Source organism: Corynebacterium sp. 122RC1, from assembly GCF_024580955.1.
Classification (GTDB): domain Bacteria; phylum Actinomycetota; class Actinomycetes; order Mycobacteriales; family Mycobacteriaceae; genus Corynebacterium; species Corynebacterium kozikiae.
In genome coordinates this window covers 1-46,376 of record NZ_JANIKD010000018.1, presented here as the reverse complement: position 1 = coordinate 46,376, position 46,376 = coordinate 1, and the positions used below count along the sequence as shown (strand labels likewise).

The 46,376-nt window shown below is 62.7% G+C and carries 46 protein-coding genes, 1 tRNA gene and 2 pseudogenes; 23 read left to right on the top strand and 26 right to left on the bottom strand.

The annotated features are described in order from the left end of the window. The first annotated feature begins 495 nt into the window (after positions 1-495). A complete protein-coding gene (locus NQ050_RS09120; RefSeq protein ID WP_257038989.1) occupies positions 496-1,227 on the top strand; it encodes a hypothetical protein in 732 nt (243 codons plus the stop codon). Between the two features lie 130 nt (positions 1,228-1,357). On the opposite strand, the gene NQ050_RS09115 is transcribed toward NQ050_RS09120, so the two are convergent. Next, positions 1,358-2,494, bottom strand: coding sequence for a pyridoxal phosphate-dependent aminotransferase (locus tag NQ050_RS09115; RefSeq protein WP_257038992.1), 1,137 nt, complete (start codon positions 2,492-2,494; stop codon positions 1,358-1,360). Positions 2,495-2,498: 4 nt separating this feature from the next. Beyond that, entirely contained in the window at positions 2,499-3,767 is a 1,269-nt protein-coding gene (gene purD, locus NQ050_RS09110; RefSeq protein ID WP_257038988.1) for a phosphoribosylamine--glycine ligase, read from the bottom strand. Positions 3,768-3,819: 52 nt separating this feature from the next. Between purD and NQ050_RS09105 the strand changes: the two genes are divergently transcribed. After that, complete coding sequence (locus NQ050_RS09105; RefSeq protein WP_257038987.1) at positions 3,820-4,242, top strand: HIT family protein; 423 nt, start codon at positions 3,820-3,822, stop codon at positions 4,240-4,242. A 3-nt stretch (positions 4,243-4,245) separates the two neighbouring features. Then, positions 4,246-4,914: an alpha/beta fold hydrolase gene (locus NQ050_RS09100; RefSeq protein ID WP_257038985.1), complete on the top strand. Its 669-nt coding sequence runs from the start codon at positions 4,246-4,248 to the stop codon at positions 4,912-4,914. On the opposite strand, the pseudogene NQ050_RS09095 reads toward NQ050_RS09100, so the two are convergent. The 5 genes and pseudogenes from NQ050_RS09095 to NQ050_RS09080 all read right to left on the bottom strand — a co-directional run. Continuing rightward, a pseudogene (locus NQ050_RS09095) lies at positions 4,795-5,777 on the bottom strand (IS481 family transposase); the annotation flags it as partial. The gene NQ050_RS09100 and the pseudogene NQ050_RS09095 overlap by 120 nt on opposite strands. Next, the gene (cmx, locus tag NQ050_RS09090; RefSeq protein ID WP_005297378.1) at positions 5,777-6,952 is read right to left on the bottom strand and encodes a chloramphenicol efflux MFS transporter Cmx; all 1,176 of its coding nucleotides are present in this window, start codon (positions 6,950-6,952) and stop codon (positions 5,777-5,779) included. The gene cmx and the pseudogene NQ050_RS09095, both read right to left, overlap by 1 nt. Positions 6,953-6,973: 21 nt before the next feature. Beyond that, positions 6,974-7,027, bottom strand: a complete 54-nt coding sequence (locus tag NQ050_RS11275) for a chloramphenicol resistance leader peptide (protein WP_011113070.1) — start codon at positions 7,025-7,027, stop codon at positions 6,974-6,976. 304 nt (positions 7,028-7,331) lie between these two features. Next, entirely contained in the window at positions 7,332-8,807 is a 1,476-nt protein-coding gene (locus NQ050_RS09085; RefSeq protein ID WP_257038984.1) for a cell wall metabolism sensor histidine kinase WalK, read from the bottom strand. Further along, positions 8,807-9,520 carry a response regulator transcription factor gene (locus NQ050_RS09080; RefSeq protein ID WP_257038983.1) on the bottom strand — a complete coding sequence of 238 codons (714 nt, stop codon included), beginning with the start codon at positions 9,518-9,520 and terminating at the stop codon, positions 8,807-8,809. The genes NQ050_RS09085 and NQ050_RS09080 overlap by 1 nt, the downstream gene beginning before the upstream one ends. Positions 9,521-9,722: 202 nt before the next feature. Between NQ050_RS09080 and NQ050_RS09075 the strand changes: the two genes are divergently transcribed. The 5 genes from NQ050_RS09075 to NQ050_RS09055 all read left to right on the top strand — a co-directional run bounded on the left by NQ050_RS09075 (position 9,723) and on the right by NQ050_RS09055 (position 16,532). Next, on the top strand, positions 9,723-11,183 hold the full coding sequence (locus tag NQ050_RS09075) for an MFS transporter (protein ID WP_257038982.1): 1,461 nt from the start codon (positions 9,723-9,725) through the stop codon (positions 11,181-11,183). Then, positions 11,170-11,709, top strand: coding sequence for a TetR/AcrR family transcriptional regulator (locus NQ050_RS09070; RefSeq protein WP_257038981.1), 540 nt, complete (start codon positions 11,170-11,172; stop codon positions 11,707-11,709). Before NQ050_RS09075 ends, NQ050_RS09070 begins: the two co-directional genes overlap by 14 nt. Positions 11,710-11,834: 125 nt before the next feature. Further along, positions 11,835-13,781 carry a solute carrier family 23 protein gene (locus NQ050_RS09065; protein ID WP_257038979.1) on the top strand — a complete coding sequence of 649 codons (1,947 nt, stop codon included), beginning with the start codon at positions 11,835-11,837 and terminating at the stop codon, positions 13,779-13,781. 26 nt (positions 13,782-13,807) lie between these two features. Beyond that, the gene (locus tag NQ050_RS09060) at positions 13,808-15,103 is read left to right on the top strand and encodes an MFS transporter (protein WP_257038978.1); all 1,296 of its coding nucleotides are present in this window, start codon (positions 13,808-13,810) and stop codon (positions 15,101-15,103) included. Then, positions 15,090-16,532 carry a threonine/serine exporter ThrE family protein gene (locus NQ050_RS09055; protein WP_257038977.1) on the top strand — a complete coding sequence of 481 codons (1,443 nt, stop codon included), beginning with the start codon at positions 15,090-15,092 and terminating at the stop codon, positions 16,530-16,532. The genes NQ050_RS09060 and NQ050_RS09055 overlap by 14 nt, the downstream gene beginning before the upstream one ends. Positions 16,533-16,561: 29 nt before the next feature. Here the strand turns inward: NQ050_RS09055 and NQ050_RS09050 are convergent, their stop codons facing one another. Then, positions 16,562-17,221: a lipocalin family protein gene (locus tag NQ050_RS09050; RefSeq protein ID WP_257038976.1), complete on the bottom strand. Its 660-nt coding sequence runs from the start codon at positions 17,219-17,221 to the stop codon at positions 16,562-16,564. A gap of 347 nt (positions 17,222-17,568) precedes the next feature. After that, positions 17,569-17,641: transfer RNA gene (locus NQ050_RS09045), tRNA-Thr, on the bottom strand. Between the two features lie 122 nt (positions 17,642-17,763). On the opposite strand from NQ050_RS09045, the gene NQ050_RS09040 reads away from it, so the two are divergent. From NQ050_RS09040 to otsB, 5 genes are read left to right on the top strand one after another with little or no spacing between them, the layout of a single operon-like run. Continuing rightward, positions 17,764-19,299, top strand: coding sequence for a threonine/serine exporter ThrE family protein (locus NQ050_RS09040; protein WP_368734692.1), 1,536 nt, complete (start codon positions 17,764-17,766; stop codon positions 19,297-19,299). A gap of 50 nt (positions 19,300-19,349) precedes the next feature. Then, a complete protein-coding gene (locus NQ050_RS09035) occupies positions 19,350-19,679 on the top strand; it encodes a hypothetical protein (protein ID WP_257038975.1) in 330 nt (109 codons plus the stop codon). Further along, the gene (locus tag NQ050_RS09030) at positions 19,680-21,116 is read left to right on the top strand and encodes a trehalose-6-phosphate synthase (RefSeq protein WP_257038974.1); all 1,437 of its coding nucleotides are present in this window, start codon (positions 19,680-19,682) and stop codon (positions 21,114-21,116) included. Beyond that, positions 21,109-21,564 carry a hypothetical protein gene (locus tag NQ050_RS09025; protein ID WP_257038973.1) on the top strand — a complete coding sequence of 152 codons (456 nt, stop codon included), beginning with the start codon at positions 21,109-21,111 and terminating at the stop codon, positions 21,562-21,564. The genes NQ050_RS09030 and NQ050_RS09025 overlap by 8 nt, the downstream gene beginning before the upstream one ends. Beyond that, entirely contained in the window at positions 21,561-22,340 is a 780-nt protein-coding gene (gene otsB / locus NQ050_RS09020) for a trehalose-phosphatase (protein WP_257038972.1), read from the top strand. The genes NQ050_RS09025 and otsB overlap by 4 nt, the downstream gene beginning before the upstream one ends. Here otsB and NQ050_RS09015 read toward each other — a convergent pair. Further along, positions 22,312-23,412 (bottom strand): substrate-binding domain-containing protein, encoded by a 1,101-nt coding sequence (locus NQ050_RS09015; protein ID WP_257038971.1) that lies wholly within the window; start codon positions 23,410-23,412, stop codon positions 22,312-22,314. The genes otsB and NQ050_RS09015 overlap by 29 nt on opposite strands. Before the next feature lie 95 nt (positions 23,413-23,507). Between NQ050_RS09015 and NQ050_RS09010 the strand changes: the two genes are divergently transcribed. From NQ050_RS09010 to NQ050_RS08995, 4 genes are read left to right on the top strand one after another with little or no spacing between them, the layout of a single operon-like run. Next, positions 23,508-24,443: a metal ABC transporter solute-binding protein, Zn/Mn family gene (locus NQ050_RS09010; protein WP_257038970.1), complete on the top strand. Its 936-nt coding sequence runs from the start codon at positions 23,508-23,510 to the stop codon at positions 24,441-24,443. 19 nt (positions 24,444-24,462) lie between these two features. Further along, positions 24,463-25,161, top strand: a complete 699-nt coding sequence (locus NQ050_RS09005) for a metal ABC transporter ATP-binding protein (protein WP_257038969.1) — start codon at positions 24,463-24,465, stop codon at positions 25,159-25,161. Further along, positions 25,162-26,037 carry a metal ABC transporter permease gene (locus tag NQ050_RS09000; RefSeq protein WP_257038968.1) on the top strand — a complete coding sequence of 292 codons (876 nt, stop codon included), beginning with the start codon at positions 25,162-25,164 and terminating at the stop codon, positions 26,035-26,037. Then, the gene (locus NQ050_RS08995; RefSeq protein ID WP_257038967.1) at positions 26,000-26,767 is read left to right on the top strand and encodes a PHB depolymerase family esterase; all 768 of its coding nucleotides are present in this window, start codon (positions 26,000-26,002) and stop codon (positions 26,765-26,767) included. Before NQ050_RS09000 ends, NQ050_RS08995 begins: the two co-directional genes overlap by 38 nt. Here the strand turns inward: NQ050_RS08995 and rlmB are convergent. From rlmB to NQ050_RS08970, 5 genes are read right to left on the bottom strand one after another with little or no spacing between them, the layout of a single operon-like run. Then, positions 26,733-27,668, bottom strand: a complete 936-nt coding sequence (gene rlmB / locus NQ050_RS08990; protein WP_257038966.1) for a 23S rRNA (guanosine(2251)-2'-O)-methyltransferase RlmB — start codon at positions 27,666-27,668, stop codon at positions 26,733-26,735. The two genes, NQ050_RS08995 and rlmB, sit on opposite strands and share 35 nt — an antisense overlap. A gap of 10 nt (positions 27,669-27,678) precedes the next feature. Next, positions 27,679-29,076: a cysteine--tRNA ligase gene (gene cysS, locus NQ050_RS08985; protein WP_257038965.1), complete on the bottom strand. Its 1,398-nt coding sequence runs from the start codon at positions 29,074-29,076 to the stop codon at positions 27,679-27,681. Positions 29,077-29,081: 5 nt separating this feature from the next. Continuing rightward, positions 29,082-29,558 carry a 2-C-methyl-D-erythritol 2,4-cyclodiphosphate synthase gene (gene ispF, locus NQ050_RS08980; protein ID WP_257038964.1) on the bottom strand — a complete coding sequence of 159 codons (477 nt, stop codon included), beginning with the start codon at positions 29,556-29,558 and terminating at the stop codon, positions 29,082-29,084. After that, on the bottom strand, positions 29,555-30,256 hold the full coding sequence (gene ispD, locus NQ050_RS08975; RefSeq protein ID WP_257038963.1) for a 2-C-methyl-D-erythritol 4-phosphate cytidylyltransferase: 702 nt from the start codon (positions 30,254-30,256) through the stop codon (positions 29,555-29,557). The genes ispF and ispD overlap by 4 nt, the downstream gene beginning before the upstream one ends. Then, on the bottom strand, positions 30,228-30,812 hold the full coding sequence (locus tag NQ050_RS08970; protein WP_257038962.1) for a CarD family transcriptional regulator: 585 nt from the start codon (positions 30,810-30,812) through the stop codon (positions 30,228-30,230). The genes ispD and NQ050_RS08970 overlap by 29 nt, the downstream gene beginning before the upstream one ends. Before the next feature lie 174 nt (positions 30,813-30,986). On the opposite strand from NQ050_RS08970, the gene NQ050_RS08965 reads away from it, so the two are divergent. Beyond that, entirely contained in the window at positions 30,987-31,559 is a 573-nt protein-coding gene (locus tag NQ050_RS08965) for a hypothetical protein (protein WP_257038961.1), read from the top strand. A 146-nt stretch (positions 31,560-31,705) separates the two neighbouring features. Here NQ050_RS08965 and NQ050_RS08960 read toward each other — a convergent pair whose 3' ends face one another. After that, the gene (locus tag NQ050_RS08960; RefSeq protein WP_257038960.1) at positions 31,706-33,337 is read right to left on the bottom strand and encodes a hypothetical protein; all 1,632 of its coding nucleotides are present in this window, start codon (positions 33,335-33,337) and stop codon (positions 31,706-31,708) included. Between the two features lie 222 nt (positions 33,338-33,559). Here NQ050_RS08960 and radA point away from each other — a divergent pair, with 222 nt between their 5' ends. Then, entirely contained in the window at positions 33,560-34,921 is a 1,362-nt protein-coding gene (radA, locus tag NQ050_RS08955; protein ID WP_257038959.1) for a DNA repair protein RadA, read from the top strand. Here the strand turns inward: radA and NQ050_RS08950 are convergent. Then, positions 34,892-35,518 carry a hypothetical protein gene (locus NQ050_RS08950; RefSeq protein ID WP_257038958.1) on the bottom strand — a complete coding sequence of 209 codons (627 nt, stop codon included), beginning with the start codon at positions 35,516-35,518 and terminating at the stop codon, positions 34,892-34,894. The genes radA and NQ050_RS08950 overlap by 30 nt on opposite strands. A gap of 54 nt (positions 35,519-35,572) precedes the next feature. Beyond that, positions 35,573-36,181: a carbonic anhydrase gene (locus NQ050_RS08945; RefSeq protein ID WP_257038957.1), complete on the bottom strand. Its 609-nt coding sequence runs from the start codon at positions 36,179-36,181 to the stop codon at positions 35,573-35,575. 17 nt (positions 36,182-36,198) lie between these two features. Between NQ050_RS08945 and NQ050_RS08940 the strand changes: the two genes are divergently transcribed. Next, complete coding sequence (locus NQ050_RS08940) at positions 36,199-36,993, top strand: A/G-specific adenine glycosylase (RefSeq protein ID WP_257038956.1); 795 nt, start codon at positions 36,199-36,201, stop codon at positions 36,991-36,993. On the opposite strand, the gene NQ050_RS08935 is transcribed toward NQ050_RS08940, so the two are convergent. Beyond that, positions 36,990-37,160, bottom strand: a complete 171-nt coding sequence (locus tag NQ050_RS08935) for a DUF4236 domain-containing protein (protein WP_257038955.1) — start codon at positions 37,158-37,160, stop codon at positions 36,990-36,992. The genes NQ050_RS08940 and NQ050_RS08935 overlap by 4 nt on opposite strands. 3 nt (positions 37,161-37,163) lie before the next feature. Next, positions 37,164-39,797, bottom strand: a complete 2,634-nt coding sequence (locus tag NQ050_RS08930; protein WP_257038954.1) for an ATP-dependent Clp protease ATP-binding subunit — start codon at positions 39,795-39,797, stop codon at positions 37,164-37,166. Between the two features lie 160 nt (positions 39,798-39,957). On the opposite strand from NQ050_RS08930, the gene NQ050_RS08925 reads away from it, so the two are divergent. Continuing rightward, a complete protein-coding gene (locus tag NQ050_RS08925) occupies positions 39,958-40,767 on the top strand; it encodes an alpha/beta hydrolase (RefSeq protein WP_257038953.1) in 810 nt (269 codons plus the stop codon). On the opposite strand, the gene lysS is transcribed toward NQ050_RS08925, so the two are convergent. Further along, on the bottom strand, positions 40,711-42,243 hold the full coding sequence (gene lysS, locus NQ050_RS08920) for a lysine--tRNA ligase (protein ID WP_257038952.1): 1,533 nt from the start codon (positions 42,241-42,243) through the stop codon (positions 40,711-40,713). The two genes, NQ050_RS08925 and lysS, sit on opposite strands and share 57 nt — an antisense overlap. On the opposite strand from lysS, the gene NQ050_RS08915 reads away from it, so the two are divergent. Together NQ050_RS08915 and NQ050_RS08910 are read left to right on the top strand one after the other, a co-directional pair. Continuing rightward, the gene (locus NQ050_RS08915; RefSeq protein WP_257038951.1) at positions 42,242-43,084 is read left to right on the top strand and encodes a carbohydrate kinase; all 843 of its coding nucleotides are present in this window, start codon (positions 42,242-42,244) and stop codon (positions 43,082-43,084) included. The two genes, lysS and NQ050_RS08915, sit on opposite strands and share 2 nt — an antisense overlap. A gap of 89 nt (positions 43,085-43,173) precedes the next feature. Further along, entirely contained in the window at positions 43,174-44,307 is a 1,134-nt protein-coding gene (locus NQ050_RS08910) for an HNH endonuclease signature motif containing protein (protein ID WP_257038950.1), read from the top strand. On the opposite strand, the gene NQ050_RS08905 is transcribed toward NQ050_RS08910, so the two are convergent. From NQ050_RS08905 to NQ050_RS08885, 5 genes and pseudogenes are all read right to left on the bottom strand, one after another. Further along, entirely contained in the window at positions 44,280-45,023 is a 744-nt protein-coding gene (locus tag NQ050_RS08905; protein WP_257038949.1) for a pantoate--beta-alanine ligase, read from the bottom strand. The two genes, NQ050_RS08910 and NQ050_RS08905, sit on opposite strands and share 28 nt — an antisense overlap. Beyond that, positions 45,013-45,408, bottom strand: coding sequence for a hypothetical protein (locus tag NQ050_RS08900; protein WP_257038948.1), 396 nt, complete (start codon positions 45,406-45,408; stop codon positions 45,013-45,015). The genes NQ050_RS08905 and NQ050_RS08900 overlap by 11 nt, the downstream gene beginning before the upstream one ends. Next, on the bottom strand, positions 45,405-45,797 hold the full coding sequence (locus tag NQ050_RS08895) for a DUF6779 domain-containing protein (protein ID WP_257038947.1): 393 nt from the start codon (positions 45,795-45,797) through the stop codon (positions 45,405-45,407). The genes NQ050_RS08900 and NQ050_RS08895 overlap by 4 nt, the downstream gene beginning before the upstream one ends. A 5-nt stretch (positions 45,798-45,802) precedes the next feature. Further along, positions 45,803-46,243 carry a DUF3180 domain-containing protein gene (locus NQ050_RS08890; RefSeq protein ID WP_257038946.1) on the bottom strand — a complete coding sequence of 147 codons (441 nt, stop codon included), beginning with the start codon at positions 46,241-46,243 and terminating at the stop codon, positions 45,803-45,805. Further along, a pseudogene (locus tag NQ050_RS08885) lies at positions 46,240-46,376 on the bottom strand (2-amino-4-hydroxy-6-hydroxymethyldihydropteridine diphosphokinase); the annotation flags it as partial. The pseudogene NQ050_RS08885 and the gene NQ050_RS08890, both read right to left, overlap by 4 nt.

Genomic DNA, 46,376 nt, shown 5'->3' with positions numbered 1-46,376 from the left:
GGGCTGGGATTGTGGTTGGTGGGCGCGGTGGCGGGCGTGGTGGCGGGCGTGGATTTTGGGGCGAAAAGTGCGTTGGTAGATAGCTAAAAGTCGATAGGACGGCGCGTTGGTCGAAAGGAGAGGCGGATTTGAGGAAAATCGCGTCCTATCGACTTTTAGCTATCGACCAACAGCATTGAGCGTGAAAACTGTAGGAACCACTCATTCCGAAAACCTCCGGAGCATCACAACTTCCGAACAATTCTATCCACCCACAATTGGAAAACCCCGAGCCAAAAACGCTCAAAACGATACCCACAGTAAGGATTAGGTGTGTTTTTAGTCACAAAGTTTCATCCTGGCTGGACGCTCGGCTATGCTTTCGCTATACTACGACAAAAGAAGTCGTAGTATAGCGAAAGCATAGCCGGCCACAAAGATCAATATTCGGGGGAACTTTCAGGGGGGGTTCGTTGCATATAGCGTAAGAGTTGTCCTGACTTTTTGGAGAGCAAAATGGATTTTCTTCGCAATCCTTTGACGGCAACTGAAGCCAACTTCATCCTGAATGCACTGCCTTCCAGTAGGCGTAAAACCTACCTGGACTTGGCGAACGAACACAGCAGAAACTCACAGGAAATAAATCTGCTTGCCGCTACCCTTTACGTTTGGAATGGCTATGTAGCCTCCGCTGTGGATAGAGCCACCGGTGAGGTTGAGATTATGTTACGCAATCTTATCGATAAAAGTTTTTCCACATGGAACAGTGCATATCCACGCTCGGGCTCGACCGAATGGATCCTGCACCCTGAAGGAGTCCTCAAAGACCTGGTGTGGCCCTCCGGGCAGAAAAAACTGCAACACTACGCTGACATTCGCAAGGAGTCCACCGCTCCGACCCATGATGATTACGTCGCCGGACTCACCTTCGGGAACTGGGTACACCTTCTACCAAGGAACCACGCTACAGATCGAAATTCAAGGGTTATTCTCTGGAAGGAAGCAATTGAGCCGAATACCTCTGCAATGAACATGCGCTCCTTCCAGAGTGCAGCGATGCAGGTCAAGAACATGCGCAACCGCGCAACTCACCGTAGGCCAATTATCAAAGATATCAATCTACTTCAGTCTACACATGGCAATTGCATCGAAATTGCCAAAGCCATAGATCCTGCCGTCGGCACTTGGTTGCGAAACCAAAGATGGATCCCAGATGCCCTAGCTAAGAATCCACTGAAGAATAAATAAAAGATAACCCCTGGTATTCCAGGGGCCAGAGCCTATTTGCCTTTCGGCTTGATGAACAACATCTTACACATTTTCCTACAAACATCAATCTGAAGTCTGGAAGCAAACCAAAACACCAACCCCAAACCCCCTACCCCAGCCACTCCGCCAACCGCGCCACCGCTTGCCGCGCCTGCTCCAAAGAGATGCAGAAGCTGATGCGGATGAATTTGTGGCCGGAGGTGGTGTCAAAGTCTTTGCCTGGGGCAACGGCCACCCCGGTTTCCTCAAGCAGGTCGGCGGCCCAAGCCTCGGAGTCATCGGTGAGGTGGGAAACGTCCACCCAGAGGTAGAAGCCGCCGTCGGGCGGGGCGAAGTTACCCAGGCCCAGTTTGGGAAGCTCGGCAGTGAGGAAGTCCCTAGTTTCGGCGTATTCGCGCACGTGGGAGCGCAATTCACTCAGCGAGTCAGGGGTGAAGGCCGCCAGGGCTGCGTGTTGGGCGATGGCGGGCGGGCAAAGGGCCAGGTTGGCCTGGAGGTTGTCAAAGGTCTCCACCAGGTGTTCCGGCATGATGAGCCAGCCCAGGCGCCAGCCTGTCATACAGAAGAACTTGGACATGGAGCCCACCGTGATGGCCTCGGGGCTGAATTGGCGGGCGGTTGCGGTCGTTTGGCCGTAGCTGATGCCGTGGTAGATCTCGTCAGAAAGCAACACAACGTCGCGGCGCTCACACCACCTCGCGATGCGCTGCAGCTCGGCGGGATCGATGATGGTGCCCGTCGGGTTGTCCGGGCTGGTCACGATCACCATCTTGAGTTCACGCCCGCAGGCCTCCAGGTGCTCCACCGTGGGCTGATAGCGCGTTTCAGGCCCGCAGTCCAGCTCCACCACCTCCGCACCGAGTGCGTGCAGCGTGTTGCGGTAGGCGGGGTAGCCGGGGCGCGCCAGAGCCACGGCGTCACCTGGGGAAAGCAGCGCCAGGAAGGCCGCCACAAAGCCACCGGAGGAGCCGGTGGTCACCACCACTTGCTCGGCGCGGGTGGGCGTGCCGTAGGTGTGTGCATGCCAACGGGCTATCGCCGCGCGCAGCTCGGGCAATCCGAGGGTCGCGGTATAGCCTAACGACGCCCCCACCAGGGCCTCTGAGGCCGCGGCCAACACAGGCCCCGGCGCCCCAGCCCGTGGTTGGCCCACGCACAGCAGGAGGGCATCCTCGCGTTGCTGCGCCTTGCCCAGGATCTGCATGACGCGGAAGGGCTCTACCTCTCCGCGCGGGCTCGGGACCAGCATGTTAGATGTGGATTTCGCCGCGCACGGCAGGCAGGGCGATGTCACTGCGGTAGTGGCCACCGTCCAGGTGGATCTGCTCCAGCACCGCGTAGGCCTGCTCGCGGGCCTGCTCCAAGGTGGTGCCAGTACCTACCACGTTGAGAACGCGCCCACCTGCGGAAACCAGCTCACCGGCTTCATTGAAGGCGGTGCCGGCGTGGCGTACCTGCGGGTGATCCGCGTCGGTGATCACGTCGCCGGTGCGTGGGGTTTCTGGGTAGTTTGCTGCGGCGAGAACTACGGTAAGCGCGTAGCCCGGCTTCCAGTCCAAGGCGGGCAGCTCTGCTAGGCGGCCCTCCGCGACGGCCAGCAAAACCTCCCCAAGAGGGGTGTTCAGCATATCCAGCACCGCCTGGGTTTCTGGGTCACCGAAACGGCAGTTGAACTCCACCACGGCGGGCCCCTGCTCGCCCCACGCCAGCCCAGCGTAGAGCAGGCCCGAGTATGGGTTGCCCCTGGAGGCCATTTCCTTGGCCACAGGAATACACACTTCATCGACGATCCTCTGTACGCCGTCCTCCGGCAGCCACGGCAGCGGGCAGTATGCGCCCATGCCGCCGGTGTTGGGGCCTTCGTCGTTGTCGCGCACACGCTTGTGATCCTGCGCGGGCAGCAACGGCACCACGGTCTCGCCGTCTACCAGGCAGAATAGGGACACCTCCGGGCCGTCCAGGAAGGATTCCAGCAGCACTGGGTTGCCGGCGGCAAGCACTGCGTCCACGTGGGCGCGGGCCTCGGCGCGGTCGTTGGTGACCACCACGCCCTTGCCGCCTGCAAGGCCGTCATCCTTGACCACGAATCGGGGGCCAAAGCGGTCCAGCGCGGCCTCGATTGCCGCATCGTCTGCGCCAGGGGTGATCTGCTCCGCATGTGCGGTGCGAACCCCCGCTGCCTGCATGATGTCCTTGGCAAAGGCCTTGGAGCCTTCGATTTGAGCTGCGGCCTTGCTGGGCCCGAACACCTTGAAACCTGCGGCGCGGAGCACGTCGGAAACCCCCGCTACCAGCGGGATCTCCGGGCCAATGACCACAAAATCCGGGCGGACCTGCTCGGCGAGCGCCAGCATTGCCTCGGGGTTGGATACTGCGGTGGCCTCAGGGTAGACGGTTGCCATACCGGCAATGCCCGCGTTACCTGGGGCAACGTGGATTTCCGTGACCTTGGGGTCTTTGCTCAGACCGAGTGCGATGGCGTGCTCGCGGGCACCAGAACCAATAACAAGAATGCGCATAGTGCCCCATCATATCTGCCGCGTGGTGCCATTCTGGGTATTATCGGCTGGCATGAGCAGTGTATTCAGCAAGATCATTGCAGGTGAACTCCCAGGAACCTTCATCTACCGCGATGAAACGGTGGTGGCCTTTCTCACTATCGAGCCGCTCGCGTACGGCCACACCCTGGTAGTGCCGGTGGAAGAAGTAGATCGCTGGACGGACCTCGAGCCCGCAACCTGGGTGCATCTCAACGAGGTGGCGCAGGAGATCGGGCAGGCGATCACCAAGGCGTTCGATGCGCCGCGTGCCGGGTACATCATCGCGGGTTTCGACGTCCCGCACACCCACATTCACCTCTTCCCTACCAGCAAAATGGCGGATTATGACTTCTCCGCTGCCATCCCAATGGATCAGACTGACCCGGCGCGGATGACCGCGGCCGCCGAGGCGCTGCGCGCGGAACTGGGAACCGACGCCTCCGGCCGCAGGTAGCTCGTGCTCTTCGCGCGCCTGATTCCGCCGATGGGCGTGTTGCCGCCCTCCCCGCAGTGGATGGAGGGGGCAGCGCCACCGGTGGTGTTTCTGCATGGCGTGCTGGGCTCACCGGGAAATTTTGAGCGTCCCGCGGCCTTGCTCGCGGCACAGGGCAGGGCGTTTTTTGCCCCGGCATACGGCAACCACGGCACCGCCACGCTGGAGCGTTCCTATGCGGAGTTGGAAAAGTACTTTGCCGGGTTGCGCCGCCAGGGCATAGGCAGGGTGGATATCGTGGGCCACTCGGCGGGCGGGCACATGGGATTGCACATCGCGCACGCCTTCCCTGGGATGGTGCGCAGATTGGTTGGGCTCGGCGCCGCGTATCGGGGGACGCCGCGGCGGCTGCTTTCCGCGCCGGGGATGAGCCCGGCTGTGCGTCTTCTGCTTGGCGACGCCCTCCTGGGATTCAGCCGCCCCTTTGAGGCGCAGGCACCGGCGGGCGTGGAGGTGCTGAGCGTGTACTCCACCAATGATTTTGTAGTGCCACAGGCCACGGCGACCCTAGGTGTGATGTCCAGGGACGTTGTTGAGTCGGTCGAAGGGTACGCCGCCAATCGCAGAGTGGTGTCGGTGGTGGTTGTAGAAGTGGAGCCAGCCGGGCAGCGCCAGGCGTCGTTCGGCCTCTGAACCGTAAAACCTGGCATAGGCCCAGCCGTCCCCGAGCGTGCAGTGGAATCGCTCGATCTTCCCGTTCGTCTGCGGCCGGTAGGGGCGTGTCCGCTTGTGTCGGATGCCGAGCCGAGCGCAGAAGTCCCTCCATGCGTGGGATCTGTATGCCGACCCGTTGTCGGATAGGACTCCTCGACGGTCACGCCTCGTTCGGCGAACCAGGCCACGGCGCGTTCGAGAACTCCCACCGCTGTGCTCGCCTGCTCATCCGACCAGATTTCTGCGTATGCGACGCGGGAGTGGTCGTCGATGACTGTGTGAACGAACGCCGTCCCGGTGCGCGGCTTGTGATCTTTTCCTCGTGGTAATCCCGGAGTCGCGAGCTTGTTCCGTGCGCCTTGCTGCCGACCTACGTAACGATGTCCACCGCCGTCGGGGATGTTGCCGAACTTCGTGACATCGACATGAATCAACGATCCCGGATGAGGATGCTCATATCGCCGCAATGGCTCGCCAGTGACACGATCGATATGCGAGAGGCGGTTCACGCGGCAACGGACGAGGACCGCGTGAACAGTCGACGTCGAGAGACCAAGTCGCGCAGCGATCTGGGCTGGCCCCAGTCGAAGCCGCCAGCGCAGGTTGATGATCTTCTTCTTGACATGCTCGGGCGTCCTGCCTGGGATCCGGTGCGGCTTGCTGGAGCGATCCTGCATCCCAAACTCACCCTCTTCCCGGTAGCGGCCTGCCCATTTCCGGGCAGTGATCGGGGAGACCATGAACATCTTTGCGGCGATCGTGGCCGGATAGCCGTCTTCGACAATCAGCCGAGCTAACCGGAGACGGGCACGAGGAGTGAGAAGAGCGTTCGGATGGGTCATCAATTGGCCTCCGCCGCGGTCTTCGTAAGCGCGCGTCTGGTGAGAAGCATGATGACGAGAGCGATCGCTGTCAGCACCGAAGCGACCCAAACCGGCGCGAGCAGCCCCAGCCCGGTCGCGAGCCCGAGCGCACCAAGCACGGGCCCCGCTGCAGCTCCGATATTCAATGCTGCGGTTGCGTACGAACCGCCCATCGTTGGCGCACCCGATGCTGCATACAGCACACGCGTGATCAGAGTACTGCCGACGCCGAACGACAGAAATCCCTGAACGAGGACGAGGACGATAAGCGCAACGGGATGAGATGCGACCACTGCCAACACGATCCAGCCTGTCAGCAATAGCGGTCCGCCGACTGCGAGCACGAGGCCAGGTCGTTGATCTGATAGTCGTCCTGCGATCGTGACGCCAAGGAACGATCCGATGCCGAACATCACCAGCGCGACGGACACCCACGCTTCGGCCAAGCCCGCGGTCTCGGTCACGATGGGTGCCAGGAAGGTGAATGCCGCAAAGGTCCCTCCGTTGATCAGCGCTCCGAGTGCCATGGCCAGGATGAGCCGCGGCGTCGCCAACTGGCTGAGCTCGACACGGAGCCTTGGTGAGGTCGCGCTAGTCTCGCTCCGACCAACATTGTTCGTGACGCCACGAATGACTCCAACGGCCGCGGGAATACAGAGGATGGCGATCGCCCAGAACGTCGTTCGCCAGCCCAGCGCTGTGCCGAGCAGTGCCCCGGCGGGGACGCCCACGACGGTTGCGATCGTCGTGCCGGAGAGCAGGATCGACAGTGCACGCCCCTTCTGGTTCGCTGGCACGAGGGTAGTGGCCGTGCTCAGTGCTACGGCGAGGAATCCTGCGTTTGCGAGAGCGCTGAGCACCCGGGTGATGAGCAGGAGAGAGAACACTGGTGTCATCGCTCCGATGACGTGGCTTCCCGCGAACACGAGAAGGCAAACGATCAATGTGAGCCGCGGTGGCCAACGGCGAGCGAATGCCGCCATCACTGGCGCGCCGACGACCATACCGACTGCGAATGCGGAGGTCAGCAGGCCCGCAGTGCCGACCGAGACGTCAAGTTCGGTCGCGATCGCGGGGAGCAATCCCGCGAGCATGAATTCTGAAGTGCCCATGACGAAGACCGCCAGGGCAAGCATGTAGAGGGCAAAAGGCATCGAGTACTCCGAGGTGTGAGATCAAGAAATGGTTCTTCTTGTCACCACGGCCAGCGCCCCGGGTACGCCAGACATACGCCCACACAGATCGTGGGCGTCGTAACTAGTGGTTCAAGGGGCTGGCGGTGTGACCGACAACCCCTGACCTGTCTGATTCGGGACTCGACATGCCCCAAACTCTAACATGCCTTCAATGGCAAGCGGTCTGGACAGATACTTCTTGAATCGGCACGGTGTCATTACGGGCGGGGGCCAGAACAACGTCCCTGGACATCACACCTAGGCGCCACATATGAGATTGTGGGCCCGCGGCACGACCAACTCCCGCGGCTTGCCAATCTGATTGTTGCCGCCCTTGAGGTTGAAGACGTGGAGCAGTTTAAGGTGCCTCGGACTCTGTGGTAGCTCCCACCGATCCTGCTCCTGGATTCTGCGGGTATGCGGGCAACTCCACGCTGAAGGTGGTGCCTTGCCCCAGTTCGCTACGAACGCTTACCTGGCCGCCGTGCGATTCCACGAGGGATTTCACGATTGCCAGCCCCAGCCCGGAGCCGCCACCGCCGGTGGCTCGGGTGCGGGAGGCATCCGTGCGGTAGAAACGCTCGAAGATGTGGGAGGCGTCTTCTGCGGCGATGCCCACGCCGTTGTCGATCACATCCACCACCACGGTGTTCGCGTCCGGGTTATCCCCGTTGCGTAGAAGCACCTTCACCTGAGCGTCCGGGCCTGCGTGCTTGAGTGCATTCACCGTGAGGTTGGTGAACACCTGATGGAGGCGAGAGGCATCACCACACACCACCGGTACACCTGAATACTCAGAGGCCACGGCGATTTCCCGGTCTGGGAACGCGCCGCGTAGCGAGGTAGTCACAGCGAGCACGGTTTCCAACAAGTCCACCGGAGCTTCCTCAAAGCGGGCCCCCTCGGCGCGGGTGAGCGCCAGGAGGTCTTCCACCAGCAGGCTCATGCGCTGGGCCTCCTCCTGGATTTTGGAGATCACCTTGTCTGCATCATTGGTGGCGCCAGAGGAGTAGAGTTCCGCATAGCCTTTCACACTGGTCAGCGGGGTGCGCAGCTCGTGGGAAGCATCGCCAACGAAGCGGCGCATCTGCTCTTCTTTTGCCTGCAGTTCCACAATGGAACCCTGGAGGCGCTCCATCATTACGTTCATGGAGTTTGCCACCGCACCCACCTCGGTGTGTGCTGGGGCCTCGGGGACGCGGGCGTCGAGATTGCCCTCCGCGATGGTGCGGGCAGTGCGCTCCACTTCTCGCAGGGGGCGCAGGGCGCGGCGGATGAGGAAGAAGCTCAACACCGCGATGACCACCAGGTACAGCACGCCAATCACCATTTGGCCGTAGGCGGTGCGGTGCAGCGTGTTGGATTCCTCGGTGGTGTTTTTGGCCACCACCGTGATCACGTTGTTACTGCTGTGCGCAAGTGCTCGCCACTGCTGTAAGGAATCGCCTTCCGAGCCGATCTCCTGGGGATCACCGATGTAAAGCTGGGTAAGGTCGGGGGAGGCTTCGTTATCGTTGTAGACCACCACCGAGCCGTCTGGGAAGATCTTGGCCACATAGAAGTCCGTGGGCGGGCGCGAACCAATCCCCTGGTCCGCCAGGAAGAGCGAGTCCTGGCGCGCCCAGCCGTCGAGGCCGCGATGCAGCTCCTCATCAATGCGGGCGTAGGTGAAGTTCTCCATGGTCTTATAAACCGCGTAGGAGCTCAGGAGCACGCCGAATGCGGAGACAAAGAAGACAATGATGAGCAGCCCGGCGGTCAGCGGCATCGCCGAAAGCCGAAAGGAGAGCTTGGAACGCACCCGCGCGAAACGCTGGGAATTTCGGAGCGACATTAGGAGCGCGGGGTCCTGAGTACGTAGCCTACGCCGCGGACGGTGTGGATAAGGGCCGGCTCCTGGGTGTCAATCTTGCGGCGCAGGTAGGAGATGTAGGATTCCACCACGTTGCCGTCGCCACCGAAGTCATAGTGCCACACCGCATCTAGGATCTTGGCCTTGGAAAGCACCACCTCGGAGTTGAGCATAAGGTAGCGCAGCAGGTTGAACTCGGTGGGCGAAAGCTCCACGATCTGCCCGGCCTTGGTGACCTCGTGGGTTTCGTCATTCAGAGTGAGGTCGGCATAGGTCAAGGTGGCACCATCGTCTTCTTCCTCGATCACGGAGGCACCCCGACGCAGGATCACGCGCAAGCGCGTGATCACCTCCTCTAGGGAAAACGGCTTGGTCACATAATCGTCTGCGCCGATGGTCAGACCGTGGATTCGATTTTCCACAGCGTCCTTAGCAGTGAGAAACAGCACTGGGCCATCGAATCCTGCCGCGCGCAGTTTGGGAAGCAGCTCAAAGCCGTCCATGCCGGGCATCATCACGTCCAGGATGAAGGCATCTGGTTGGAACTCGCCCGCCACCTGAAGGGCTTCGGTTCCGCTGGTGGCGGTGGCCACTTCAAATCCTTGAAACTTCAGGCTCACGGTGAGCAGTTCAACGATGTTCGGCTCATCGTCTACCACGAGCACGCGGGTTGCAGAATCGTTCATGGGTTCCATTGTGCAGCATCCTTTAAAAACGAGGGTTCAATCAAACGATTTCAAGCGAAGTGTGCGCGCCTTCGCTGGCAGCAACCCCTCCCCCGAGCTGGGTGCGAGCTGGGAGCTCACTGGGGATTGCCCAGCCATCTGCGGCGCTGGGTGCGTCGGCACTGCGCCGAAACGTTGAAACTGTAACGACCGTTCGGTATTGTTTCCCTTCATGAGCATCACCCAAAGCCAAAGCCTCAACACCACGGCCCATAACAACCGCTGGCTGTTCCTTGGCGTCCTTTCTGCAGCACTGTTTCTCATTGGGGCGGATAATTCCATCCTTTACACCGCCCTGCCGGTGCTGCGCGAACAACTCCACACCAGCGAGGTGCAGGCACTGTGGATCATCAATGCCTACCCGCTCGTGCTGGCCAGCCTACTGCTAGGCACGGGCACGCTCGGCGATAAGATTGGCCACCGCCGCATGTTTGAAGTCGGCGTGGTGATCTTTGGCCTTTCCTCCCTATTCGCGGCACTCGCCCCGAGCGCCACCTGGCTCATTGTTGCCCGCGGCCTGCTTGGCTTCGGTGCGGCCACCATGATGCCCGCCACGCTGGCACTGATCCGTACAACGTTCACCGATGTGCGTGAGCGCAACACGGCGATCGGCATTTGGGGTTCAGTGGCCACTATCGGCGCGGCGCTCGGCCCCGTGCTCGGCGGGTTCCTGTTGGAGCACTTCTACTGGGGTTCGGTGTTTTTGATTAACGTCCCCATTGCGCTGGCTGCGGTCATTGCCACTCAGTGGCTGGCGCCACCAAACCTGGCCAACCCGCAGCGGCATTGGGACCTCACCTCTTCCCTGCTCGCGATGGTCACGCTCACCGGGACCGTGCTACTCATCAAGCAATTCGCCAGCACCCACATCGATTGGGCGCACGTTGGGCTTTCCGCCGCCGCAATGCTGCTGGGTGCAGTGGCGTTCCAATGGCGTCAGCGCCTCCTGAGTGATCCATTGCTCACCTGGGACATCTTCCGCAACCGCCTCTTTGTGGGCGGCGTGCTTGCCGCCGCGATGAGCATGTTCGTGCTCGCCGGCACGGAAATGATTACCACGCAGCACTTCCAGCTTGCCGAAGGCTTCTCACCCCTGCAGGCCGGGCTGGTGACCGCCGCAATGGCGCTGTGCGCCTTCCCCACCTCCATCTTGGGTGGAGCGAACCTCCACCGTTGGGGTTTCCAAAGCCTGATCGCGGGTGGCTTTGCGTTTATGGCCGTGGGCAGCGCGGTGGCGGCCTACGCACTGACGCAAGGAATGTTCCCACTGCTCATCGGCGGCCTCATGCTGTCCGGTGCGGGCGCCGGGCTGGTCATGTCCGTGACTTCCACCGCGATCATTGGTTCTGCACCGAAGCATCGCGCGGGCATGGCTGCCAGCGTGGAAGAGGTGAGCTTTGAGTTCGGCACCCTGATCTCCGTGGCGGCCCTGGGCTCGCTGTTCCCCTACTTCTACGCGCTGCGCGCCCCGGCCCAGTATGCGGACGCGATGGTGCCGCAGGCACACCAGGCCATTTCCACTTCTTACCTGTATATCTTGCTGATCGTGCTGGTGGTTTCCGCACTCAGTGCAGCGCTCACGGCGTACGCCTTCCGCGGCAACCCAAAGGAGACGGCGTATGCGCACGAGTAAGAAGGCAATGCTGCTGGAAAAGGCCATCGAGCTGGTGGAGCAAGACGGCCTGGCGGCACTCACCTACGACGCCCTCTCCACAGCCAGCGGCGTGAGCAAATCCGGGCTGATCTACCATTTCCCCTCCCGTATGGAACTGCTGCGCGGGGTACATGAAGCGCTGGCCGAACAGTGGGTGAGCCAACTCACCGAAATCGCCGGCGGCCCCGCCAGCCAGGTGAGCCCCGCCGAGCGCCTGCGCGCCATGGTGCTGGTGCATGCGAAAGCCGCCAACAAGGCAGACCTGCTGCTCACCATCGATTCAGTGGACGTCCCCGAGCTCAACCAGATCTGGCAAGAAGCCCTGGACCCCTGGACGGTGGACCCAGCCCAAGCGCCCGAACTGGTGGCAATCCAGCTTTTGGCGGACGGGCTGTGGGTCCATGACATGGTGGCCACCCGCGCAATGAGCACCGCCGAGCGCGAGCGCGCAACACAGCATGTGCTCAGGCTTATCGACGCCGCCGTGCAAGCCGAACACGCATAGCTGTGAGCTACCTTACTGGGTGAGGTGCGGCGCGCTAGTGGTGGTTTAAAGTTTTCTGCGGATCGGCACTCACTGCCGCTGACTGTCCCGCCTGATCCACCACCTCTAAAAAGGAGTCCCCGCGCGTGTCCCAACCTTTGGCTACCACCCCAGCCAGCCCGGCCAATCCAGCCACCACAGTCCACCCAGTGGACGCAGTGCCTCCGGCGCCGCAACTCGCGGCGCTTGGCCTGCAGCATGTGTTGGCGTTTTACGCCGGCGCCGTGATTGTGCCGCTGCTGATCGCAGGTTCGCTGAACCTGGATACGGAAACCACGATCCACCTCATCAACGCAGACCTACTCACTTGTGGCATTGCCACCTTGATCCAGGCGGTAGGCATTGGCAAGAAGGTGGGCGTGCGCCTGCCGATCATTCAAGGTGTGACCACCACCTCGGTTGCACCGATCATCGCCATTGGTCTTTCCACCACTGACGGCCAAGGTGGCGTGGAATCCTTGCCCACCATTTACGGTGCGGTGATTGTAGCCGGCCTGTTCACCTTCTTTGTAGCCCCGCTGTTTGGCCGCCTGCTGCGCTTCTTCCCGCCGGTGGTAACCGGCACGGTGCTGCTGGTGATGGGAACCTCCCTGCTGGCGGTCTCCGCGAACGACTTTGTGAACTACGCGGAAGAGGTACCCGCAACGCATGACCTCTGGTATGCCTTTGGCACCTTGGCCGTGATCATCCTGGTGCAGCGCTTCTTCTCCGGGTTCTTGGGAACGCTGTCCATCCTGATTGGCCTGCTGGTGGGCACCACCGCGGCGATCCTGTTCGGTCACGCCAACCTGGATGCTGTGGGCGAGGCCGCCCCGCTGGGCATCACCACGCCGTTTTACTTTGGTACGCCGCAGTTCAATGTGGCGGCGATTCTTTCCCTGGTGATCGTCATGATCATTACCATGGTGGAAACCACCGGTGACGTGTTTGCCACCGGCGAGATTGTGAAAAAGCGCATCCGCCGCGACGACGTAGAGCGCGCCATCCGCGCAGACGGCCTTTCCACCCTCATCGGTGGCGTGATGAACTCTTTCCCCTACACCTGCTTTGCCCAGAACGTGGGCTTGGTGCGGCTGACCGGTGTGAAGTCGCGCTGGGTGGCTGTGGCCGCAGCGGGATTCATGATTGTGCTCGGCTTGCTGCCAAAGGCCGGCGCGATTGTTGCTTCGATTCCTGCGCCGGTGCTGGGCGCCGCCTCGCTGGCACTGTTTGCAAACGTGGCTTGGGTGGGCCTGCAAACCATCGCGAAGACTGACCTCATGGATGGCCGCAACGCGGTGATCGTGACCACTGCCCTCGGCCTGGCAATGCTGGTGACTTTCCGCCCGGACGTGGCGCAGGCACTGCCGCAGTGGGCACAGATTTTTGTGTCCTCCGGTATGTCCATCGGTGCCATCGCGGCGATTGTGCTCAACCTGCTGTTCTTCCATTTGGGCTCGCAGTCCGGCAAGGACGTGGCCCGTGGCCGCAGCGGCGAAGGCATCTCCTTGGAGGAGCTGAACGCCATGGACGTGCAGGGCTTTGTATCGGCACTCCGCCCGCTGTTCAACAATGAGACGTGGCCACTGGAGCAGGCTGCGCAGGCACGGCCATTTGGGAGCGTCGAGAAGCTCCGCGAAGCGATTCAGGTAGCAGTGCTTACCGCCGAACCGCAGCGCCGCGAAGCCCTCATCCAGGACTATCCCGACACCGCCCGCCTGCTCCTGGCCACCGCCGAGGAAGCGCCGGCATTGTCCGCCGAGCGCGGCACCGTGGGCATCGATGAGCTTGACGACGTGCAAAGCGCCCAAATCCAAGAGATCTCAGCGCAGTATCAGGCCCGCTTCAACATGCCGTTTGTTGCCTGCCTGAGCACCACGGACACCGTGGATTCTGTGGTGGCACGCGGGCTGCGCCGCCTGGCGAACTCCGATGAACAGGAACACCGGGTGGCACTGACGGAGATCGTGGAGATTGCGAATGACCGCTTTGACATCCTGCTAGCCAACGCCAACCCAATCCGCAGCGCCTGGGAGCGTAAGTTCAGCGAATAGCCGCGAGTTCTGCCATGCTTAAACGCATGCGCACCGATAAAAAGACCGTGTTGAGTTGGGCGCTGTGGGACCTCGGTTCCGCGGCGTTCAATGCTGTGATGATCACCTTTGTGTTCTCGGTCTACCTCATTGAATCCGTGGGGCAGCACATCACCACCGAACGCACCCCCACGAGCTGGTACGGCCTGGCAATCGGCACCGCCGGCGTGCTCATCGCCCTGCTGGCCCCGGTGATCGGCCAGCGCTCCGACGCCCGCGGCACCCGCCGCCGAGGGTTGCGCGTATGGACCGTACTCACGGTTGCGCTGATGGCGGCGCTCTACTTCACCGAAAACACCGCCCCCGGCTATTTCTGGTTTGGTCTCATTGTGCTGGCTGTGGCCTCCATCACCTTTGAGCTCGCCGAGGTGAACTACTTTGCGCAGCTCAACCAGGTGTCCACCAAGGAAAACGTGGGGCGCGTCTCCGGCTTCGGCTGGGCGATGGGCTACTTCGGCGGCATCTTCTTGCTGCTCATCTGCTATGTGGGCTTCATTTCCGGCGAGGGCGGTGTGTTTGGCCTACCGACGGAAAACGGGTTCAACATTCGCCTCGTGGCACTCGTTGCCGCTGCTTGGTTCCTCCTGGCAGCCCTTCCCACAATGTTCCGCGTCCCCGAAATCACCCCAAACCCCAACATGAAAGGCGGTTCCTACCGCGAACTTGTGGCCACCCTGCGCCGCATGTGGCGCGAGGACCGCAACTCTGTGTGGTTCCTGGCCGCGTCGGCAGTGTTCCGCGACGGCCTCGCCGGCGTGTTCACCTTCGGCGCGCTGCTCGCGGTGAGTGTGTACGGCCTGGCGGCGGACCAGGTGCTCCTGTTCGGCATCGCCGCAAACGTGATTTCCGCGCTCGGCGCGCTGGCGTCTGGGTTTTTGGATGACCGCTTTGGGCCCAAGGTGGTGATTGTGGGCTCGCTGGTGGCGATGCTGCTCACCAGCGCCGCGCTGTACTTCGGCGAAGGCACCACCACCTTCTGGGTGTTCGGCCTGATCCTGTGCGCTTTTGTGGGCCCGGCGCAGACGGCCTCGCGTTCCTTCCTCTCCCGCCTTACCCAAGACCAGCGTGAGGGTGAGATGTTTGGCCTCTACGCCACCACCGGGCGGGCGGTGAGCTGGATGGCGCCGTTTGCGTTTGCGCAGTTCGCCGCAATCACCGGCAACGACCGCGAGGGCATCTTTGGCCTCATGCTGGTGCTTGCCATTGGCTGTGCGCTCACGTTGATTGTGCGTGATCCTTCGCGTGGTGTTGGTACGCGTGGTGGCGGGCATGCGGCTGCTTAATCTCAAGCGCCGCACCCCGCGTGAGCTCCCCGCAGCAACCATCGACGTTGCCAGGGCAGCGCCTTTGGCACCGCTCGCCCCAGTAGTGGATTTGGCGGACCGCGGGCAGATCACGGGCGTGCTGGAGATCGCGGCGCGAATCGGTGAGATCCTGGTGAGCGCCGGGTCCACCTCTTCCGACGCCACCGCCCAGGTCAAGGCCGTGACTGAGGCCTTCGGCCTGTGGTACGTCCACGTGGACATGACGCACAACCTCATCCGCCTGTTCGCTCAGTCCGGCGAGTACACCCCCGTGGTAGTGGTCCGCGTGATCCGCCCCGCACTGCAAAACTTCCACACCCTCACCGTGGTAGACCAACTTATTCATGACATCCTCACCGGCGCCGCCAACCCAGCCGAAGCGGCTGCGCGGCTGGATGCCCTGGACAACTCTCGAGAGCCCTTTGGGATATGGCCAGTGGCGCTGGCCTGGGGCGCGATGGGCGGCTCGGTTGCGCTGTTGATTGGAGGCTCGCTGGTCGCGGCAGCGCTGGCGTTCGTGGCGGGCGTGATCATCGTGCTGGGCAGCGACCGTCTCAGCGCGCTTGGCCTGCCACTGTTTTTTCAAAACGTCTACGGCGGCGTGGTGGCCTCCCTGCTCGCAGCGGGCGCCTTCTATGTGGGGCAGGTGTACGGTGTGGCGTTGCGGCCAAGTATGGTGGTGGCCGCCTGCATCGTTGCGATGCTCGCCGGCCTCACCCTGGTCCAGGCGCTGCAAAACCTCATCACCTCCGCCCCCATCAGCGGAACGGCACGCCTTTTCGACGCCCTCCTGGCCACCAGCGGCATCGTTGCCGGAGTGGGCATGGGCATCACCCTGTCTACGGCCCTCGGGTTCCCCCTCCCACCACTGGAAACCTCCGCCGCCCCCAACTTTGCCTCCACCTGGGTGCGCGTTCTCGGATCAGTGGGTGCCACCATGGCATTCGCCCGTGCCTGCTTTGCCAACTGGACCTCAGTGGCCGTATCCGGGCTGACCGCGGCCTTCGGCTCCAGCCTGTTCTACTACGTCTTGGTGCCCTACAACGTGCCCGGCGTGACCGCCAACGCGCTCACCGCCGTGCTCATCGGGCTCATCGGCGGCTTGCTGGCCCGCCGCTACAGCATCCCACCACTCATCATTTCCATTGCCGGCGTCACCCCGCTCCTCTCCGGGCTGGCAGTGTACCGCGGCATGTACGGGTTGCTCCACGAGCAAGTACTCGTGGGCTTTTCCAACCTCACATACGCGCTGGTAGCCACCACCGCACTCAGTGCGGGCGTAGTGTTCGGGGAATGGCTCGCCCGCCGAGTGCGGATGCCGCAAAACGTGATCTCCGCCGGTCAATTTGTGCGCCGGCGCGCCGCCGCGAGGGGTGGGCGCAGTGCGGGTGCGGGCGGTGCTGTGTGAAGCTTTTGTGCGGCAGTTACAGCCAGCACTTACAGCCAGCACAGAGGAACTACGTCACCGCGGCCGCCCGTCGTGGGCACGGTGAGGAAGGTGCAGGCGTTGTAGCCTCGGTTTTCCACGATTCGGCGAACTTCCGACCACTGCTCGCCAGTCAGCGCTTTGTTCCGGGACAGCACGAATCCTGAGAGGCGGGCGGGGTCGCCCACAATGGCCAGTGAGTACGCCTCGTCCAGGTAGGTGATCCGGTAATTCACCCGCCCATCGGGGTTTTGGAAGGGAACACCGGGGAAGTTCACCCGCAGGGATGCCCCGGAGCGCGCGGTGGCGGTGCCTTCAATCCTCGAATCGGACCCCAACAGCGTTCCGCAAGAGTTCTGTACTGAGATGGTGGTGGCGTCAATGACCCCATACTGCGCAGTAACATCACGGACGCACTGCAACGTAAAGGGCTGCGGGATCGCAGCGACCTGGTACCAGGTGCCGGCGTAGCGGTTCACATCAACTGGAGTGCTCACCTCTGGCAGCTCCTCGCCGAAGAACGAGGAACCCGCCGGAACCAGCTGTGAAGAAAGCCCACCAAGGCGGCCGCCTTCAAAAAGGTTCTGCGCCTGTGCATTGGGCGCCACAAGGAGCGCAGTCGCAGTGATAACGGTCAGAACTGCGGTTATGGTGGATCGGACCACGCGCATGTTTCTCAGCCTTTCAGTCTTTTCAGCGGGCAGTATCTGGGACTTACGCAAACCCAAAGCGCTCCGGCGCCTGATGGGTGGCTGTCAGCCTATCCGTTGTTCGCCGCCTGCGCGGGCAAATCGACGCAACCCTTTGCACAATTGGCCAATTTTGCAAATGCCCGCCGCCGGTGCGCTGGCCCCGATTTTGGTGTTGGTCGATAGCTCAAAGTCGATAGGACAGCGCGTTGGTCGATAGGACCCCGGATTTGGGGGAAAACCGCGCCCTATCGACTTTGACCTATCGACCAACGCGAAACCCCACCCCACCGAAAGGCCAATCCCCGCCCCTTGGAAAGAAAAAAATGAGCTGAAGATGGGACTCGAACCCACAACCTACGGTTTACAAGACCGTTGCGCTACCAATTGCGCCACTCCAGCACCGGCCGGCATATGCTGCCAACTCGGTGCAAGATGTTACAGCATATGGGGGCACCGCCGCGAATTTCTGGGCGCACTGGTGTACAAAGTGGTGTAGGACTTCACATTCAGAAAGGTTGCCCGTGGCGCATTTGCTGCAGCACCTTACGGCTCGGTGGCGCGCGGGCGGCTCGCAGCTTGCCACCATCGACGCCGTCAAGGCCGCTCCCCCTCCATCACCACTGGCGCCGGTGGACCTTACGGACCCGGCGCAGGTGACTGCCGTTATGGATCTTGCAGCACGCATCGGCCACATATTGTTGGCTGCGGGCACCTCCAACCGGGACACCCTGGCCCACATCCACGCGGTGACGAGCACCTATGGCCTCCACTATGCCCATGTGGACATCACGTTGAACACCATCACGCTGTTCACCACCATCGGCACGGAAACCAAGACGCCAGTGAGTGTGTTCCGCGTGGTGAGCCACATGCGCACGGACTTCTCCAAGCTCTCAGAGGTAGACCGCCTCATCCGCTCCATTCAGGCGGGCGCCACGCCACCGGAGGTGGCTATCAAGATTTTGGACGACCTCACCGCCGCCCGCCCCACCTATGGCCCCAAAGTCGCGGTGCTCGGTTGGGGCGGCCTGGGGGCGTCGGCTTGCGTGCTTTTGGGCGGCAACGCCTTAGGCGCAGTGCTCTCTTTTGTACTGTCCGCCCTGATCATTGCGGGTGCGCGCTGGCTGGGCAGACAGAGTTTGCCGGTGTTTTTCCAGAACGTGTTTGGCGGGTTCATGTCTACGTTGCCGGTGGCGGTGGCGTACAGCTTGGCACGGCAGGTGGGGATGGATCTGCGGCCGAGCCAGGTGATTGCGGCGTGCTTGATTGTGCTTCTGGCGGGGCTGACGATGGTGCAGTCGTTGCAAGATGGCATTACCGGCGCCCCCGTGACTGCCAGCGCTCGCTTCTTTGAAACCTTCCTGTTCACCGGGGCGATCGTGGCTGGCGTTGGTGTGGGCATGCAGGCCAGTGAGCTGCTGGGGATCACGTTGCCAACCATGGAAACCGGTGCACAAGCCGGCGCCGGAATTGGCTATGTGGATTCGGCAGTGCTGGTGGGAGCGGGTGTTGCCGCGAGTGCCTCCTTTGCCCTGGCCTGTTACGCGGAGTTCTCCGCAATTGTGGTTTCCGCGCTGACCGCCGCCACCGGTGCAAGCATCTACTACCTGCTGCTTATGCCCGCCGGCGTGGATCCGGTGATTTCCACCGCCATCGCCGCAACCGTGATTGGCGTGGCCGGTGGTCTTTTGGCGCGCAGGTTCCTGATCCCGCCGCTGATCACTGCCATCGCCGGTATTACCCCCATGCTGCCTGGCCTGTGGATTTACCGCGGCATGTACGCTGCACTCAACGACCAGATGCTCGTGGGCTTCACCAACGTGGCGCTCGCCCTTTCCATCTGCTGTGCCCTTGCCGCTGGTGTGGTGCTGGGCGAGTGGACGGCCCGCAAAATCCGCAGGCCAAAGGTGTTCAATCCATACAAAGCCTTCCGACGCCCCCGGCGCTACACTTTCCCAGAGCAAAGCACGGGGGATTCCGGGCTCAAGGTGGTGTATAGCGACACCCCCATCACCGGCAGCTTCCCCGCCCAGGGGCTGCACGAGGACCAAAAGTAGCGTAGAATTCGGGTTTTGCACCTACTCGCCTCTTGTTATTGGAGAGATCCTTGCCACCAAAGGTCACAGATACCCGTACTACGCCAGTGGAGTCCCTGCACGCCCTTGAGGCGGAGACCGCCGCGGCTGCGCGTCGCATCGTTGCAACCTACTCCAAGGACTTCTTTGATGGCGTGACTCTCATGTGCATGCTCGGCGTAGAACCAGAGGGCTTCTCCTACCGCAAGGTGGCCGCGGAGCACGAGCTCGCTAATGCGCCAAAGAAGGCAACCAAGAAGGCCGCCAAGAAAGCAACGAAGAAGGCCGCCAAGAAGGCTACTAAGAAGACCGCAAAGAAGGCGGCTAAGAAGACTACAAAGAAAACCGCAAAGAAGGCCTAAATGGCACATTCCTTTGTGGTGGTGGCAAACCGCCTTCCCGTAGACCTCAACGTCGCGGCGGATGGCTCAACCACATGGAAAGCCAGCCCGGGCGGATTGGTCACAGCGCTCACCCCGATCCTGGAAAAACACCATGGCTGCTGGGTGGGGTGGCCCGGCAGCGTGGACAGCTCCTTTGAGCCCTTCCACACTGACTCAGGGGTACTCCTCACTCCAGTCCCCCTCACCGAGCACCACTTTGAAGGCTTCTACGAGGGCTTTTCCAACGCCACGTTGTGGCCGCTGTACCACGACCTCATCGTGACCCCCATCTACCGCAGGGACTGGTGGGAAACCTACCGCGAGGTCAATCTGAAGTTCGCCGAGGCCGTGGCGGAGCTCAGCGCTCCAGGCGCCACCGTATGGGTGCAGGACTACCAGCTCCAACTGGTCCCGGGCATTTTGCGCCAAATGCGCCCAGACTTGAAAATCGGCTTCTTCCTGCACATCCCCTTTCCCCACCCGGACCTGTTCCGCCAATTGCCGTGGCGCGAAGAAGTGGTGCGCGGGCTGCTGGGCGCGGACCTGATCGGCTTCCACCTTCCCCAAAGCGCCAACAATTTCCTGGCGCTCACCCGCCAGGTTGCCGGTGCCACGGGCTCCCATACGGGCCAGCCGGACCGCCTCCAGGTGGACGGCACCGCCAGCACCCGCGAGGTGAGCGCCCACATCACTGCGTCCGACGGCCGCCGCGTCGGCATTGCCGCCTTCCCCATCTCCATTGACACCGCTCCCCTCACCGCACTAAGTGGGAGGGCGAACACGCAGGCAATCCGCGAACAGTTTGGCAACCCCAAGACCCTACTGCTCGGCGTGGACCGCCTGGACTACACCAAGGGGATTTTGCACCGCTTGCAGGCCTTCGAGGAGCTTTTGGACTCCGGGGCGGTGAACCCAGAGGACTGCCTGTTTGTGCAGATCGCCACGCCTTCGCGTGAGCGCCTGGAGCAGTATCGCCAGGCCAGGGTTGAGGTGGAGGCCGCGGTGGGCCGCATCAATGGGCGCTTTGGTTCGCTGGGGCACCAAGTGGTGCATTATTTGCATCAGTCCTTGTCCAAGGAGGAGCTCGCGGGGCTGTACACGGCCGCCGACGTCATGGTGGTAACCCCGCTGAAAGACGGCATGAACCTAGTGGCCAAAGAGTATGTGACGTGCCACCCGGACGGCTCTGGGGCGTTGGTGCTCAGTGAGTTCGCGGGCGCGGCTTCTGAGCTCAGCCAGGCATATTTGTGTAATCCTTTTGATGCAGAATCCTTGAAGCGCCAGGTAAAAAGCGCCATTTCCGGGCTGGGGCAGCAGGACGCGCGCCAGCGGATGCACGCCATGCACGAGCAGGTCATGACCCACGACGTAGACCTCTGGGCCAATTCCTTCATCGAGGAGCTCAACCGTGTCTAAGCAACTCACCAACACCGCACTAGCCCTCGCCGCAACAGCCACAGCCGCGGCCCTGAGCGCCTGCTCCGCCGCACCCGAACCGGAAGCGTTCGGCCCCACGTGGCAGGTCACTGACCTCTACAAAGTTCCTGGCGAGCCAAGCACCCTGCCCGCCGCCGTGGCCGGCACAGTGACTGTTGCTTTTGGCCAGCGCTCCCTCGCCGGGTACACGGGCTGCGCGGGCTTCCAGGCCACCTCCCTACTGAGTGACACTGAGCTCACCATCACCGATCTGCAATTCGACGACCCCGCACCAGACTGCCCCACCGAAGTGCACGACGCCATGGTGAACTTCTGGAACCTGGGCCGCTTCGAGGTCATCCGGCCGGGCAACGGCAGCGGCAGCACAATGATCCTGCGAGAGCAAGGCAACATGGTGGACCCTGAATCAATAAAGTTGGTGCAATGATCCCCATCCCCGCCCACACTCTCCAGCGCATCGCCTCCGCCGAGCGCTTGCTGGTGATCTCTGACTTCGACGGCACCCTCGCCGAGTTCTCCACCGACCCCATGAACGTGCCCATCAACCAGGCCGGCATGGCGGCCCTCTCCGCGCTCGCAACAATGCCCAATACCCGGGCGGGTTTGCTCAGCGGCCGCGACCTGGAATCCCTCAAAACCATCAGCGGCGCCGATTCCGATTCCGGTTCCGATTCCGGCGGCGGGCTCGTGCTGTGCGGCTCCCATGGCGCTGAGGAGGAGGGCGTTGGCCTCGAACTCTCCCACGCCCAGCAGGAAACGCTCGAACAAGTCACCGCAGCCCTCAACGAGCTGGTAGCTGGCACCGAAGCGCACGTGGAGCACAAGCCGCTGCACCGGGTATTGCACATGATCACGCTGCGTGACGACGCCGCCACCACCGCAGCCCTCACCGAGGCAGCGCTGGCACTGCAGATTCCGGGCACGGTGACCAAGCAGGGGCACTTCATTGTGGAAATTGGGGTGTCGCAGGCCACGAAGGGATCATGGTTGCGCCAGGCTATAGAACGTTTTGGTGCTGACGCCACGGTGTTTTTGGGTGATGACCGCACCGATGAGGACGGCTTTGCAGTCCTCGGCCCACAGGACTTGGGAGTGAAGGTGGGCGCCGGGGAAACCCTGGCCAACGTCCGCGTGGCCAACCCCAGCGAGGTGGGCGAACTCCTACAGGCCTTGGCTAAGGCTCGCGCGGAGGCACAACGCTAGAGCCCCGGTGGAATGTGGTCTCGAGGATTTCTACCGCCCGATTTTCTGGCGTCGGCTCCCCGATCAGTGAGTGCAGGAGGGCGGCCGCGCGTTCACCCTTGAGCCGATTCGGCTGGATCACGGTACTCAGTCCCTTAGCCAGGGCTGGAGCGATGCCGTCAAAGCCCGTCACGCTGAGATGATCCGGCACGGAAATGCCGTGGTCATTGGCATATTCCAGTACCCCGAGCGCCATGGTGTCCGTGGTACACAGCACGGCGGTGAGCTCGGGATGGGCCTCCAGGAGTTCCTTGGCCGCGGCGTAGTTGTTCTCGCGGTCGTTGATATGGCGCTCCACCACGGGCACGCCCTTGGGGTGGATGCCGGCGGCTGCGAACACCTCTAGTGCGCCTTGCACGCGGGCGCGTTGCACGTGGTGCTTGGCTTTCTCCAGGCGCTTATTACTCACCGGCCCGTTGTTCGGCGTGGGATCCAGGCGGATGCAGAGGATGCCGATCTTGGTATGCCCCGCCTCCACGAGCGCCTGCGCTGCGGGGCTGATGGCGGTGAGGTCGTTGATTCCTACGAAGGGGGTGCGGGGCTCGTTGGTGGGTTGGTCACAGACAACCACCGGCAGGCCGCGGGTGAGGGCGGCTTCCAGGTGGGGGTCTCCGGCTGCCACCGAGTAGACCACAAAGCCGTCCACCACGGCGGAGTTGACGATCTGCCGTGCGCTGACTGGGTCTGAGGCAGACTCCGGGCTGACCGGCACCAGGGTGAGTGAGGTCTGGTTGTCCGTGGAGGCGGAGGCCATACCGGCCAGGAAGTCCACGGATGCGCGGTCCTCAAAGGCGTAGGTGAGGCGGTCGGTGAACAGTACCCCCACGCTACCCACGAATTTTGTACGCAAAGAGCGCGCCGTGGGGTCTGGCCCTGGGTAGCCCATACGCTCCGCGGTTGCCAAAATATCCTCCCTGAGTTTGCGTGAGAGCTGCTCAGGGTGGTTGTACGCGTTGGATACCGTGGTTCGCGAAACGCCTAGGGCCGAAGCGATGCTGGCCAAAGACGGACGCTGCCTGCCTTTTGAAACCATATATTCACCCTAGTTCAACTTGGGCGGGCTCCTTCATGGTTTTTCAATAGGTTTTCAATTGACAATTATTATCAATAGGGGTTAAATCGGTGCTCATGCGTACCACAGTCACTCTTGCAGCCCTTGCCCTAGCCCTGAGCGCATGTCAGGCGACCACCCCCGCGGACTCCACCCAATCCACAACTTCCGCGGCCTCCGACGCCTCCGGTACCTCCACGCAGGCCCTCACCATCGTTGCCAGCACCTCGATCTGGGCGGACGTGGCAAAGGAAGTGGTGGGTGAAGACGACGCAGCAATCTCCGCCATCGTCACCGGCAACTCCATCGACCCACACACCTTTGAGCCCACCGCGCAAGACATCGCAGCGGCGCAGCAGGCAGACATCGTGCTCGTCGGTGGCGGCGGTTACGATGCCTGGCTCTACGAGGCCGTGAACCAATCAAAGGTGATCTCAGCGATGGACCTCACCACACACGATCACGATCACGACCACGAGCACGAGCACGAGCACGAGCACGAGCACGATGCCGAAGGCAACGAGCACATCTGGTACGAACTCCACGCCGTGGAGGAACTAGCCCAAAGCCTGGCCGAGCGCGCCACCGAGCTGGCCCCGGAGGCCACCGTGGACACCGCTGAGTTCGGCGAACAGCTCGAGGCCCTGGAACAGCGCCTGTCTGCGCTACCAGAAAAGCGCGTGGTGCAAACGGAGACAATTGCTGACTACCTGATTGCGGATTCCTCCCTGCAAGAGGTCACCCCGGAGGGTTACCGCAGCGCAACACTTTCCCACTCAGAGCCTTCCGCTGCGGACTTGGCCGCGATGCTGGAGATGATTTCCGGCGGCCAGGTGGACATCGTGGTGTTCAACCCACAGACCCAAACCGATACTGCGCAGCGCATCCGCGAGGCAGCCGAGGCCGCAAACGTGCAGGTTGTTGAGGTGTACGAGACGCCTTCCGAGGGCGAGTCCTACCTGGAATTCGTGACCTCTGCCATCGAGCGCCTCGAGGCGGCAACGCGGGCATAGCGTCGCCTAGACTGTCACTGTGCTTTCCTTTACTCACGCCGCGGTAGCACCCCTTTGGTTCGACCTCGACCTCACGGTGCACCGCGGCGAATTCATTGCCGTTTTGGGCCCCAACGGCGTGGGCAAATCCACGCTGCTGCACACGGTGCTCGGCACCCGGGCGCTCACCGCAGGCGAGGTGCGTACCGACGCCCGCATCGGCTACATCCCCCAGCAGCGAATGTTTGAGGACATCCCCGTGCGCGCCCGTGATCTGGTGGACCTGGCGCTGAACCACAAGCCCGCCTGGTGGCGTCGGAAATCCGAATCCGGCAGCTCCCTTGAGCTGCTTGAATCGGTGGGGGCGCTGGGCCTTGCGGATCGGCGCGTCGGCTCGCTTTCCGGCGGGCAGCAGCAACTCATCCGCCAAGCTCAGGCACTTGCTTGCGACCCCGAACTCCTGCTGTGTGACGAGCCGCTGCTCTCCCTGGACCTCAACATGCAGGAGAAAGTGGTGGGAATGCTCGCCGAACGCAGGCAGACCAAAGGCACGGCGATTTTGTTTGTGACCCACTCCATCAACCCCGTGCTGCAGCATGTGGACCGGGTGCTATACCTGGGGCCGCACGGCCACCGCATTGGCAGCGTGGAGGAAGTGATGACCTCCGAATCCTTGAGCGAGCTCTATGGCTCCAAGGTCACGGTGATTCGCGTGGATGACCGGCTGGTGGTGCTCTAAATGATCGCAGATACTCTTGCGCTGCTCGGCGTGGATTTTGTGCGGCAGTCGCTGATCGCCGCGGCCCTGCTTGGCGTGGTCTCCGGCGTGATGGCTCCGCTGATCGTGATGCGCCGCATGAGCTTTTCCGTCCACTCCACCTCTGAGCTAGCCCTCATGGGCGCCTCCGGCGCGCTGCTGTTCGGGCTGAACGTGGGCTTCGGTGCCATCGCCGGCGCTGTGGTGGCCGCGGTGGTGCTGGGATTGTTGGGGACCAAGCGCCAAGACGCCACCGTGGGCGTGGTCTTGAGCTTTGGCATGGGCCTTTCCGTGCTGTTCATCCACCTCTACCCCGGCAACTCCAACGCAGCGCTTTCCCTGCTCACCGGCCAGATCGTGGGTGTGCGCTCCTCCAGCGTGTGGGCGCTGGCCGGCGTGACCGCTATTGTGCTGCTCGCCTTTGCCCTGTGGTGGCGCCCACTGCTGTTTGCGGCAACGGACCCGATCATGGCCAAGGCCATGGGCGTGCCGCTGGGGCGCTACAACATGCTCTTCGCGGTGCTCGTGGGCCTGGTTGCGGCGCAGTCCGTGCAGATCGTGGGCGCGCTGCTGGTCATGGCGCTGCTCATCACGCCCGGCGCGGCGGCGGTAGAGATCACCGATTCCCCACGCAGGGCAGTGCTTTACTCACTGCTGTTCGCGGAGGTGGCCGCCGTGGGCGGTTTGGTGCTCTCGTTGGCGCCGGGCCTGCCAGTGAGTGTGCTGGTGACCAGCGTGAGTTTTGCCATCTACCTGGTGTGCCGTGGGATTGGCTGGGCGCGTAATCGCCGCGCCACCAAAGATCTTGTACGCTACGCCCATGCGCCAACATCTCATTGCCACCCAGAACGGGACTGACCTGCTGCTGTACTTCCACGGCTCGCAGCAATCCGCGCGGGTGGCGCGCCGCTTCACCAACCTCAGCTTTGAGCACATTCAGGCAACAGTGGTCTATCCGGAGGGCGTGCACCGCCACTGGAATGATTCGCGCAAGACCCTCCCGGAGCGCACCAGGGAGCTCGGCACTAACGACGTCTCCTATATCCAAGACCTCGTTGCCCACATCCCTCATGAGCGCGTGTTCGCCGCCGGCTATTCCAACGGCGCGCAGATGATCATCCGCCTGCTCCATGATGCTCCCGGCCTCCTGGCCGGCGCAGCGCTCATCGCGGGCACCATGCCCACGCCTGAAAACTTCCTCTCCACGGCCCAGGGCTGGGTGCCCACTCCGATCCTCACGATGCATGGCACTGAGGATCCAATCGCGCCTTTCGACGGCGGCAGCGCAGGCTCCCGCGGCGCCCACCGCAGCTTTACGGACTCCAATCTGTACTTTGTGCAGCACAACGGCCTCATGCCAAAGCCCCGCCACACAAGGCAGCAGGGCTTTGATGTGTATGACTGGGCAGGTGAGGCCCCCGTTCAGGCCTGGGTGCTCAATGGCGTAGGCCACCACGTACCCACCACCAGGCCGGTGGCCTCACCGTTTTTAGGGCCGGCGAGCACGCACTTTGTGGCGGCGGAGGCGATCGCGCAGTTCTTCGGCCTGGGCTTTAGCCTTGACGGCGCTGGCGGGCAAACTCGCTGAGCACCACACCGGCAGCCACGGAGGCGTTAAGGGACTCCACCCAGCCGGCCATGGGGATGGACATGATGACGTCGCACTGCTCGCGCACGAGGCGGGAAATGCCTTTGCCTTCTGAGCCGACCACGATCAGGACCGGTCCGGTGCCGTCGTAGGTGTCCAGGGTGTGCTCACCGCCGGCGTCGAGGCCCACCACCTGGTAGCCGTTTTGCTGGAACTGCTTGATGGTGCGGGTGAGGTTGGTTTCCTTGGCCACCGGTAAGCGCGCGGCGGTGCCCGCGGAAGTGCGCCACGCAACGGCGGTCACGGAGGCAGAGCGGCGCTCGGGGATCACCACGCCGTGCCCACCGAAGGCCGCCACAGAACGAATCACCGCGCCGAGGTTGCGAGGGTCGGTGATGTTGTCCAGCATCACCACCATTCCTGGGGCGCCGGAGTCCGCCACACGCTCCATGAGGGTGTGCGCATCGGTGTACTGGTACGGCGGGATTTGCAGACCAATTCCCTGGTGCATGCCGTTGCCAGTCATGCGATCCATCTCATGCCGCGGCACCTCGATGATGGGGATGTTGCGGGTGAGCGCCATCTGCAGCGCCTCGGAGAGGCGGTCGTCGTTGCGGGTGCCCTCCACCAGGTACAGGGCGGAGGAAGGCACCTTGGCGTGCAGGCACTCGATCACCGGGTTGCGGCCCACCACCATCTCATCTTGTTCCTTCACATGGCGGCCGCGGTCACGGCGCTCACGCTCCAGCTTGCGCTTGTGCGCTGCGTGGTACACGCGGTCCTCGGCCTTGGGCGTGGGGCCCTTGCCCTCCAACCCGCGGCGACGAACCCCACCGGAGCCTTTGACGGCGCCCTTCTTGTTGGTCTTACGCAGACCAGGGCGGTTAGTTTTTGATCCCATTCAATAATCCTCAAAATTGTGTTTCGGAAAGCTCCCAAGTGGGGCCCTCCGGGGTGTCCACCACGCTGATGCCGGCGGCCTGGAGCCGATCCCGCACCGCGTCTGCCCTGGCCCAGTCCTTGGCCGCCCGGGCGTCTGTGCGCTCCTGAAGCGCCGCGGTAATGAGTGCGTCGAGGGCAGACATGGCGGCGTCGGATTGCTGCTGGCTGCTGTCCTCCCACTCAGTGGGGTCGATGCCCAGCACCTTGGTCATGGCGCGCAGCTCTCCGGCGATCTTGTGCGCGGCGGTGGTGTCCCCGGCAGCGAGCGCGCTGTTGCCCTGCCGCACATGCCCATGAATCACTGCCAGCGCCTTAGGCACGGAGAGGTCCTCATCCATTGCGGCTTCGAACTCCTGCGGCCAGGCCGTGGCCTCAACATTGCCGACGCGCCCAAGGAAGGCTTCAATGCGGCGATACCCGGCGGCTGCCTCTTGCAGCGCGGCTTCGGAATACTCCAGCATGGAACGGTAGTGGGCGCTGCCCAAGTAATAGCGCAGCTCAACGGGACGCACCAGCTCCAATATATTGGGCACGCTGAGCACGTTGCCCAAAGACTTGCTCATCTTCTCACCGCTCATGGTGACCCAGTGGTTGTGCATCCAGTACTGGGCAAAACCGTCACCAGCCGCGTGAGCCTGGGCAATCTCGTTCTCGTGGTGCGGGAACTGCAGGTCAAGGCCGCCGCAGTGGATGTCGAACTCCCCACCCAAATACCAGGTGGCCATTGCCGAGCACTCCAAGTGCCACCCAGGGCGCCCCGGACCCCAAGGGGTGGGCCACGAGGGTTCGCCGGGCTTCGCAGCCTTCCACAGAGCAAAGTCCTGCGGGCCGCGCTTGCCCAGGTTGTCCGTCTCCCCTTGCTCCATCTCCTCCACGCGGTTGCCGGAGAGATGGCCGTAATCGGAGTTGGGGGCCGCGGTCCAGGCAGCCACATCAAAGTACACGCTGCCCTGCGCCTCATAGGCAAAGCCGGCATCAATGAGCCGCTGCATGTACTCCACCATCTGAGTCATGTGCCCCGTGGCGCGTGGCTCCACGGAAGGCGGCAGCACTCCCAAGATGTTGTAGGCCTTGGTGAACTCGCGCTCATAGGTGGAAACCCACTCCCACCAGGGGCGATTATGCTCGCTGGCCTTGGTCAAGATTTTGTCATCAATATCCGTCACGTTGCGCACAAACGCCACATCCAGGCCCTTGGCCAGAAGCCAGCGGCGCAGGATGTCAAAAGCCACGCCGGAGCGCACATGCCCAATATGCGGCTGCGTTTGCGGCGTTGCACCACAGAGGTAAATGGAAGCGTGCCCCTCGCGCAGGGGAACAAAATCTCTCAAAGTGCGGGTGGCGGTATCAAAAATCTTCAAGGTCACGCCGCTCAGTCTAGTTGCCACACCACAGCGGTGGCTATTGCGGCTCGCCCTTCCTCACGGCCAGTGAAACCCAAGCGATCCGTAGTAGTAGCAGAAACACTCGCCGGCGCGCCGAGGATCTCCCCAATCACACGCTCCGCCTCCTCACGGCGCGGGCCCATCTTCGGCGTTTGGGCCACCAACTGGCACGCCACGTTTCCGATGGTGAAACCCTTCTCACTCAGTAGCGCCTTACATTCGGCCAGCAGGCGGGCGCCGGAGGCGCCTTGGTACTCCTTGCGGCCAACGCCTACGAAGGAACCGAGGTCGCCCAAATTCGCGGCGGAAAGTAATGCATCCACGATGGCGTGGGCTACTACGTCACCGTCTGAGTGTCCCTCGCAACCGTGGTCCTCCGGGAACTCCAGGCAGGCGATGAAGCAGGGCTTACCTTGTTCAATCTGGTGGGCGTCCGTAGCCACACCTACGCGGGGAATGATCATTGGTGCTCCTGAGCATCGATGAGGGTTTGGGCCAACAAGAGGTCCAGCGAGGTGGTGATTTTGAAAGCCAGAGGGTCTCCCTCCACGCACTCCACCGGGATGCCAGCCCATTCCATGAGGGAGGCGTCATCCGTGGCTTCAAAGCTGCGCTGGGCAAAATACTTGGCATTAACTTCACGCAACGTGCGCAGATCAAAGGCCTGGGGAGTTTGCACCGCCCGCAGCGTGGAGCGGTCTGGGGTGGACTGTACCGTTGACCCGCACACTTCCTTGATGGTGTCCGATACCGGCACCACCGGGATCACAGCGGGCGCCTGAGCGGCAGCGACGCGCGCGATCATCGCTGGGGGCGTGAGGGCCCTGGCAGCGTCGTGAATCAGCACCCTGCCCTCCTGGGCCTGGATTGCTTTGAGGCCTTCCCAAACGGAGTCAGCGCGCTCTCCGGCGCCGTACACAATGCGCGCGCGGGCGCCGATTTCCGCCTTGACCTGTGCTTCCATCTCCGGGCGGATGATCACCAGGATCTCCTGGATTGCCCCGGAGGCCTCCATCGCCGCCACTGAGTGATCGAGCAGCGTACGGCCGGCAAGGCGAACCATCGCCTTGGGCATGTTGGCGCCAAGGCGCGTGCCCTGGCCGGCTGCTGCGATAAGGGCGAAGGTCATGGAGTTAATCTTCGTCGTCGAAGTTGAGATCATCGAGGTCCAGGTCGGCGTCATCGTCCGCGAGCTGTGGGGTGGGCTCTGCAACGCCGTCCGCGCGCTGACGCTCGATGGTGGCGTTGACCTCCTCCATAAAGGCATCGGCCTTGGCGTCATCCACGTTTTCCGCGAGCGCCAGCTCACCCACCAACACCTGGCGAGCCTTGGCCAGCATGCGCTTCTCACCGGCAGAAAGTCCACGGCCCTGATCGCGGCGCCACAGGTCACGCACCACCTCTGCGACCTTGTTCACATCACCGGAAGCAAGGCGTTCTTGGTTGGCCTTGAAACGGCGGGACCAGTTTCCAGCCTCCTCCACGTCCGTCTCCCGAAGGAAGCCAAAGACGCGCTGGAGACCTTCATCATCCACCACATCGCGCACGCCCACGAGCTCAGCGTTTTTGGAGGGGACGCGGACCACAAGGTCGGATTGGTGAATCTGCAGGACCAGGTACTCCAGGGTCTCCCCACCCATCTCCCGGTGCTCGATAGCCTCAATGACAGCCGCGCCGTGGTGTGGGTACACAACGGTATCGCCGACCTTGAATTCCATGCATCTACTCCCTTGCTGGTTCGTAACTCGCCAATGCTACCACGACCATGGAAAACGCGCCCTTAAAAGGCTCGAAAACCCCTACACCGAAAGTTTGCCCCCGTTTGCCGGAAACTAGATGTGAGGGGCCAACAAATACTAGAGTTAAGAACGATTTACGCCACCTTTTACCCTATGGAGGACGAACTCGTGAAGTCCCTGAAGTCTGCAGCACGCCGTGGCGCGCTGATCTCAGTAGCCGCCACCTCTGCGCTCGCACTCGCATCCTGCAGCGCCGGACAAATCACCCAAACCTCCTCCCAGGTCCCTGCAGTGGATGGCGCTTTCAGCGCGTACCAAGGTGTGCAGCTCCGTGATGTCACCGTGCACGTGAACGAGGAAGGCCAGGCAGGCGTGAAGTTCTTTGCCGCCAACCTGGACACCGCAGACCGCAGCTACGACCTCCGCGGCATCACCGTGGACGGCACCCCAGTGACCCTCTCCGAGCCAGTGACCCTGGACAAGGGCTGTGTTGCTATGGGCGGCCTCCCCGAGGAGATGGACCTCCTCACCGAGCCAGAAGGCCAGTGCTACCAGCTCGTGGACGCAACCCTGGAGAACACCGGCCTCGCCTTTGGCGGCAACGTTCCCGTGGTCTTCAACTTCGGCTCCGGTGAAGTCACTGTGAACTCCACCGTCTCCATGCCAGTTGCACCTTCCGGTGAGAATGACCGCGTCATCGGCGAAGGCGCAGGCGAAGGCCACTAATTTGTCACCTAGGTTGTAGCCTATGAGCTCCCCGTGAATTGAGTTGGACTCACGGGGAGCTTTTTGCTGTCTGAGCACCCCAACTAAGACGAAAGCCGCCACCGAGGCCTCAACTTCTCACCTCGGTGGCGGCTTTCCCTTCACTGTTAAATCAGGCGGATTAACACCACCAAGCCGACCACAAGCACAGTTGCAGCCACCATGTTCAGCAGCACGGTGGGCAGTCCCAGCTCACGGGAAGGCTGGGCAACTTGGATTTCATGCGTCTCCAGGGGTGCAGCCACCACACCGTTGGATTGCTCACCATCGGAATCGGCAGCGGAAGGCACAGGGATATTTTCGTCCCTCACTTCCACAGTGCCCACCACCTCACCGGCCTGCCCAATGCCCTGACCGAACAGGCCGGGCAGGAACGCCAGAGCGGGTGTCACAGCAACAAGAGACTGAATCTCCGAGGGCAACTCAGACTCCTGGAACTCTGTAGTTTCACCATTCGGATGCGTTTCCGCTGCCTGCGCATTTGGCTGGGCACCCGAATCCGGAGCCGGACCAGGAGCTGGACCCTGCCCCTGCACCTGAGCCGGACCCGCATCCGGACCCGGATCGGGACTTGGCTGCGCCCAGAACTGAGGAACGAGCTCCGCACCGATGATTGGAGCAAGAACTTCATAAGGGAAAGCAGGAGCCTCCGGAGTAGGTTCCGGCGCAGGCTCAGGTTCTGGCTCTGGTTCGGGCTCAGGCTCTGGCTCTGGTTCCGGCGCAGGTTCTGGCTCGGGCGCAGGTTCTGGCTCCGGAGTAGGTTCCGGCGTGGGCTCCGGAGTAGGTTCCGGTTCTGGGTCTGGCGTAGGCTCAACCACCCGCACTGGCGCCGGCACATTCATGCCGTAGGACCGGGTCTGGTCAGAGGTGATCTCAAAACGCACCTTGCTATCTTCCACGCCCTCAACCCCAATGCCGGGAATTTCCATGGAAGTACCGGCGGGCACGTGCGCGATGTTGTAGAAGATCTCGCCGTTTTCCTCCACCAGAGTGACCCCTTCGGGCAGCGCAGCGCCGGTCGAGTGGATGCTGGCGCCGTCGGTACCTGATGCACGGATGATGACGTTGGTGAGGTCGCGCTCCGGTGGATTGATGACCACAGTCATTTCCTGGCCCACAGTGCGCACAAACCATGGCAATTGAGAGTAGGCAACGGAGAGGGTAAATAGCTCGTGGTCAATACCCAATTCCACCGAGGAAGGCTTGTGTTCCATGCCAGCGGGGATGTAGCCGAGCTCCAGGTTGATGCGGACGCGGCGGTTCTCCTCGGCGAGGTGGCTGTTGAAAATGATGATGCCTTCACCAGACGTGGAGATGGAACCCACAGCTATGAGGTTGCCGCGATCGTCGTGGATGTCAAATCCCACGTCACGGGAAATCCTGAAGCCTGTGAGCTGGAAAGTCACGTAGTCGCCATCCTCAGGAATCTCGTTGAGATTGAAGTGGATGATCTGGCTCAGGCGGGTGCCAGCTTGGTAGGTGGAGCCGTCGGTCAGAACGTTCCCCTCGGCATCGCGCAGAGTGCGGGTCACCGTCGCATCAACGGGGCTGGGGATGGAGCCCACGATGTCGTCCGCAATCACCGCGGGCGTTGTAGTGGGCGCGGCAGCTGGCGCGGTAACGACGTCCGTAGCAGGCTGTGAGCCGTCTACGTCCTGCGCCAAAACGAGTGGAGATACAGCAAAACTGAAGCTCAGCGCCATTGCTGCCGCTGCCGCCCGACGAACAGACTTGCTCACGGGCACCTCCATTCCTGCTTCAATCTTGCTGTTAGAAATTTTCTAAGACGATACTACCACTAACTCTTATATTTTCCTAAGTTTCTTGTGGTGGCGTAAAGCACCAAAATCATCCTAGAAAAAAATCACCCACCAAGGAATTATGACATACCCACCAAGCCCACTCAGTAGACGGTGATCTCAGGTGATCTACAGTGTTCTACAGTGTTCTACAGTGTTCGCATGGCCAAGAAACCACAGCACACCTGCACCGAGTGTGGGTACACGTCACCTAAATGGCTTGGACGCTGCCCGGAGTGCGGCGCCTGGGGTTCCATGGAACAAGGAGCCCCGACGCCTGCGTCGGTAAGCAAAGTGGGAGTACTTACCCCCACCTCCCCCGCTACCCCCATCACAAACGTTGACCCCACGGCCGCGACCAGCCTACCCACCGGCATCTCCGAGCTGGACCGAGTACTCGGCTCCGGCATCGTGCCAGGCTCAGTGATCCTGCTCGCGGGTGAACCTGGTGTCGGCAAATCCACCCTGCTTCTTGAGGTGGCCAGCAAGTGGGCGAAGCTGGGGCGCACGGCACTGTATGTGACCGCGGAGGAATCAGCGGGGCAGGTGCGCATGCGCGCGCAGCGTACCGACGCCCTCGTGGACAGCCTCTACCTGGCTTCAGAGAGTGAACTCGATGTGATCTTCGGCCACGCCCGCGAGCTGACACCCAGCCTGCTTATCGTGGACTCCGTGCAGACCATGCACGCGAGCGGTGTGGAGGGGGTGGCCGGCGGCGTTGCCCAAACCCGCGCAGTCACCGCCGCGCTCACCACCCTGGCCAAAACCACCGGCGTGCCCATCATTTTGGTGGGCCACGTGACCAAAGACGGCAACGTCGCCGGCCCCCGCGTCCTCGAGCACCTCGTTGACGTGGTGCTGCACTTCGAAGGCGACCGCCACCTCAGCCTCCGCATGCTCCGTGGCATCAAAAACCGCTTCGGCGCCACCGACGAGGTGGGCTGCTTTGAACAACGTAGCGACGGCATCCACGAAGTCCCCGACCCCACCGGACTCTTCCTCTCCCACCGCGGTGAAACCCCCGATGGCACCGCGGTCACCGTAGCCATGGATGGGGTTCGCCCCATGCTCACCGAAGTCCAGGCACTCGTGGTGCACACCGAATCCAAATCGCCCCGCAGGGCAGTCACAGGCCTCGATGCCACCCGAGTCCCCATGGTCCTCGCCGTGCTCGGCGCCCGCGGCGGCAAACCCACCCACAATAAAGAGGTATATGTGGCCACCGTGGGCGGGCTGAAAATCGGCGAGCCCGCAGCGGACCTCGCAATCGCGCTGGCCACAGCCAGCGCACTCAGTGGAACCCCGCTGCCACCCCGCACCATCGTGCTTGGCGAGGTAGGCCTGGCGGGAGAAATCCGCGCCGTGCCCGGCCTGGACAAGCGCCTACAGGAGGCCGCCCGCCTTGGCTACGAGCGCGCTATCCTCCCCGCTGGAACAAAACAAAAGGCGCCCGCGGGGCTGGAAATCCGCCCCGTAGGCACCATCAAGGAAGCGCTACTGGAGATTGAACGTGGCAGGCTGTGAGGGGTTATCCCCCACCACGGTGTGCAAGTAGTAGCTGCCCGCCGGCACGGGGGCTCGGTCCTCACACTGCTCAGGGGCGCTCGTGGTGCGCGACCACGTTGCCTCGAAATAGCGCTCCGAGCCGGCAGCGAAGGTTTCCTCACCGTTGCCCACCGCTGGGTTGCAGTCAATATCTGCCCACATGCGCTGGTTGGTGTCCATCGCGTAGACCTCAAAGCGCAGCACGTCCTGGTCCAGGTTGATCACGCAATCTTCCTGAGTGGGGTTGCGCACCGTCATGTAGAACACCGGCTGCGAGTCCGCCGGGTAGTTGGCAAAGTCCGTCTCTGCGGTGATCTCAAGGTCAGCCAAGGTGCAGCCGCTGGCTTCGGTAACGGCTGGAGTCTGGGTTTCCGTTTCGGTTTCCGTGGGTTCGGAGCTTGCAGAGGCTGGCGCCGCGGTGGTGGTGGTGATCACCGTGGAGGTTTGTGCCGCCGGCGCGGAAGTATCGGGGCGGTTAAGAGCAAACACCGCCACCAATAGCAGCACAACAATCACCAGAATTGCCGCCGCGGCGGCGCGCCTGCGCTGGTAGTACACCTCTGGAAGCCTGTTCATGCCTACCAGAATAAGCGGTGATCACCAGCGCGTTGAGGTTTTGTTTGGGCGTGTCTAGAGCCCGTAAGTGGCTACGGTTTCCACGGCGCCGTCGGAAAGCCGGTAGCGCGCAGCCACCACGGCAGTATCTCCGCGGTCCACGGCCTCTTTGATCGCCGGCGACTTATACAGAACCTTACGAGCGGTGGCATCCGCGTGGTGACGCTCAAAGTCCCCAGAAGTGAGGTGGTCCTGGGTGCGGGCCTCGAGCACCGAAGGGGTGATCTGCTCCACCAAGGTACGCAGGTGTCCCTGAGGAACCTCCGCACCGTTGAGCACCTCCACCGCTGCTTTCACCGCGCCGCAGCTTTCATGACCCAGCACCACCACAACTTCCACCCCGAGGCCACTGACGGCAAACTCCAGGGAGGCCATCACGCCGGAGTCCACCACTTCACCGGCGGTGCGCACCACGAAGATGTCCCCCAGGCCGGCGTCAAACAGGATTTCCGCCGGTACGCGGGAATCACCGCAGGTAAACACGCACACCCTCGGCGACTGCCCCTTGGTCAACTCCAGGCGTCGCTCCAGCTCCTGGTGCGGGCGCATTGGGGTGCCGTTGGCAAACCGCTCATTGCCCTCTAGCAGTGCTTCCCATACAGCTTTTGGATCTCTTTCATTCATGGTTCAATTGTGCACGCATGAATGAACTTTTGCCCGTAATTTCTTGGTATCACACCCACAAACGCACCATCGTGTGGCGCAATGAGCACACCACCGCCTGGGGCGTGCTCGTCAGCGAGGTGATGAGCCAGCAAACCCAGGTCTCCCGCGTCGAGCCACTCTGGGAGGCGTGGATGCGGCGTTGGCCCACGCCTGCCGACGTCGCCAGCGCCCCAACCAGCGAGGTTATCCGCGCGTGGGCGAACTTAGGGTACCCAAGGCGGGCGCTGCGCCTCCAAGAGGCCGCGCGCATCGTCGCCGAAGAAGGCATGCCCACCACCGTCGAGGGCCTGCTCAAACTACCGGGGGTGGGCGACTACACCGCCCGCGCCGTAGCAGCCTTCGCCTACGGGCAGCGAGTTGGGGTGGTGGACACCAACGTCCGCCGCGTGGTCAGCCGCGCCTTCGGCATCAAACCCACCATCGAGGCAGTAGAAAACTTGCTTCCCCTCACCGATGCGCCCACAGCCTCCGTGGCCCTCATGGAGCTAGGCGCACTCGTGTGCACCAAGAACCCCCAGTGTGGGGCCTGCCCACTCAGTGGGCGCTGCCAATGGGACGGCACTGTGGAGGTGACGCGGAAGCAGGGGAGGTTTGCTGGCAGCCACCGGCAGGTGCGCGGGAAGATCCTGGCCTTGCTGCGCGAAAAGGGGCCGGTGCCAAGCGTTGATGTTGCTTGGCCCGACCCCTCGATGCGCCAGGTGGCATTGGATTCACTTATTGCCGACGGCCTCGTGGTCCACCACGAGGGCCACTACGACCTGCCGGCTTAGCGCCAGCGCCCTCGGTAGGTGAGCCCACCGGGCAGGTTCACCCACACTCCGCCACGGGAGTTCACCGTTACCGGCCCAATCTTGGTGCTGGCGGACGCACCAGAGCCGGAGAGGTTCAGCCAAGAGTTCTTGCCGAGCTTCTTGCGCTTGCGGAAGGTGATTCCCATTGCTTACTCCTCTACCAGTTCCTCAGGGAGGTCCTCGGGGTTGTCCGCTGCGTCGAGCACGGCCTGCTGCGCTGCGAGCACCTCCTCTGACTCAGTGAATGCATCCAGCGGCTTTGGCCGAGGCGTGAAGGTGAAGCGGGCTCGGTCGGTGTCCTTGGACTCCCCATCCCAACCTTCAACGTCTACGGTCACGATCTCACCAGCGCCGACCTCGCCGAAGAGGATCTTCTCACTCAGTACATCCTCGATCTCACGCTGGATGGTGCGGCGCAGTGGGCGCGCGCCGAGCACAGGGTCGAAGCCGCGCTTGGCCAGGAGGTTCTTGGCCAAGTCGGTGAGCTCGATGCCCATGTCCTTCTGGCCGAGCGCCTTGGACACGCGGCCAACCAGCAGGTCCACCATTTCCACAATCTGCTCTTGGGTGAGCTGGTGGAACACCACGATCTCATCGATACGGTTGAGGAACTCTGGGCGGAAGTGCTTCTTGAGCTCGTCGTTGACCTTCTGCTTCATGCGCTCGTACTGGCCCTCAGCATCGGTCTCACCAACGGAGCTGAAGCCCATACCCACAGCCTTGGAAATGTCCTGGGTACCTAGGTTCGAGGTGAAGATCAGTACGGTGTTCTTGAAGTCCACCACGCGGCCCTGGCCGTCGGTGAGGCGGCCGTCTTCCAGCACCTGCAGCAAGGTGTTGTAGATTTCCTTGTGCGCTTTTTCGATTTCGTCGAAGAGCACCACCGAAAATGGCTTGCGGCGCACCTTCTCGGTGAGCTGGCCACCCTCCTCGTAGCCCACGTAGCCCGGAGGGGCACCGAAGAGGCGGGAGGCGGTGAAGCGGTCGTGGAACTCGCCCATGTCGATCTGGATGAGGGCGTCATCTTCACCGAACAGGAAGTTCGCCAGGGCCTTGGAGAGCTCCGTTTTACCCACACCAGATGGACCGGCGAAGATGAAGGAGCCGGATGGGCGGCGAGGGTCCTTGAGGCCGGCGCGGGTGCGTCGGATTGCCCGAGAGACTGCCTTGACCGCATCCTCCTGGCCGATGATGCGCTTGTGCAGCTCCTCTTCCATGCGCAGCAGGCGGGAAGATTCCTCTTCGGTGAGCTTAAACACTGGAATGCCGGTCCAATTGCCCAGCACCTCAGCGATCTGCTCCTCGCCTACCTCAGCGATTTCCTCCAGGTCGCCGTCGCGCCACTGCTTTTCTTTGACCGCGCGCTCCTCGGAGAGCTGACGCTCTTGATCGCGCAGGCCAGCAGCCTTTTCAAAGTCCTGGGCGTCGATGGCTGCTTCCTTTTCGCGGCGAACCTCCGCGATCCTGTCATCTACCTTGCGGATGGACTCAGGGGCGGTCATGCGCTTGATGCGCATCCGGGCGCCGGCCTCGTCGATGAGGTCCACTGCCTTGTCTGGCAGGAATCGGTCATTGATGTAGCGGTCAGAAAGCTGCGCCGCTGCTGCTAGGGCGCCGTCGGTGATGGACACGCGGTGGTGTGCCTCGTAGCGGTCGCGGAGGCCCTTGAGGATCTCGATCGTCATCTCCACGGATGGCTCCGGGACCTGCACCGGCTGGAAGCGGCGTTCAAGGGCGGCGTCCTTCTCGATGTGCTTGCGGTACTCATCCAAGGTGGTAGCACCAATGGTTTGCAGCTCACCGCGGGCGAGTTTTGGCTTGAGCAAGCTGGCGGCGTCGATCGCACCCTCTGCGGCACCTGCGCCAACCAGGGTGTGGATCTCGTCGATGAACAGGATGATGTCACCACGCTGGTTGATTTCCTTGAGCACCTTCTTCAGGCGTTCCTCAAAATCACCACGGTAACGGGAGCCGGCCACCAGGGAGCCCAAGTCCAGTGAGTAGACCTGCTTATCCTTGAGCGTCTCCGGCACCTTGCCATTCACAATATCCAGCGCCAAGCCCTCCACCACGGCGGTCTTACCCACACCGGGCTCACCGATCAGCACCGGGTTGTTTTTGGTACGGCGGGATAGCACCTGCATAATGCGCTCGATTTCCTGCTCGCGGCCCACAACTGGGTCCAGCTTGCCATCGCGCGCAGCCTGGGTGAGGTTGCGGCCAAATTGGTCCAGTACCAGCGAGTTGGAACGATCGCCCTGGCCACCCTTTCGGCCCTGGCCGCCGCGTGAGGCCGATGCGCCCACGGGCTCGTCGTTTTCCTGGCTGTTTTCTGGCGTCTCACCCTCGTAGCCGGAGAGCAACTGGATCACCTGCTGACGCACGCGCGGCAGGTCAGCGCCGAGCTTCACCAGCACCTGCGCAGCAACGCCCTCGCCTTCACGGATGAGGCCGAGCAGCAAGAACTCGGTGCCGATGTACTTGTGGCCCATCTGCAGGCCCTCGCGCAGCGAAAGCTCCAAAACCTTTTTGGCGCGCGGGGTAAAGGGGATGTGGCCTACCGGCGGTTCCGCGCCGCGGCCGATGATTTCCTCGACTTCACGGCGGACGTCGTCAAGCGAAATCCCCATGGACTCCAGCGCCTTCGCTGCAACGCCTTCACCCTCATGGATAAGACCGAGCAGGATGTGCTCAGTGCCAATGTAGTTGTGGTTCAGCCCGCGGGCTTCCTCCTGGGCCAGCACGATCACGCGACGAGCACGATCAGTAAACCGCTCGAACATGTTCACTCCCCTAAAAGATTGTCCTAATGTGTCACCCACTCTAACGCTCGCAATGGACACGCATTTCCCAAACGCTCACTCAACCCCACCCAAAACCCCCATTTTCCCAGTTCAGGCACCATGTACGCCATAAGCGAACAAAGCGCGCTACAAAGGAAGAATGCAACTCAAACACTTCCCCACCCCACAACGTCCCCGCGCCACAGTGCTCATCGCCCACGGCTACGCCGAGCATCACGGACGCTACCTGCCGTTTATCGAGGCGCTAAACGACGCCGGCATCGAGGCCTACACCTACGATCACCGCGGTCACGGCGCAGCCGCCGAAGAAGGAAAGAAGGCACAGGTAGACGTAGCTACTCTCGTGCAGGATCACCTCGCCGCACGCCGCGAGCTTGGCTCCCATCCGCTGGTGCTCTTCGGCCACTCAATGGGTGGGCTCATCACCGCCCGATCAGTGCAGCACAACGCCGAAAACGTGCAGGCAGTAATGCTTTCCGGCCCGGCATTTCTCCCCGAGACGGCGCTGCCCCTGCCCGCAGTGCGCGCAGGCCGCGCTCTGGCCAAGTTCTTCCCCGGCCTCCCTGCCGCCAGCCTGGACGCCGCCCACACCGCTCGCGACCCACAGGCAGTAGCCAAATACCAGAACGATCCCCTGAACTACCTGGGGAAAGTCCCCCTTCTCACTGGCGCCTCAATGATGCTGGAGGGACACGCCGCCCTGGCCGGCTCCTGGCCGAGCATCCCCACCCTGATCCTCCACGGAACCGACGACCACCTGGCCAACCCCCAAGGCTCCAAGGAGTTCGCCAAGAAGTCCACATCCATTCAGCTTGAACTGCAGCCGGGCGGCTACCACGAAATCCTCAATGACTACGGCAAGGAGGAGGTCACCGCCCGCTACATCGAGTGGCTAACTGAGACGCTCCGGCTTGACCATGGGGAACAGGACGGTCTCGCGGATACCTAGGCCGGTCAGCGCCATGAGCAGGCGGTCAATGCCCATGCCGCAGCCCGCAGTGGGCGGCATACCCTGCTCCATGGCTGCGAGGAAGTCCTCGTCCAACACCATTGCCTCTTCGTCGCCGCCGGCAGCCAGGCGCGCCTGGTCCTCAAAGCGCTCGCGCTGGATCACTGGGTCCACCAGCTCCGAATAGCCGGTGGCCAGCTCAAAGCCGCGCACGTACAGATCCCATTTCTCCGTCACACCCGGCTTGCTGCGGTGCTGGCGAGTCAGCGGCGAGGTCTCCACCGGGAAATCCCGCACAAAAATCGGCCCATGGAGCTGGTCTGCGCACAGATGTTCCCAGATCTCCTCCACCAACTTCCCGTGGCCCCAGCCGCCTTTCGACGGCACCTCCAGGCCAATCACCGCAGCGATTTCTTTGAGCTCATCCACCGTGGACTGGATGGTCACCTCCGGCTGGCCAGGGAACTTCCGCGCCAGCGCCTCATTCAGTGAGGGGTACATCTCAATGGATTTCCACTGGCCACCGAGGTCGTACTCAGTGCCATCCGCAAGCGTCACCGTGGTGGAGCCGAAAACCTCGAGGGCTACGGATTGGATGAGGTTTTGGATCAAGGCGGCGCCGTCGTCGTATGTGCCCCACGCCTGGTACGTCTCCAGCATGGCGAACTCCGGCGAGTGAGAGGAGTCCACGCCCTCATTGCGGAAGTTGCGGTTGACCTCGAAGACCCGCTCGATGCCGCCGACCACGCAGCGCTTCAGGTAGAGCTCAGGGGCGATGCGCAGGTAGAGGTCGATGTCGAGGGCGTTCGAGTGAGTGACAAAGGGGCGTGCCGCTGCGCCACCGTGCAGCGTCTGCAGCATCGGGGTTTCCACCTCAAGGAAGCCCTCCCCCTCCAGGAAGTTGCGCAGGGCGCGCATCACCTTGATACGGGTCAAGGCGTTGGTGCGGGCTTGCTCACGCATGATGAGGTCGGTGTAGCGGTGGCGCACGCGGGAATCCTCGCTCATCTCCGCAAACGCCACCGGCAGCGGGCGGATCGCCTTAGACGCCATGTGCCAGGAGGAGGCCATCACCGACAGCTCACCGCGGCGCGAACGGATGATGCGGCCGCGAATGGAAACGATATCACCCAGGTCAACGTCCTGCTTCCAGCTCGCCAAAGCCTCCTCGCCGACCACCGCAAGCGAAAGCATCGCCTGAATCGTCTGCCCATTGCCCTCCTGCAACGCTGCAAAACACAGCTTGCCGGTGTTGCGCACAAACATCACACGGCCCGCGACGGCAACCTCATGATCCGTCTCTTCGCCGTCTTCAAGCTTGCCCTCATACTGCGCACGCAAATCAGAAATACTATCCGTGCGATCCACCTCCACCGGATACGGCTCATGGCCGCGATCTAGGAGGGACGCGCGCTTTTCACGCCGAATACGAAGCTGCTCTGGTTCTTTTTCCACACGGGATACAATAACAGCCATGATCATTTGCGGCGAAGGCCTAGTAGACCTCGTACCCCAGAACGGCGCATTCACCGCGGCCCTCGGCGGCGGCCCCTACAACGTAGCAATCGCGGCGGCACGCCAAGGCGCCCAAGTCCGCTTCATCTCACGCCTCTCCACAGACACCTTCGGCGAACAACTCGTCCAAACCCTCGCCCAAGAAGGCATCGACACCACCGGCATCCAACGCGGCCCCGAACCCACCACCCTCGCACTCACCAACATCGGCCCCGACGGCTCCGCCACCTACACCTTCTACACCGAAGGCACCGCAGACCGCCTCGCCAACCCCTCACTGAGTGAAACGCCCTCCATCGCCTGCTTTGGCACCGTCTCCCTCGCCCTCGAGCCGGCGGCCAGCCGCTACATCGAGCTGGCCAAACACCTCCACTCAGTGGGATGCTTCGTGGCGCTGGACCCGAACATCAGGCCGTTCTACGCCACTGAGTCACACAAAGCCCGCCTGCTGGACTTGATCGATCACGTTGATCTGCTGAAACTCTCCGAGGAAGAAGACGAGTTCCTGGGCCACCCCACAGCGCCGGTCAAGGTGATCACCCGTGGCGGCGAGGGCCTCGAGGTCCACTCACTGGGCAAGGTGTTCCGCGTGAGCGCCCCGGCGATTGAGGTGGCAGATACGATCGGCGCCGGCGACACTGTCATGGGCGCCATCCTGGCTCAGCTCCAGGCAGGCGCTACTGAGTGGGAGGAGATCGCCCAGCACGCCGCCAACTCCGCCGCGGTGACGTGCACACGGGTGGGCGCCCAACCACCTACGAGGGAAGAAGTCAAGGCCTTCCTCGCATCTGTGGATAACTAGCCGCTTGGTTGCCGCCTGGTTGCACTGAGTTATCCACAGGCAGACAGGGCCTCTTCTCTGCCGCTTTCCGCCCCCTTAGCGTGTGTGCCATGGAACAAATTGCACTGGCGTATCACAAGGCAGGTATTGCGCTCGTGGCGGCTGTGGTGGCCGCGCGGCGCAAGGATTCAAAAGAACAGGTGGCGCGGCGATTTTGCATGTCCAAGGACACCGTGCGGCGCATGGAGTGGATGTATAAATTCTTCGCGCCGCCCGGGGTGCGCGAGGCGGCGCAGGGGATCCCGCTGGAGGCCCTCGACGGCATCGCAAAGCAGGTCAAGGTCCTCTCGGAGGAGGATCGCCCCGAGGTCACGCGTCGGTGCCTTGTCAAGGCCGCCGGCAAGACGGTGGATGAAGCTATCGACGTAGCCAAGGAGCTGGTCACCGAGTTCAAAACCAGCCGCGGCTACGCCCCGAACCGCAAGCAACGCCTCTACTCTCAGCGCAAAGCTGACGCCAACGGCCAGCGCCGCCTCCACGGCGTCTTCAACGACGCTACCCTCACCCGGATCGAGCGCCTCCTCGAACGCGACATCAACTCCCGCCTCAAACAGGGCGTCAGCCGCCCCGAAGCCTTCGCCGAGTCCCTCATCGACGCCATCCTCGGCAGCAAACACGCAGCCGACGGCGCGCGGGCCTACCAACCTGGCCTCCTGCTGCCCCTGCGCCCGTCGGAAGGCTACTTCAAGGACGGCAAAGTCTACACGTTTGACGGCGCCGGCATCCCCCTGTCCGAGCTCGGCGGGCTGGAGATCGGCGACACCGGCTACGCCATCGTGACCGCGCAGGACGAACGCGGGCGCATCGGCGCAGAGGCCATCCCCATCAAACGCTTCGCCGACCGCCTCCAACGCCTCCTGCTGGCCACCGAAACCCTCGTCTGCCCACAACCAGGCTGCACCCAACCCGCCTGGCGCTGCCAATACCACCACGTCGTCGCCTTCAGCCGCGGCGGCGCCACCACCACCGACAACCTCATGCTCCTCTGCCCCGACCACAACGCCACCAACGACGACAACCCCGCCCACCCCAAAAACGGCCGCATGGAACGCTGCCCCACCACCGGCGCCCCCATCTACAAACGCACACCCCACCACCCCGGCACCCGCAACCACACCGCCACAACCCGCAAAGGCTGGCGCGAAGAAACCGAAGCCTACCTGGCCCAACCCACCGAATCATGAAGCACCACACCACAAGGGAGCTCCACACCACCCAATAAACGCACATCCCCCTCCCGCGGCGCAGGCCCCAACCCCAGCCCCCGCAACTCCAAATACAACGGGGCAATCCCGGCTGCCTCAAACACACCCAACGCCGCCCCCACCGAGTCACCCTGCGCCGCATGCACCCCAGCAGTGAGTGAAGCAGCCAGGACCAGCGCCAACTCCCGCTCCGACTCAGGCACACGCACATTCCGGCCCGACACCGCCAACCCATCCGGCATCCGCACCACCGGCACTGAGTGAAGCTTGAGCGGCAAACGGTAATCGTTCACCACCCGCTGAGTGATCACCAGCAGCTCATAATCTTTCTCGCCCAGGAACATATCGCTGGCACCGACACTGTTACTCAGTGCAATCAGGCGGGCGAGTTTGTCGGGGACTTCGGGGTTGAGGGGCTCGTAGTCAAAGCCGATTCGGGGAGTGAGTTCACGGGGATCGTAGTGCCAGGTGGCGTCGACACGCTCCTTCTCCAACCCCTGCACCGCGAACGGCGCGGCGACCAGCGTGACCGCCCCAGGCACTGAGCGGGCGGCGCGGATGAGCGCAAAGTGGCCGGCGTGGAGGGTGTCACTCAGTACAGGGACCAGGCACACGGGCTTGCCGAGGCGGCGGAAGGCGCGGGTGAAGGGGGCGGGGTCGGAAAGCGGCATTGCGCGGCCGGGTTCAAAAGGCACTGGGGCTCCTTGTGATCAGGGTGTCCAATTCTTGCTGCGCACGCACGAACGCCGCGTACGCCGCCCGGAAAGCAGGCAGGTGCTCCAACGCCACTGAGTAGGGGTGGGCTGGGAACAGCAGCTCAATGAGTACCTGGGCGATCTCACTGGAGGCGAAAATCACCGTGCGCTCGCCGTAGGGAACCGCCAAGCCACTGTGGTCCACCGCGGGCTCAAGGCCGAGGGCGGGGTCGGTGTAGATGACGAGCTGGCCACGGCGCAGCCCACTCAGTGGAGTGGCGGAGATTAGGGCGTCTGCGGTGTGGGGGTCACTCACTAGGCGGTGGTGGGTGGGGATGGTGACGGTGGGGTCGGTGATGTGGACGCTGAGGCTGGGGGTGTTCATTTGCGGTTGCGGGCGATGAGTTCGGCTACGGAGATGCCGTTGGTGTGGGCGTCGGCGCGGCGGCGGCCGGCGGATTCGGTGTCGGGGTCAGAGTCGGCTGCGGGCAGTTCAGCGATGCGCTGCGCCTCGGCATGCAGGGCTGGTTGCTGTGCCATTGAGTAGCCGCTGAGCTCCTCAAGCTGCTCGCGCATGGCGTCCAGTTGAGCGCGTATTTCACTCAGTGAGTCCTCGTGAGCCTGCTGTTGGCGGAGGCGGGCAACCATGAAGGCGCCGCCGAGGGCGGCCCATAGGGAGATGAGTAGGGCGATTTTGAGGAGTGGCACTGATCCCGTCGTGAGCGTGACAATGCTGCACACCACGGCCAGCGCGATCAGGACCCATTCTTTCATGGGTTCTAACCTACCGCGTTCGGCGGGGTCATGCAGTTGCGCTCCAGCCAGCGTGCCGCCACCGCGAGGGCTAGGGAGGCGATTACGGCCGCGACCACCACGGGGGCGTCGGCAGCCGCTGCACTCAGGCGCCCCGCCCGCGGCAGTACGTAGCCCGCCATGCCGAGGTAGGTGCCGCCCATGATCGCCGCCGTCCACTCACTGGCTTTCGCGAACGCCAGGTAGCCGGCGGCGCGCAGGGGGTTGAGTTGGGTGCGGTCGAGGCCGACGCGGCGCTGCGCCACACTTCGGCGGATATGGAGAGCGAAGCCGACGCACAACGCCGCCATACCAAGCAGCGTCACCGGGACCGCCGCGGGCACCGGCACGAGGACGCCGTAGAAGCGCAGCATCAGCATGTAGGTGCAGGCCGCGAAGAAAGCGGCCGCCGCGAGGAACCGGATCATAGGTCCCCCAGTGTAGTGAGTGGGGGGCCCGTGATCAGGCTGGTCACGGCCTTCCCACTCAGTGTGGCGTGGGGGTCGGCGTCGAGCCAGGGGATGAGGACGAAGTCGCGGTGGTGGGCGTGGGGGTGCGGGA

Coding starts and splice junctions, on each gene's coding strand:
- NQ050_RS08890 (WP_257038946.1), bottom strand. CDS start 46,243: ATGATCCGGTTCCTCGCGGCGGCCGCTTTCTTCGCGGCCTGCACCTAC.
- NQ050_RS09085 (WP_257038984.1), bottom strand. CDS start 8,807: ATGTCGCTCCGAAATTCCCAGCGTTTCGCGCGGGTGCGTTCCAAGCTC.
- NQ050_RS08910 (WP_257038950.1), top strand. CDS start 43,174: ATGGAACAAATTGCACTGGCGTATCACAAGGCAGGTATTGCGCTCGTG.
- NQ050_RS08915 (WP_257038951.1), top strand. CDS start 42,242: ATGATCATTTGCGGCGAAGGCCTAGTAGACCTCGTACCCCAGAACGGC.
- NQ050_RS08970 (WP_257038962.1), bottom strand. CDS start 30,812: ATGGAATTCAAGGTCGGCGATACCGTTGTGTACCCACACCACGGCGCG.
- ispF (WP_257038964.1), bottom strand. CDS start 29,558: ATGATCATTCCCCGCGTAGGTGTGGCTACGGACGCCCACCAGATTGAA.
- NQ050_RS08895 (WP_257038947.1), bottom strand. CDS start 45,797: ATGAAAGAATGGGTCCTGATCGCGCTGGCCGTGGTGTGCAGCATTGTC.
- NQ050_RS08965 (WP_257038961.1), top strand. CDS start 30,987: ATGGAGGACGAACTCGTGAAGTCCCTGAAGTCTGCAGCACGCCGTGGC.
- NQ050_RS08935 (WP_257038955.1), bottom strand. CDS start 37,160: ATGGGAATCACCTTCCGCAAGCGCAAGAAGCTCGGCAAGAACTCTTGG.
- NQ050_RS09015 (WP_257038971.1), bottom strand. CDS start 23,412: ATGGTTTCAAAAGGCAGGCAGCGTCCGTCTTTGGCCAGCATCGCTTCG.
- NQ050_RS08925 (WP_257038953.1), top strand. CDS start 39,958: ATGCAACTCAAACACTTCCCCACCCCACAACGTCCCCGCGCCACAGTG.
- radA (WP_257038959.1), top strand. CDS start 33,560: ATGGCCAAGAAACCACAGCACACCTGCACCGAGTGTGGGTACACGTCA.
- NQ050_RS09070 (WP_257038981.1), top strand. CDS start 11,170: ATGCGCACGAGTAAGAAGGCAATGCTGCTGGAAAAGGCCATCGAGCTG.
- rlmB (WP_257038966.1), bottom strand. CDS start 27,668: ATGGGATCAAAAACTAACCGCCCTGGTCTGCGTAAGACCAACAAGAAG.
- NQ050_RS09075 (WP_257038982.1), top strand. CDS start 9,723: ATGAGCATCACCCAAAGCCAAAGCCTCAACACCACGGCCCATAACAAC.
- NQ050_RS09055 (WP_257038977.1), top strand. CDS start 15,090: ATGCGGCTGCTTAATCTCAAGCGCCGCACCCCGCGTGAGCTCCCCGCA.
- NQ050_RS09000 (WP_257038968.1), top strand. CDS start 25,162: ATGATCGCAGATACTCTTGCGCTGCTCGGCGTGGATTTTGTGCGGCAG.
- NQ050_RS08940 (WP_257038956.1), top strand. CDS start 36,199: ATGAATGAACTTTTGCCCGTAATTTCTTGGTATCACACCCACAAACGC.
- NQ050_RS09050 (WP_257038976.1), bottom strand. CDS start 17,221: ATGCGCGTGGTCCGATCCACCATAACCGCAGTTCTGACCGTTATCACT.
- NQ050_RS09120 (WP_257038989.1), top strand. CDS start 496: ATGGATTTTCTTCGCAATCCTTTGACGGCAACTGAAGCCAACTTCATC.
- lysS (WP_257038952.1), bottom strand. CDS start 42,243: ATGGCTGTTATTGTATCCCGTGTGGAAAAAGAACCAGAGCAGCTTCGT.
- otsB (WP_257038972.1), top strand. CDS start 21,561: ATGATCCCCATCCCCGCCCACACTCTCCAGCGCATCGCCTCCGCCGAG.
- NQ050_RS09060 (WP_257038978.1), top strand. CDS start 13,808: ATGCGCACCGATAAAAAGACCGTGTTGAGTTGGGCGCTGTGGGACCTC.
- NQ050_RS08930 (WP_257038954.1), bottom strand. CDS start 39,797: ATGTTCGAGCGGTTTACTGATCGTGCTCGTCGCGTGATCGTGCTGGCC.
- purD (WP_257038988.1), bottom strand. CDS start 3,767: ATGCGCATTCTTGTTATTGGTTCTGGTGCCCGCGAGCACGCCATCGCA.
- NQ050_RS08950 (WP_257038958.1), bottom strand. CDS start 35,518: ATGAACAGGCTTCCAGAGGTGTACTACCAGCGCAGGCGCGCCGCCGCG.
- NQ050_RS09105 (WP_257038987.1), top strand. CDS start 3,820: ATGAGCAGTGTATTCAGCAAGATCATTGCAGGTGAACTCCCAGGAACC.
- NQ050_RS08945 (WP_257038957.1), bottom strand. CDS start 36,181: ATGAATGAAAGAGATCCAAAAGCTGTATGGGAAGCACTGCTAGAGGGC.
- ispD (WP_257038963.1), bottom strand. CDS start 30,256: ATGATCTCAACTTCGACGACGAAGATTAACTCCATGACCTTCGCCCTT.
- NQ050_RS09010 (WP_257038970.1), top strand. CDS start 23,508: ATGCGTACCACAGTCACTCTTGCAGCCCTTGCCCTAGCCCTGAGCGCA.
- NQ050_RS09030 (WP_257038974.1), top strand. CDS start 19,680: ATGGCACATTCCTTTGTGGTGGTGGCAAACCGCCTTCCCGTAGACCTC.
- NQ050_RS09080 (WP_257038983.1), bottom strand. CDS start 9,520: ATGGAACCCATGAACGATTCTGCAACCCGCGTGCTCGTGGTAGACGAT.
- NQ050_RS08995 (WP_257038967.1), top strand. CDS start 26,000: ATGCGCCAACATCTCATTGCCACCCAGAACGGGACTGACCTGCTGCTG.
- NQ050_RS08900 (WP_257038948.1), bottom strand. CDS start 45,408: ATGAACACCCCCAGCCTCAGCGTCCACATCACCGACCCCACCGTCACC.
- cmx (WP_005297378.1), bottom strand. CDS start 6,952: ATGCCTTTTGCCCTCTACATGCTTGCCCTGGCGGTCTTCGTCATGGGC.